The organism is Nitrosospira briensis (assembly GCF_900115125.1).
GTDB classification, from domain to species: Bacteria; Pseudomonadota; Gammaproteobacteria; order Burkholderiales; family Nitrosomonadaceae; genus Nitrosospira; species Nitrosospira briensis_A.
This window is the reverse complement of the sequence record NZ_FOVJ01000001.1, coordinates 1028405-1084756: the sequence shown is the minus strand read 5'-3', so window position 1 is coordinate 1084756 and position 56352 is coordinate 1028405. Positions and strand designations below refer to the sequence as shown.

General features: G+C 49.8%; 58 protein-coding genes and 2 pseudogenes (1 of these 60 running past the window's edge). 29 read left to right on the top strand and 31 right to left on the bottom strand.

The genetic code is table 11. The features are described 5' to 3' along the window. The 3 genes in view from ligD to BMZ14_RS15410 are tightly spaced (at most 4 nt apart) and all read right to left on the bottom strand, a layout consistent with a single transcriptional unit that may run on beyond the window. On the bottom strand, positions 1 to 1112 hold the 5' portion of the coding sequence (gene ligD / locus BMZ14_RS04920) for a DNA ligase D (protein ID WP_256208419.1). The gene continues 631 nt to the left of window position 1, outside the view; only the first 1112 of its 1743 coding nucleotides appear in the window; its start codon is at positions 1110 to 1112; its stop codon lies beyond the left edge, outside the window. Next, on the bottom strand, positions 1109 to 1663 hold the full coding sequence (locus BMZ14_RS15415) for a DNA polymerase ligase N-terminal domain-containing protein (RefSeq protein ID WP_256208394.1): 555 nt from the start codon (positions 1661 to 1663) through the stop codon (positions 1109 to 1111). Before BMZ14_RS15415 ends, ligD begins: the two co-directional genes overlap by 4 nt. Positions 1664 to 1667: 4 nt before the next feature. Then, positions 1668 to 1892 carry a DNA polymerase ligase N-terminal domain-containing protein gene (locus BMZ14_RS15410; RefSeq protein ID WP_256208393.1) on the bottom strand — a complete coding sequence of 75 codons (225 nt, stop codon included), beginning with the start codon at positions 1890 to 1892 and terminating at the stop codon, positions 1668 to 1670. Between the two features lie 337 nt (positions 1893 to 2229). Here BMZ14_RS15410 and BMZ14_RS04915 point away from each other — a divergent pair, with 337 nt between their 5' ends. The 8 genes from BMZ14_RS04915 (at position 2230) to BMZ14_RS04880 (ending at position 13226) form a co-directional block, all read left to right on the top strand. Then, positions 2230 to 2745, top strand: a complete 516-nt coding sequence (locus BMZ14_RS04915) for a hypothetical protein (protein ID WP_143071890.1) — start codon at positions 2230 to 2232, stop codon at positions 2743 to 2745. A gap of 224 nt (positions 2746 to 2969) precedes the next feature. Continuing rightward, a complete protein-coding gene (locus BMZ14_RS04910; protein WP_256208392.1) occupies positions 2970 to 5468 on the top strand; it encodes a DEAD/DEAH box helicase family protein in 2499 nt (832 codons plus the stop codon). An 8-nt stretch (positions 5469 to 5476) separates the two neighbouring features. Next, on the top strand, positions 5477 to 7447 hold the full coding sequence (locus BMZ14_RS04905; protein WP_074795197.1) for an N-6 DNA methylase: 1971 nt from the start codon (positions 5477 to 5479) through the stop codon (positions 7445 to 7447). Between the two features lie 263 nt (positions 7448 to 7710). Next, entirely contained in the window at positions 7711 to 10389 is a 2679-nt protein-coding gene (locus BMZ14_RS04900; protein WP_074795195.1) for a type I restriction endonuclease, read from the top strand. A gap of 109 nt (positions 10390 to 10498) precedes the next feature. Continuing rightward, positions 10499 to 10714, top strand: coding sequence for a tyrosinase family protein (locus BMZ14_RS04895; protein WP_074795194.1), 216 nt, complete (start codon positions 10499 to 10501; stop codon positions 10712 to 10714). A gap of 272 nt (positions 10715 to 10986) precedes the next feature. Further along, the gene (locus BMZ14_RS14750; RefSeq protein WP_143071889.1) at positions 10987 to 11385 is read left to right on the top strand and encodes a hypothetical protein; all 399 of its coding nucleotides are present in this window, start codon (positions 10987 to 10989) and stop codon (positions 11383 to 11385) included. A gap of 828 nt (positions 11386 to 12213) precedes the next feature. Continuing rightward, positions 12214 to 12429 carry a hypothetical protein gene (locus BMZ14_RS04885; RefSeq protein WP_074795190.1) on the top strand — a complete coding sequence of 72 codons (216 nt, stop codon included), beginning with the start codon at positions 12214 to 12216 and terminating at the stop codon, positions 12427 to 12429. Further along, positions 12426 to 13226: an SAM-dependent methyltransferase gene (locus tag BMZ14_RS04880; protein WP_074795188.1), complete on the top strand. Its 801-nt coding sequence runs from the start codon at positions 12426 to 12428 to the stop codon at positions 13224 to 13226. Before BMZ14_RS04885 ends, BMZ14_RS04880 begins: the two co-directional genes overlap by 4 nt. On the opposite strand, the gene BMZ14_RS04875 is transcribed toward BMZ14_RS04880, so the two are convergent. The 9 genes from BMZ14_RS04875 to BMZ14_RS04835 form a co-directional block, all read right to left on the bottom strand. Then, positions 13216 to 13440 carry a hypothetical protein gene (locus BMZ14_RS04875; RefSeq protein ID WP_143071888.1) on the bottom strand — a complete coding sequence of 75 codons (225 nt, stop codon included), beginning with the start codon at positions 13438 to 13440 and terminating at the stop codon, positions 13216 to 13218. The two genes, BMZ14_RS04880 and BMZ14_RS04875, sit on opposite strands and share 11 nt — an antisense overlap. 92 nt (positions 13441 to 13532) lie before the next feature. Continuing rightward, a complete protein-coding gene (locus tag BMZ14_RS04870) occupies positions 13533 to 14771 on the bottom strand; it encodes a S8 family serine peptidase (protein ID WP_074795185.1) in 1239 nt (412 codons plus the stop codon). A 588-nt stretch (positions 14772 to 15359) separates the two neighbouring features. Beyond that, complete coding sequence (locus tag BMZ14_RS04865) at positions 15360 to 16745, bottom strand: tyrosine-type recombinase/integrase (protein ID WP_074795183.1); 1386 nt, start codon at positions 16743 to 16745, stop codon at positions 15360 to 15362. A gap of 625 nt (positions 16746 to 17370) precedes the next feature. Next, complete coding sequence (locus BMZ14_RS14745; RefSeq protein WP_143071887.1) at positions 17371 to 17982, bottom strand: DUF4145 domain-containing protein; 612 nt, start codon at positions 17980 to 17982, stop codon at positions 17371 to 17373. A gap of 52 nt (positions 17983 to 18034) precedes the next feature. Next, entirely contained in the window at positions 18035 to 18688 is a 654-nt protein-coding gene (locus tag BMZ14_RS04855) for a hypothetical protein (protein ID WP_177186908.1), read from the bottom strand. 256 nt (positions 18689 to 18944) lie between these two features. Further along, on the bottom strand, positions 18945 to 19409 hold the full coding sequence (locus tag BMZ14_RS04850) for a hypothetical protein (protein ID WP_074795177.1): 465 nt from the start codon (positions 19407 to 19409) through the stop codon (positions 18945 to 18947). A 536-nt stretch (positions 19410 to 19945) separates the two neighbouring features. Beyond that, a complete protein-coding gene (locus BMZ14_RS04845; protein ID WP_074795176.1) occupies positions 19946 to 20656 on the bottom strand; it encodes a toll/interleukin-1 receptor domain-containing protein in 711 nt (236 codons plus the stop codon). 197 nt (positions 20657 to 20853) lie between these two features. After that, complete coding sequence (locus tag BMZ14_RS04840) at positions 20854 to 22758, bottom strand: replication endonuclease (RefSeq protein ID WP_074795174.1); 1905 nt, start codon at positions 22756 to 22758, stop codon at positions 20854 to 20856. Then, on the bottom strand, positions 22755 to 22961 hold the full coding sequence (locus BMZ14_RS04835; protein ID WP_074795172.1) for a helix-turn-helix transcriptional regulator: 207 nt from the start codon (positions 22959 to 22961) through the stop codon (positions 22755 to 22757). The genes BMZ14_RS04840 and BMZ14_RS04835 overlap by 4 nt, the downstream gene beginning before the upstream one ends. A gap of 171 nt (positions 22962 to 23132) precedes the next feature. Here BMZ14_RS04835 and BMZ14_RS04830 point away from each other — a divergent pair, with 171 nt between their 5' ends. Then, complete coding sequence (locus BMZ14_RS04830; RefSeq protein WP_074795170.1) at positions 23133 to 23345, top strand: hypothetical protein; 213 nt, start codon at positions 23133 to 23135, stop codon at positions 23343 to 23345. Between the two features lie 51 nt (positions 23346 to 23396). Here the strand turns inward: BMZ14_RS04830 and BMZ14_RS14740 are convergent, their stop codons facing one another. From BMZ14_RS14740 to BMZ14_RS15400, 5 genes and pseudogenes are all read right to left on the bottom strand, one after another. Then, a complete protein-coding gene (locus tag BMZ14_RS14740; protein WP_143071886.1) occupies positions 23397 to 24155 on the bottom strand; it encodes a DUF7830 domain-containing protein in 759 nt (252 codons plus the stop codon). Positions 24156 to 24194: 39 nt separating this feature from the next. Further along, a pseudogene (locus BMZ14_RS15405) lies at positions 24195 to 24305 on the bottom strand (IS1595-like element ISAmu1 family transposase); the annotation flags it as partial. Positions 24306 to 24366: 61 nt separating this feature from the next. Then, complete coding sequence (locus tag BMZ14_RS04820) at positions 24367 to 25197, bottom strand: hypothetical protein (protein ID WP_074795166.1); 831 nt, start codon at positions 25195 to 25197, stop codon at positions 24367 to 24369. After that, the gene (locus BMZ14_RS04815; RefSeq protein ID WP_074795164.1) at positions 25194 to 26072 is read right to left on the bottom strand and encodes a tyrosine-type recombinase/integrase; all 879 of its coding nucleotides are present in this window, start codon (positions 26070 to 26072) and stop codon (positions 25194 to 25196) included. The genes BMZ14_RS04820 and BMZ14_RS04815 overlap by 4 nt, the downstream gene beginning before the upstream one ends. Further along, positions 26035 to 26478, bottom strand: coding sequence for an Arm DNA-binding domain-containing protein (locus BMZ14_RS15400; RefSeq protein WP_074795162.1), 444 nt, complete (start codon positions 26476 to 26478; stop codon positions 26035 to 26037). Before BMZ14_RS15400 ends, BMZ14_RS04815 begins: the two co-directional genes overlap by 38 nt. A 303-nt stretch (positions 26479 to 26781) precedes the next feature. On the opposite strand from BMZ14_RS15400, the gene BMZ14_RS04805 reads away from it, so the two are divergent. Both BMZ14_RS04805 and BMZ14_RS04800 read left to right on the top strand, forming a co-directional pair. Next, positions 26782 to 27165 carry a hypothetical protein gene (locus tag BMZ14_RS04805; protein WP_074795160.1) on the top strand — a complete coding sequence of 128 codons (384 nt, stop codon included), beginning with the start codon at positions 26782 to 26784 and terminating at the stop codon, positions 27163 to 27165. A gap of 181 nt (positions 27166 to 27346) precedes the next feature. Continuing rightward, positions 27347 to 28291 (top strand): response regulator transcription factor, encoded by a 945-nt coding sequence (locus tag BMZ14_RS04800; RefSeq protein ID WP_177186907.1) that lies wholly within the window; start codon positions 27347 to 27349, stop codon positions 28289 to 28291. A 506-nt stretch (positions 28292 to 28797) separates the two neighbouring features. Here BMZ14_RS04800 and BMZ14_RS04795 read toward each other — a convergent pair. Next, positions 28798 to 29139 carry a hypothetical protein gene (locus BMZ14_RS04795; RefSeq protein WP_074795157.1) on the bottom strand — a complete coding sequence of 114 codons (342 nt, stop codon included), beginning with the start codon at positions 29137 to 29139 and terminating at the stop codon, positions 28798 to 28800. 827 nt (positions 29140 to 29966) lie between these two features. On the opposite strand from BMZ14_RS04795, the gene BMZ14_RS04785 reads away from it, so the two are divergent. Beyond that, complete coding sequence (locus tag BMZ14_RS04785; RefSeq protein ID WP_074795153.1) at positions 29967 to 30287, top strand: hypothetical protein; 321 nt, start codon at positions 29967 to 29969, stop codon at positions 30285 to 30287. Positions 30288 to 30344: 57 nt separating this feature from the next. Further along, a complete protein-coding gene (locus tag BMZ14_RS04780; RefSeq protein WP_074795151.1) occupies positions 30345 to 30773 on the top strand; it encodes a hypothetical protein in 429 nt (142 codons plus the stop codon). Positions 30774 to 31094: 321 nt separating this feature from the next. Here BMZ14_RS04780 and BMZ14_RS04775 read toward each other — a convergent pair whose 3' ends face one another. Then, the gene (locus BMZ14_RS04775; RefSeq protein ID WP_074795149.1) at positions 31095 to 31436 is read right to left on the bottom strand and encodes a hypothetical protein; all 342 of its coding nucleotides are present in this window, start codon (positions 31434 to 31436) and stop codon (positions 31095 to 31097) included. Positions 31437 to 32199: 763 nt separating this feature from the next. Here BMZ14_RS04775 and BMZ14_RS04770 point away from each other — a divergent pair. The 3 genes from BMZ14_RS04770 to BMZ14_RS04760 all read left to right on the top strand — a co-directional run bounded on the left by BMZ14_RS04770 (position 32200) and on the right by BMZ14_RS04760 (position 33903). After that, positions 32200 to 32544, top strand: coding sequence for a hypothetical protein (locus tag BMZ14_RS04770; protein WP_143071885.1), 345 nt, complete (start codon positions 32200 to 32202; stop codon positions 32542 to 32544). A gap of 217 nt (positions 32545 to 32761) precedes the next feature. Beyond that, the gene (locus tag BMZ14_RS04765) at positions 32762 to 33190 is read left to right on the top strand and encodes a hypothetical protein (protein ID WP_074795145.1); all 429 of its coding nucleotides are present in this window, start codon (positions 32762 to 32764) and stop codon (positions 33188 to 33190) included. A 77-nt stretch (positions 33191 to 33267) separates the two neighbouring features. Continuing rightward, a complete protein-coding gene (locus tag BMZ14_RS04760; protein WP_083396625.1) occupies positions 33268 to 33903 on the top strand; it encodes a C39 family peptidase in 636 nt (211 codons plus the stop codon). Positions 33904 to 33958: 55 nt separating this feature from the next. Here the strand turns inward: BMZ14_RS04760 and BMZ14_RS15600 are convergent. Beyond that, positions 33959 to 34120, bottom strand: a pseudogene (locus BMZ14_RS15600) (IS3 family transposase); the annotation flags it as partial. A 208-nt stretch (positions 34121 to 34328) separates the two neighbouring features. Here BMZ14_RS15600 and BMZ14_RS04755 point away from each other — a divergent pair. From BMZ14_RS04755 to BMZ14_RS04745, 3 genes are all read left to right on the top strand, one after another. Next, a complete protein-coding gene (locus BMZ14_RS04755; RefSeq protein ID WP_083396624.1) occupies positions 34329 to 35690 on the top strand; it encodes a hypothetical protein in 1362 nt (453 codons plus the stop codon). Positions 35691 to 36147: 457 nt separating this feature from the next. Further along, positions 36148 to 36396, top strand: coding sequence for a hypothetical protein (locus BMZ14_RS04750; protein ID WP_074795143.1), 249 nt, complete (start codon positions 36148 to 36150; stop codon positions 36394 to 36396). A 90-nt stretch (positions 36397 to 36486) separates the two neighbouring features. Next, positions 36487 to 37269: an N-acyl homoserine lactonase family protein gene (locus tag BMZ14_RS04745; RefSeq protein WP_074795141.1), complete on the top strand. Its 783-nt coding sequence runs from the start codon at positions 36487 to 36489 to the stop codon at positions 37267 to 37269. Between the two features lie 60 nt (positions 37270 to 37329). On the opposite strand, the gene BMZ14_RS04740 is transcribed toward BMZ14_RS04745, so the two are convergent. Further along, positions 37330 to 37782 (bottom strand): hypothetical protein, encoded by a 453-nt coding sequence (locus BMZ14_RS04740; RefSeq protein ID WP_074795140.1) that lies wholly within the window; start codon positions 37780 to 37782, stop codon positions 37330 to 37332. Between the two features lie 295 nt (positions 37783 to 38077). On the opposite strand from BMZ14_RS04740, the gene BMZ14_RS04735 reads away from it, so the two are divergent. The 5 genes from BMZ14_RS04735 to pepA all read left to right on the top strand — a co-directional run bounded on the left by BMZ14_RS04735 (position 38078) and on the right by pepA (position 43435). After that, positions 38078 to 38719 (top strand): helix-turn-helix transcriptional regulator, encoded by a 642-nt coding sequence (locus BMZ14_RS04735; protein ID WP_074795138.1) that lies wholly within the window; start codon positions 38078 to 38080, stop codon positions 38717 to 38719. Positions 38720 to 39163: 444 nt separating this feature from the next. Further along, positions 39164 to 40057, top strand: a complete 894-nt coding sequence (locus tag BMZ14_RS04730; protein ID WP_256208390.1) for an N-acyl amino acid synthase FeeM domain-containing protein — start codon at positions 39164 to 39166, stop codon at positions 40055 to 40057. Between the two features lie 158 nt (positions 40058 to 40215). After that, positions 40216 to 41055: a ThiF family adenylyltransferase gene (locus BMZ14_RS04725; protein ID WP_074795137.1), complete on the top strand. Its 840-nt coding sequence runs from the start codon at positions 40216 to 40218 to the stop codon at positions 41053 to 41055. After that, positions 41052 to 42251 carry a nitroreductase family protein gene (locus BMZ14_RS04720; RefSeq protein ID WP_143071883.1) on the top strand — a complete coding sequence of 400 codons (1200 nt, stop codon included), beginning with the start codon at positions 41052 to 41054 and terminating at the stop codon, positions 42249 to 42251. Before BMZ14_RS04725 ends, BMZ14_RS04720 begins: the two co-directional genes overlap by 4 nt. A 356-nt stretch (positions 42252 to 42607) precedes the next feature. Further along, entirely contained in the window at positions 42608 to 43435 is an 828-nt protein-coding gene (pepA, locus tag BMZ14_RS04715; protein ID WP_143071882.1) for a flocculation-associated PEP-CTERM protein PepA, read from the top strand. A gap of 152 nt (positions 43436 to 43587) precedes the next feature. On the opposite strand, the gene pgl is transcribed toward pepA, so the two are convergent. From pgl to gloB, 7 genes are all read right to left on the bottom strand, one after another. Next, positions 43588 to 44304, bottom strand: coding sequence for a 6-phosphogluconolactonase (gene pgl, locus BMZ14_RS04710; RefSeq protein WP_083396623.1), 717 nt, complete (start codon positions 44302 to 44304; stop codon positions 43588 to 43590). A 100-nt stretch (positions 44305 to 44404) separates the two neighbouring features. After that, positions 44405 to 44809: a DoxX family protein gene (locus BMZ14_RS04705; protein WP_074795133.1), complete on the bottom strand. Its 405-nt coding sequence runs from the start codon at positions 44807 to 44809 to the stop codon at positions 44405 to 44407. Positions 44810 to 45022: 213 nt separating this feature from the next. Then, positions 45023 to 45589: a hypothetical protein gene (locus BMZ14_RS04700; protein WP_256208389.1), complete on the bottom strand. Its 567-nt coding sequence runs from the start codon at positions 45587 to 45589 to the stop codon at positions 45023 to 45025. A 352-nt stretch (positions 45590 to 45941) separates the two neighbouring features. Next, positions 45942 to 46331: a hypothetical protein gene (locus tag BMZ14_RS04695; RefSeq protein ID WP_371265581.1), complete on the bottom strand. Its 390-nt coding sequence runs from the start codon at positions 46329 to 46331 to the stop codon at positions 45942 to 45944. 227 nt (positions 46332 to 46558) lie between these two features. Continuing rightward, positions 46559 to 47464 (bottom strand): phosphogluconate dehydrogenase (NAD(+)-dependent, decarboxylating), encoded by a 906-nt coding sequence (gnd, locus tag BMZ14_RS04690; RefSeq protein WP_074795132.1) that lies wholly within the window; start codon positions 47462 to 47464, stop codon positions 46559 to 46561. Between the two features lie 200 nt (positions 47465 to 47664). Further along, complete coding sequence (gene tal, locus BMZ14_RS04685) at positions 47665 to 48795, bottom strand: transaldolase (RefSeq protein ID WP_074795130.1); 1131 nt, start codon at positions 48793 to 48795, stop codon at positions 47665 to 47667. A gap of 326 nt (positions 48796 to 49121) precedes the next feature. Next, positions 49122 to 49910 carry a hydroxyacylglutathione hydrolase gene (gloB, locus tag BMZ14_RS04680; RefSeq protein WP_074795127.1) on the bottom strand — a complete coding sequence of 263 codons (789 nt, stop codon included), beginning with the start codon at positions 49908 to 49910 and terminating at the stop codon, positions 49122 to 49124. 112 nt (positions 49911 to 50022) lie between these two features. Between gloB and BMZ14_RS04675 the strand changes: the two genes are divergently transcribed. The 3 genes from BMZ14_RS04675 to dnaQ all read left to right on the top strand — a co-directional run bounded on the left by BMZ14_RS04675 (position 50023) and on the right by dnaQ (position 52132). Next, complete coding sequence (locus tag BMZ14_RS04675) at positions 50023 to 50796, top strand: class I SAM-dependent methyltransferase (RefSeq protein WP_074795582.1); 774 nt, start codon at positions 50023 to 50025, stop codon at positions 50794 to 50796. After that, positions 50793 to 51308, top strand: coding sequence for a ribonuclease HI (gene rnhA / locus BMZ14_RS04670; RefSeq protein WP_256208388.1), 516 nt, complete (start codon positions 50793 to 50795; stop codon positions 51306 to 51308). The genes BMZ14_RS04675 and rnhA overlap by 4 nt, the downstream gene beginning before the upstream one ends. Before the next feature lie 68 nt (positions 51309 to 51376). Further along, the gene (gene dnaQ, locus BMZ14_RS04665; RefSeq protein ID WP_074795126.1) at positions 51377 to 52132 is read left to right on the top strand and encodes a DNA polymerase III subunit epsilon; all 756 of its coding nucleotides are present in this window, start codon (positions 51377 to 51379) and stop codon (positions 52130 to 52132) included. Between the two features lie 66 nt (positions 52133 to 52198). Here the strand turns inward: dnaQ and BMZ14_RS04660 are convergent, their stop codons facing one another. Beyond that, positions 52199 to 53452, bottom strand: coding sequence for a PA0069 family radical SAM protein (locus tag BMZ14_RS04660; RefSeq protein WP_074795124.1), 1254 nt, complete (start codon positions 53450 to 53452; stop codon positions 52199 to 52201). A 234-nt stretch (positions 53453 to 53686) separates the two neighbouring features. Between BMZ14_RS04660 and BMZ14_RS04655 the strand changes: the two genes are divergently transcribed. Then, positions 53687 to 54154, top strand: coding sequence for a hypothetical protein (locus BMZ14_RS04655; protein WP_074795122.1), 468 nt, complete (start codon positions 53687 to 53689; stop codon positions 54152 to 54154). Between the two features lie 124 nt (positions 54155 to 54278). Here BMZ14_RS04655 and BMZ14_RS04650 read toward each other — a convergent pair whose 3' ends face one another. Both BMZ14_RS04650 and BMZ14_RS14735 read right to left on the bottom strand, forming a co-directional pair. Further along, complete coding sequence (locus BMZ14_RS04650) at positions 54279 to 54668, bottom strand: LapA family protein (protein WP_074795121.1); 390 nt, start codon at positions 54666 to 54668, stop codon at positions 54279 to 54281. A gap of 201 nt (positions 54669 to 54869) precedes the next feature. Further along, positions 54870 to 55148, bottom strand: coding sequence for a c-type cytochrome (locus BMZ14_RS14735; protein WP_256208387.1), 279 nt, complete (start codon positions 55146 to 55148; stop codon positions 54870 to 54872). A 196-nt stretch (positions 55149 to 55344) separates the two neighbouring features. Here BMZ14_RS14735 and BMZ14_RS04645 point away from each other — a divergent pair, with 196 nt between their 5' ends. After that, positions 55345 to 56175 (top strand): calcium-binding protein, encoded by an 831-nt coding sequence (locus BMZ14_RS04645; protein ID WP_074795119.1) that lies wholly within the window; start codon positions 55345 to 55347, stop codon positions 56173 to 56175. The last annotated feature ends 177 nt before the right edge of the window (positions 56176 to 56352 follow it).

The following is a 56352-nucleotide window of genomic DNA, read 5'->3' as shown; positions in this document are numbered from 1 at the left end:
GACGGATGATCAGGATCCAGCGCCGGGTCGAGCTGATTGACGCCGGGCATATTGGCTTTTTCCAGGTGCTTCTGAAAAAACAGTTGCCCCGTGATCCGGTCCGGTGCGAGCACCAGCGATACCAGCCTGCCCTTGAGGTGCTCGAGCATCAGGGGAGCGACCAGGCCATAGTAGCGTACTAGGTCTATTTTGGTGAAGCCGCTGGCGGGATCGATTACCCGTTCCGGGTTGGTTACGCGCAGGGATGCCGGCAGGGTCGCCGAGTCAGGTTTCATGGCGGTAGAATGAACCGGTGTTTCGCGCACGATTACCTCGGCCTTCTTATCCGATCTTAAGCCATGAAACACCGAGTGGCGGATATGGCCGTCCCAGGTCCATTCGGCAAAGGCGACCTCGGCAACCAGTGTCGGTTTCACCCAATGGACATTGCGGCCGATGCCGGTGGCTTCGGCAAAGGGATTGGTGGCAGCTTCGATCTTGCTCAGCTTCGCCTTCAGATCATGCAGGGTTTTAGCGCTAAATCCAGTACCGACATTGCCGGCGTAGCGCAGTTTTTTTTCTGCATCGTAGAAGCCCAGCAAAAGCGAGCCGATCCCTACCCGTGAACCCTGCGGGTCGGTGTAGCCGCCGATGACGAATTCCTGTCGCTGACTGCATTTCAGTTTTATCCAATCAGGGGAGCGGCGAGAGACATAGGTCGAGGACTTGCGTTTGCCAATGACACCTTCCAGGCCCATGCGGCAGGCAGAAGCAATGATGTCGTTTGCAGGCACGTCAAAAGTCTCGCCGAAATGTACCGTTTCTGAGGAGCGAGTCTCGAATAGCCCTTTGAGGAGTTCCCTGCGTTCGGTGAGCGGTGCCGCTCTTAAGTCAAAACCAGCATAAAAGGGGACATCAAAAACGAAATAGATGATGTGTTGCGTGCGTGAACTGTCAAAAGCGTTTTGCAATGCCTGGAAGTCCGGAATTCCCTGCTCGTCGGGTACGACGACTTCCCCATCGAACCATCCGCTTTTGAAGCCCATTTCGCCGATTGCTTTTACGATATGCGGCATTTTATGGGACCAGTCATTGCCGTTACGGGTGAAAAGCTGGACTTTCTCGCCGTCTATGCGAGCGAGTATCCGGTAGCCGTGGAATTTGATTTCGTAGGTCCACTCAACCGGGTCATTGGGGGGCCATCGACCAGCGTGGCGAGCTGCGGCTTGAGCGCATGAGGAAGGTCGGCCTTGAGTGCGTTTCCAGGCAAATCCGGCAAACCGGACGCTTTTTTCTTTTTTGGCGACGCTTTGGCACTGGCAGCCTTTACACCGCTTAGCGAACCCGGCATTTCCAGTCCGGCTACGCTATCAGGCATTTCATCCACTACGCTGTATTCACTGGCGGGGCGAACATATTCATCTTTTTCCTTGATGAGCAGCCAGGGCTCCTGCTTGGTTTCTTCCTTATTGTGGATCCGAACCAGCGCCCAGATGCCTTTCAGCTTATGGCCGTGCAGTGCGAATTTAAGCTTGCCCGCGCCATAGCCTTTTTTGGGATCTTCCAGCGGAGTCCAGGTCCCCTTGTCCCAGATGATGACTTTTCCGGCGCCATACTCCCCAGCCGCGATCTGGCCTTCAAAGCGGTTATAGGAGATGGGGTGGTCCTCGACATGAACTGCCATCCTTTTATCGCTGGGATCGAAGCTCGGCACTTTTGGGGACCGCCCAACTTTTCATGGCTCCGTCCAGTTCAAGCCGGAAATCATAATGCAGGCGGCTGGCCCAATGTTTCTGGACGACAAAGGATAACGCCGCCTGGGAGCTGGGGCGCTGATCTATCCCGCTCGGTTCTGATGTTACCGAGAAATTGCGTTTAGCCCGGTAGGGTTTGAGTAAATCCGGCTTTGCCATATTTCAAGGGTAATCCGGTAATGGAAAGATAAAGCCCTTTAATTGGGAATTCCGCAATTCCTGCGGAGAAGTCTGTCGGTAACTCCCCCAGGTCATGACTATCCTGAACTTTATCCGACTGATTAGTGATGAGGCAATCATCCAGGATACATATTTGCAGAATCGAGGATATTTGCCCAGCAGAGTCATGACGGTTCAACTTTGCAATACCCCTTCTCTGTGTCTGGTGTACCTAAGTCCAATACCCTTAACCAAGAAAGCCCCTAGAATACGGGGACCGGGGGCATCAAAATTTTGCCTCCTACAATTTCCATAAAAAGAGACAAGAGGGAATGAAGTGAAGAACAAGAGAATGTTGGTTGCCTTGCTGTCTGCCGCAGTTATTGTTACGACTGGTTGCGCTACATCTAAGATGTCATCCGCGCCAATGGCCTCGCAGGTGAAACACAGCGTTTCGGTTATTGCGCTTGCGCCTGGTGGTGGCCTGCTTACTGATGCGGTAGGGATCGAACTTGCAAATCGTGGTTTTACGATAATTGACCCGTCGTCTACCAGTAGCATGATGGTACGGCTCAATTTAGATGAAATTGAAATATCTAGACCGGAAGGATTGGCTAAGCTCAAAGATCAGGGTATCGATGCATTTCTCATTGTACGGGCTGCTGGAGGCTACGACCAGCAGCCGCAGAGCGCCAGTGTCCGGATGAATAGCACTCACAATGGTAAGTTACTTGCAGGTATAACTTGGCAAAACGGTTACGGTGGCATGGCAGGCTCTCCGGCTGACCGTATCATGCGCAAGGGCCTTTCCGAGTCCGCAATTGCCACCGCATTATCCGAACGTGTGAAATGAAAACGGCTGTCGACCTCAGGAACATGTATGTTGCTCGATTTGAACAAAATGGATCCTGTAAGTATTATGCTCGAGCTCTAGGGTAAATATCAGCGAATGGTCGCGTGTGGGCCGTGGGCGAGGCTAAATCAGCCATAGATTCCCATGACAGCAACCCTTTTCACATTAGATAGAAATACCGCGTGTCCAACAAAGAAGCTACAGCCCGAATTAAGATTAATAGATTGCTCGAAGCTGCAAGTTGGCATTTCTTCGCCGATGGCAACTCACCTGCAAACATCCAGCTTGAGCCTGGCGTTACCATCAAGACTGCAGATCTTGATGAGTTAGGTGAAAACTTCGAAAAATCATCAAAAGGGTTTATTGATTTTCTTCTTCTCAACGAGAAAGGCTTTCCCTTTATCGTCCTCGAAGCAAAGGCTGAAGACAAAAATCCGCTCGTTGGCAAAGAACAAGCGCGCAAGTATTCACGTTCCCAGAACTGCCGATTCATTATTCTTTCCAACGGCAACCTGCATTACTTCTGGGATCTGGAGCGCGGAAATCCTTATATCATTACGGCGTTCCCCACACCTACTTCGGTAATTGGTTACCAAAAAACCGTTCCCGATCCCGTGCGCCTCATCAGCGAGACAGTCTTAGACGACTACATTGTTCTCACTCAGCGTCCCAGCTATGTCACCGAGGCAGCATGGAAGAATGAGGCCGAGCGCCAAGGATTCATAGACGTCAACGGATTGCGCTTTCTTCGATCCTATCAGCGAAAAGCCATATACGCCTTACAAAGTGGAGTCAAGGACGGCAAGGACCGTTTTCTGTTTGAGATGGCCACCGGTACAGGCAAGACGCTCACTTCCGCGGCTGTCATCAAACTCTTTCTGGGTACAGGTAACGCTTGCCGCGTGCTCTTCCTCGTGGATCGTTTAGAGCTTGAAGACCAAGCCAAGAAAGCTTTCCGTAAGGTGCTCGCCAACGATTACCGAACTGTTATCTACAAAGAAAATCGCGATGATTGGAGGCGCGCGGAAATCGTTGTCACTACCGTCCAGTCGCTCCTCTTCAACAACAAGTACCGGCAGTTATTCTCGCCGACCGATTTTGATCTGGTTATCTCCGATGAAGCGCACCGTTCGATCGGTGGCAATGCCCGTGCAGTCTTCGATTACTTTATTGGCTACAAACTTGGACTCACTGCTACACCTCGCGACTATCTCAAGAAGTTTGACAAAGCAAAGCCCTCTACCAAAGATCAGCGCGACTTAGAGTGCCGCCTACTGCTTGATACGTATCGCACTTTCGGTTGCGATGATGGCCAGCCTACATTCCGCTATTCCTTGCTCGATGGAGTGAAAGATGGCTTTCTTATTAATCCAACAGTCGTGGATGCCCGCAGTGAGATTACGACACAGCTTCTGTCCGAAGATGGGTTTATCGTTGAATTCAAAGATGAGCAGGGCGACGATCAGAAAGGAACCTTTAAGCAGCGGGAATTTGAGAAACGCTTTTTCTCTGATGCTACCAACCAGCTTTTTTGTAAGACCTTTCTGGAGCATGCATACCGCGACCCGGTTAGTGGCGAGATTGGGAAATCCATCATTTTTGCTGTGAGTCAAAATCACGCTGCCCGATTGGCGCAGATTCTAAATCTGATGGCGGACGTCATGTTCCCCGGCAAATACCGGTCCGATTTTGCCGTACAGGTGACCTCACAAATTCCGGATGCTCAGCAATTCACGATCAACTTCACGAATAACAACCTGCTTGGTTGTGCCAATTTTCTTCCGACCTACAAAACCAGCAAAGCGCGCGTTTGCGTTACCGTCGGCATGATGACCACCGGCTACGATTGCCCAGACTTGCTCAATCTGGGCCTCTTTCGTCCGATCTTTTCGCCCACTGATTTCATTCAGATCAAAGGGAGAGGCACCCGCAAACACAACTTTATCGAACAGCTGTTCGATAAAGACATCGAGGAAGTCATCAAGGAATCGCAGAAAGTTTCATACAAACTTTTTGATTTTTTTGCTAACTGTGAATATTTCGAAGAAGAATTCAACTACGATGAGGTTCTGAAGCTGCCTAAACCAAAAGGACGAATCAGCGGTGATACCGAGGGCGGGGAGGGCGCAAGTCAGAGTGAAGCATACGAACATTTAGGCGCAGACATTATCTCCACCATTCGGGAAGAAACGATCGGTTGCGAGGGCATGAAAATTGATCGCATGTTTTACGAGAAATTTGAGGACACCCTGCGTGAGAACGCAACCATTGTTGAAGCCGTGGAGGCGGGGCAGTGGGACCGAGTAATTGATTACGTTAACCGTGAAGTTTTCGACAAGCCCAGCGAGTTCTTTACGCTTGATAAGCTCCGTAAAGTTGCCGCGGTGGACCGACGTCTTGGCCTTCGCGAAATTTTAGAAAAAATCTTCGGTCTGATACCACGCTTCAAATCTAAGGATGAGTTGCTTGAAGAAGAGTTCTCAAAATTCGTGGCAGACTACAAGCCCGAGGAAGTTGAGGCAATTCCCGCTCTGAAGAACTACTTCAAAGCCTACATCACCAGCAACCAGGTTCGCCACATCATTGAGACGAAGCACTATACCGATCTCGCCACCAATGCCGTCTTCTCGACGCGCGATTTCAGAGCGGTGCCAGACCAATACCGCACGCTCATACCCAATTATATCAAGGACTATGTACCCTTGAATCAGTTTGCCGCATAAAGGATTGCATGCTGGATAACGTTACTAAGCGCCGTATCGATACAGCTCGCGATATTCTCGTGGGCAAGGTTCCTGATCCCAAGTCTCAGGTAGAACAGATCACCATAGCACTCATCTACAAGTTCATGGACGACATGGACGCCCAAGCCGAAGAGTTGGGAGGCAAGCGAAAATTCTTTACCGGCGACTTCGCCCGCTATGGGTGGGCCAAGCTGATGAGTCCCGACGTTGGCGGTCACGAATTGATCGGCCTCTACGGTGAAGGGATTACCACTATGCCGCAGAACCCCGGCATTCCGCCGCTGTTTCGCGATATTTTCAAAAACGCATATCTGCCCTATCGTGATCCCGAGACGCTCAAGAGCTTTCTCAAGATCATTGATGAGTTCACCTACGACCATAGTGAACGGCTCGGGGATGCTTTCGAGTATCTGCTTTCAGTACTCGGTTCCCAGGGTGATGCTGGGCAGTTTCGCACGCCGCGCCATATCATTGACTTTATTGTCGGGGTCATTGATCCCAGGAAAAATGAGACCGTACTTGATCCCGCCTGTGGAACCGCTGGATTTTTGATCTCGTCATATAAGCACATTCTCAAGTCCAGTATTGACGGCGAAGGCTATAACACCTTAACGCCCGATGAGAAGGGACGCCTAGCCATTAACTTCAAGGGCTACGATATCTCGCCCGACATGGTGCGTCTGTCGCTGGTAAATCTTTACCTTCACGGTTTCACAGATCCACATGTTGTCGAATATGACACGCTTACGTCGGAGGAACGATGGAACGAATTTGCGGACGTCATTCTCGCCAATCCACCCTTCATGTCTCCAAAGGGCGGTATAAAGCCACATAAGCGGTTTTCCATACAAGCGAAGCGTAGTGAAGTGCTGTTCGTGGATTACATTGCAGAGCACCTTAAGCCCACTGGCCGCGCCGGCATCATTGTTCCTGAGGGCATCATCTTTCAGTCGCAGACTGCCTACAAAGACTTGCGAAAAATGCTGGTCGAAAACTCGCTTGTCGCGGTCGTTTCTCTTCCCGCAGGTGTTTTCAATCCTTATTCCGGGGTAAAGACATCAATTCTCATCCTCGATAAATCCCTTGCAAGGCAAAGTAAAACTATCGCTTTCTTTAAAGTTGAAAATGATGGGTTTGGGCTCGGGGCTCAACGTCGTCCAATTGAAGGAGAGCAGTTCACGCAAGTGAAACGCGAACTGAGGGATTACCTACAAGTTCTCTGCGATCGGCAATCCACCGCCGATCTTCAGCCCACGCTAGGGTTGATCGTGTCGAAGGCAAAGATCGCTTCGAATGGCGACTACAACCTCAGCGGGGAGCGGTATGGCGAGCAGACGCGCATGCTTCAAGCACTGTGGCCAATTGTCTCGCTTGCTGAAATTTGCACTTTCATGACTGGCGGAACACCAACCTCAACCATAGTGGAGTATTACGAGGGCGGAACGATACCTTGGCTCGTGTCAGGTGACATTCATGGATTTGAAATATGGAGCTGCAAGAAACGAATTACACCAAAGGCGGTTGAGAACTCAAATGCCAGAGTCCTGCCGAAAGATAGCGTCTTGATTGCCCTGAACGGACAAGGGAAGACTCGTGGGACAGTTGCGTTACTCAGAATGGAGGGGGCCACTTGCAATCAATCGCTGGTTGCCATCACGCCGACGAAGCCGCCAAAGGTCATTTCAGAATTTATCTTTTGGACGTTGCGCTCGATGTATTCCGATATCCGTGCCTTAACAGGAGACACTGAGCGAAGCGGGCTGAATATTTCTATCCTGAAGAGCATTCAAATCCCCCTGCCGCCTCTGGAGATGCAAAAAAAGATCGTGGCAGAAATCGAAGGCTACCAGAAAGTCATTGCCGTGAACCGGCAAGCCATTGAGGGCTTTGAGAAAAAAATTCAATCCACTCTCGCTCGTGTGTGGGGTGAAGACGGGGAGTCCCTGGCCCCAAAATGACTCCGATTCGGTCACTTTATCATCGGAAACTGGCGGTATCGTGGTCTTCCAGCCAGTCAGTAGTGTCTGCTTGCCTTCCATGTTTGCCTAGGCTGCCTTCCCCCAAAACATAATATGTTGTGGGGAAGACAGCCAGTTTCTCGGCTTCTTTTGATCCGCTAGGCGATAACCTTCATCCACAAAAGTAGCCAGCAGTTTTTAGTGAAAACTTACCTTTAAAAATTGTTCTGCATAAGAAGCAGTTCAATATGGAGATTATATAGATGTCGGATACAGCATTTTCATTTCCACCGATTAGAGATATGTCCAACGAAAGCGATGTTGAACAGAAGTTAATTTACCCTTTTGTAACCACCATCTTTCCGTTCGGACTCGGTTATCCTCTCTCTTCTGTATTGACAAAAAAAACGGTTCGTGGATGTGAGATAGGAAAAGGAAGTTCACGAAAATCATATTTTCCCGATTACGTTCTAACAGCAGGAACGCTGCCGCGCGTAGTTATTGAGGCGAAGGCCCCGTCTGAGAACCTCAATGAAGCCTATCGTGAAGCAAGGTTATATGCTGCAGAAATCAATGCTCAGTACCCTAGTGGTCAAAACCCTTTGACTTATGTCGTAGCATGCAATGGGCAGCAGCTACACTTTGGATCTTGGGATCAAGCTACCCCAACTATTTGTGCAGAACTTGAAAACAATGGCATTGCAAGTGGGCAGATCTCCGCAATTATTGAATCAATTCGATTTGATAAGCTGACAAAGGATTCGGATCGAATAAAAGCCTTAATAAAGCCAAAATATTTTAAACCTCGCAGAATGATTGGTGGTCAGGGTATTCAGAATGAGGAAGTCGGCCTCAACTCATTTGGCGCTCGCATTCAAGGAGAGCTCCTTCATATTTTTAACCCAACGACGACCGAAGATAGGGCAATGATCGTTAAAAATGCTTACATTGGATCAAGGCGGAGGGAACGATTCGTAGAGCCAATTGATAGGGTAATTCGCGCCGCTTCCCCTCCCTCCCACACAGATTCGCAGCTATTAGAGGATACCGCCAATCCAAAAGAGATAACAAGGCGACTTGTGCAACTTAAACCACTCGAGAATAAAATTCTTTTGTTAATAGGAATGGTCGGGGCTGGTAAAACGACATTCTTAGATTACTTGCAAATAGTAGCTTTGCCGCGAGAAGTCACTGAAAGAACGGTTTGGGTGCGAATTAATATGAATACTGCACCAGTTTCTCCAAACGAAATTTACTCATGGCTTAGACGCGAAATTAGAAATCAATGCCAAGCGTCGCAACCAAGTCTAGATTTCGAGGACCTTGACCAACTTCAGAAACTTTATTCTGTAGAGTTAAAGCGATTCAAAAAAGGGCCGGGTAAACTCTTTGAGGCGGATCCTATTACTTACTCAGTAAAGTTGGCAGAGGAGATTCAAAAACTCCAAGCAGATGAAAAGGTAACGGCACTAGCATTTACACGATTCTGCGTTGCAGAGCGCGGAAAACTTCTTATCATTGCGCTCGACAATAGTGACAAGAGAACGCTTGATGAGCAGTTACTCATGTTTGAGGCTGCCCAGTGGCTTCAAAAGGAATATCGCTGCCTTATTATGCTGCCATTACGAGAAGAAACATATGATAACTATCGTGACCGACCACCTCTTGATACTGCATTAAAAGACCTGGTTTTTCGCATAGAGCCACCACTTTTTCAAAACGTTCTTCATAAGAGGATTCAGCTTGCATTAAAACACCTAGCGTTAGAAGGAAACCGGCAACTTACTTATGAGCTACCCAATGGTTTTAGAGTCGAGTATGGCTCTAACGAAATCAGTTATTACTTAACGTCAATTGTTAAATCTATATTTGAACATGACAAATACATACGACGATTGATTACTGGACTGGCGGGACGGAATATTCGCCGCGCACTAGAAATATTTATTGAATTCTGCACAAGTGGTCACATCACCGAGGATCAGATTCTAAAAATAAAACGCGCTGAGGGTGCACATTCAATCCCCCTTGAAGTGGTAACTCGAGTACTGTTGCGAACAAATCGCCGCCTCTATGACAGCGATCATTCCTATGTTCTTAATGTGTTTGGCGCAAACTGGAATGATGAAGATCCAAATCACTTTGTCCGAAAGATAATACTCACCTGGCTTTTAAAGAACATAAGTGAAGCTGGTCCATCCGGCCAAAAAGGATATTTCCCAATTAGCGAGATTAAGCGAATGGCGGTTCCTTTCGGCATTGTGGAGGAGGTTCTGACTCGGGAAATAACTTACCTACTAATTGGACACTGCATTGTAAGCGAGACCTATAAAACTGAGAATTTGGATGATTGCGAGCTAATCCGTCTTGCATCTGCTGGCATGGTTCATCTGGATCTGCTTACAAATATTGATTATCTCGCTGCAATTGCGGAAGACACATATTTTGACAACGAAGCTACTGCCCGAAAAATCGCCGATACTTTGCGGAAGAGTGACCGTCAATTGAAGCGCAAGGACGTGCTCTATAACGCGTCAATACTTGTCGAGTTCCTCCTTCGCGAGAGAGAACGCAGAAATAATCTTGTTGGTATTATTTCTGCCAACATTGGTTTTGAAAGCTTAACTGACTTAACGGATTCAGAAAGAGCTTTAAAGGAGAGCCGAGAATTAGTATTGGGTCCTCAATGGGAAAAGGTAGGAAGTAAATATCAGGTAGGCTCTTCGCATAAGGGAATTATTGTGAATCCTCATGTGAGTCATGGCTTATTTGTTGAACTAGAAGCAGGTATCACTGGTTTAATACCCAAAAGGTCATTACAAAATACTATGTTTGCAACAGACTATCGCTTCCTGACGGAGTTGGCAGTGGAAGTCGTAATCCTAGTAAATGAACCACTTAAATGCACGCTTATATTGAAACTTATTCGCTTTATGGATTGATAATTTCTTGCTTTGCTGCTCGTGTTCTACCGATCGCAACGTTTCTTTATTGATCCATCCTCGGTAAGCCTATGTGCATCGTGAAGCCCTGTCCGCGATCGCGCGCTGTATGGGTTGGAGGATCGAAGGGGATTACCCAACGGCACCTGCTGACACGGTGTTCTGGAGGCATCATGCGGAAATCGACCGGATATGGGCCGGATGGCAAACCACTAATCCCGGTGAGAATCCAAACCCTGCAGGGGGAGATGCAGTGATGGACCGGTGGCCAGAGACTGAACCGGAAACGCGTGATATCGCTGCACTTGGTTATTCCTATGCATAAGATGAACATTTACAATCATCACAACTGGGATCGCAAGACTGGTCGGAGGTACTCGGATGTTTAGAGGCTTGCCATCCATGAGTACGAGTAAGAAAGCGTCGCAAGGGCTAGTTAAGAAGCAGGGACTTTACAATTTCGGAAGAAATCATCTTGGGCGGGTAACGAAAGTGATCGCTGTCGTTGTTGCATTTACGACCTGTGCCGCGGCTTACTCCGAACCACTACGCGTGGAGATCGTTACGCGAATTCTTCCCTCCGACCCACAGGAGGGGATGAAGTCCACGCAAGTGCTGCTCGTAGATTTCGAGAAGAAGCAAATTACTCAATCGTTCTCTACTGGCGTCACCGGGCTCGGTCCTATCCAACTCGGCAGTGTTCGCGACAAATTTGTCATCGAGAATCCGGACTTCTCCTCGCCTGGGCGTGCCGGCTTCACAGCACGCGGTCAGACCGCCTCGGGCGTACTGTTCATGCCGAACATTAACTACATGTTTCAGTTTGTTGTCACGCCAACCGGTAAGGGAGCGCTTTCCGGCTGCCACGACGGCTACCCGGCTTACCAAGTCATGGTTGGTACAAACAAGGTGTACGACTTCAAGCACCGTAGTATCGCGCTTCTCAAGCTATTCGGTCAGTGCGACATCGAGATCAAAAACAGGGTGGGATTTTGAACGCCCCCTTGATAGTCGAAAAGACGATGAACATAACCAGCGACGAAAGCCACGTTGATCCTTTGTGGGCTTCTGCCTACCGCTGAACATGTCGATTACTATGGCGAGCCCTAAGCGGAGCTTTAAGGGCTTTCGTCATAGTTTGCCCTGTTTCGAAGTTACAATTAGGAAGTCCTCTTCCAATTTCACCTCATTTGCCTAAGCAAAAGCACGCTATGGTGCCGTGTTATGTCTTAGAATATTCGCAGTTTGTTCTTTATGTGGTTCCTTTAAATACGCCAACACCTTTAGTCCGCGGGTATAGCTTAAGCAGATATCTAGGATGCAGAAGCAAAAATTAGGCTTGATTTTAGCTAAAAAAGGTTTGTAGATGGCTGAAAAGCTGCAATGCCGATGTAAACAAGATGGTGGTACGGAAAAAGTAACATACGTGCATGAAATACTGTTTGATTTCGTGATGCCGCGATACAGCCTGAAGCAAAAAGAATTTATCTAAAATGTCCCCTTGAACATGAACATCTGTACACCGTATGGCCAGCGGCCTTAACATTGTTCCAAAGATCGATGATCACTACTAGTTCGAGTTATTAGACAAATTAATTTCCAACGCGTTGCTTAAGGATTTCAGAATAATTTATTTCATATGGTTACAAGCACCATCTTTTCAACTGAAGATTTCAAGTTTGCTATATAAATTAGATTAGCTTAGTAAGGAGGAATTCGATACTATTTTCGGTTTGGTAGACCACGAGTTTCCCTTTTCAATCGCGATTTGCGTTCTTTTTAGAAATTCAGCATTATTTAAATAAATCATCATCGGAGAACAACATGATTTTAAGAGATTATTTATTAGAACTTGCTCAGAAGCCGGATAAAGTTGCAGCCCTGCGCGCCGACCCAAAAGCAGCTCTAGCTGCCTCCGGTCTTTCTGAGGCTGACCAGAACATAGTTACGAGCGCGGATCCTGGCAAAATAAGGGCGGCGCTAGGGGGTTTGGGAGCGGCCGATAACGTGACTGTTGTAATTGTGATTGCCGTGCTATGAGTAAAGGGTCCGTCACCATTGTTGGAACAGGCATAAAAGCAGTAAGCCAAATCACTTTAGAGGCTGCACGTTATATCGAGCAAGCTGATTTGGTCCTTTATTTGGTGGCGGATCCTCTCTCGGCTGAATGGATATGTCAGACCAATTCAAATGCAGCTTCCCTTCAGAAACACTATAAAGAGGGAAGGCCTCGCTTGGCGAGTTATCAAGCGATGGTTGATGAGGTAATGCAAGCAGCTACTTCGGGTGCAAAGGTGTGTGTAGCATTTTATGGTCACCCGGGCATATTTGTTTATCCATCGCATGAAATAATTCGGCGTGCTAAAGAAGATGGTATCGCCGCCCAAATGCTTGCTGGTATTTCAGCTGACGCATGCCTCTTCGCCGATTTAGGGTTAGATCCGGCCCGTTATGGCTGTGCAAGTTTTGAAGCGACAGATTTTTTGATTCACGAACGTATTTTTGATTCGAGGTCTGCACTGATTTTATGGCAAGTTGGTGTTATTGGAGATTTGACCTTTAAAGGCGGGGGCTATAATAACTCTACCAATATAGCGGCGCTAATAACTCGATTGAAACTACACTATCCTCTTGATCATCCAGTAATAATATATGAAGCTGCACAATATCCCATATGTGACCCACGAATCGAACATGCACAACTGGACGGGCTAATATCTCACAAGCTCACCGCAATTTCCACCCTCTATATCCGCCCTACAGGGCGAGCAGTTGCAAGTAGGACAGTTCTAAAACAGCTTGGTATGGAAAGTCGGGACGGATCTCCTAATATTTAATGGCCTTGAGAGAGCTCTGTTTTTCGACTCTCGCTACGCCTTCTAATTTAGCGATGCTAGAAATAGCAGAATTTTCTGTTTTTCCCGTGATGACGCCAATGGCATCTAGTCTTTGATCAATAGTCATTCCTGCCTCTATCATTCGATCAGCCAACTTTGCAATTGAGTTTCGATATGCTTCGTCAATAAGTACTGTAATCATCACCTGTTTCATCGAGCGACACTCACTAGTTTACTTAAAGCAGTGATTGTAGAATGATTTGAACCAATTTTCTTTTTTTTAAGGCTTGATAACCCTTATCCAGATCAACTAAAAACAGCTTGAACCAAGCCAATTCCACTATCCTCTGGTTTAATTGGCAGAGGCTGAATATTCTGTTTAATCAAGTTCCATAGGGCGAGCCCAACCGCTGTGGAGTTAGATTGCGCATATAAAGCTGCAATTCCTGCCACATGCGGTGTTGCCATACTAGTACCATTCATAATTTTATGGCGACTAGGCATAGGATGTGCGGAAAGAATATCTACTCCCGGACCTGAAATATCTACCGCCCCTGCTCGTTCGTCGCCACTAGTGGATGAGAAATAAGCGATTTTTAAAGATTGATCCAATGCACCAACCGCGATTATCGAAGGGCAATTGGCGGGATGAGCCACCAGCTCAACGGTAACCGGTCTGCGGCTTTGATTACCAGCAGCGGCAACAAGAAGGGTTCCTACCGAAAGTGCACGATGCGCGACGGACTCAAAAACGTAAGAATAACCCTCGCCCCGAGCAACTGTCCTTCCTAGTGACATTGATACAATCTTACATTTGTGCTGGATTGCCCAGTTAATTCCCGCAAGGAGCGCCCCGTCTTCCCCAGAGCCGTAATTTGACAACACCTTGCCAACATACATTTCCGCCTCGCAAGCAACCCCATAGCGCGGACTTGCGGTTGGTTTTTTTGGTCCAAAAACTGTTCCTGCACAGTGGGTACCGTGCCCGAATTCATCCTGAATCACATTGTTTTCAAGAAAGCACTCAGTGATTATTTTTCGATCTAAAAAATCAGGATGGGTGAGGTCAAAGCCTGAATCTAATACTGCAATCTTCACTCCCTGACCTAAAAATTGCGATTCGGTTACCTTTGTGACCTGTAACCCCCATGTATTGAGAGTTTCATCAAACGTCATGTCAGCAGCGCTGATTACGTTAGGAGATGAAGCCGCACCAAGGTCATAAGAAGAGAGAGGGCGCTCCTCAAGTGCGTAGACTGCACCCTCGGGCTCAACAGCTATTATACCTGTCTCCCTTAGCTTTATTTTCTTGGTGAGCGACTTGATTTGATCAGCATCAGCGTCCACCACTGCTACTCCTATTTGGTCTAATACTAAAGCAGCATTAGAGCCGCGAACAAGCGATTGAGAAGCTTCAGCTTTAAAGTCATAACTGTGACTTACCATCATGCCTGCGTATTGTTTAAGCGATGTGATACCCTTCTTCAGTCCCTCAGAATGCATTAGCACTAAGAGGCGCTTAAAATCTTTATTTTCATTTTGCATATTTACAAACCTCATAGAGGAAAATAATTAAAGTAAGTTAACGACATGTGATTATGGTCTTAACCCGTGTATAACGTATGACTCCTCCTAAAATGCCGCCCCCCCGCAATCAGAACGGTGTGAAGTAAAAACATGTGGCGTCCCCCTTCGTTTACTCGATCGCGATTATGGTCTCGCAGCTGCCGCATCGTAGTCATCTTCCACCATTGCCGCCAGTCGCCGCCGCCGTTCCCTTATAGAGTAGGCGTAAACATCTGCGAAGTCGGCATCGAAGACTATTACAAGTTCAGAAATTTCTTCTTTTGTTGGCGTTGATCTTGGGTCTATCGTTTTTCTTCAGTATCACAATAGTGTTGGTTTCCGCGAATCGAAAAAAAAGCAAGGATTTGAATGTGAAACAAGCACAAGAAAAAACGTAAGAGCAGGAAAAATGTTTGGATTTTCAAGCGCACCGGAGCATGACGAATGTTAGAGGCAGAAGGTCGTTGACAGGGGTAACTCTTGGGGTAACAAGAGCTGATAAAGATCCTTTTTCTAATATACAAACAATAGTTTAAATGGATTGTTCGGTAGAGACCCCGCTAGTGGTCAAGCGACTTGACTATGTAGCGGCACTACTTTTGCCTCATGCCTGCCATGAAGTAGAGCCGCCAAGAACTCTAATACGCGGCGTTTTTCATCGCGGTAGTCGTGCCTGTCATAGTGGCGGACCTGTACTCCTGATAGCCCGTGAGACTGAATCTGGGCGCGAATATCCCGCGAAATACCCTTACTGGCCAATACTGTTTCAACTGTACGGCGAATGTCCGAGGGTATAAACGAAAATCGGGTCTCCTGGCCTTTTACCATTTCCTCAGCTATTTTGCTCACGGTTGCCGCAAGCGTATCGGGAACGATTGGTACTGTTCCGTTAGAGGTGAAGATCCAGTTACAGCCTAGCGCTTCAGCCCGTTGGACCATCGGTCGGAGGATGGCCACAGCTTCCTCTGTCAATGGCAGTTCATGAACACGTGGTCTTTTACGCCGACCTTTGCCGTCATATAGTCGCATCGTCCCGCCCTGGAGATCCACATCGGCTCTTTGCAGTCTCAGTAATTGCGTCCCACGCTGTCCGCCGAGGAGCAGCGCGAGCTTTATAGCCGCCCGAATCGGTTCTGACTTGAGTTTATCAAGCCGCCGCCAGTAGGCGCGCAACTCTTCTTCTGTCAACGTCTGCTCGCGTGCATTGTTGTAGTGGGATAGGCTCCCTGTTGACGCCACGGGATTGGATTGAACTCTAAACGGTAGAAATTCACTGGACACACTTGCATCAAGTTCTGCATTCAACGCAAGCGCATAGGCGGCACGCAGGTAGCTTCTGAACTTCGCCGCTGTACGACCATGTCCCGCGTCAACGACACGACGCAACAATGCCGCCACCTCCTTCGCGCTTAGATCGGCAGCCATCCGTGTTGCCCCTTCGGTGCCGTGCAAATGATTCCGGAAAATACTTTCAACGTCGCGTGCCGATGGTTTGCCCAGCCTTCGCAGGTGCTGCAAATATGTATCGGCCAGCGCGGCGACGGTGTAACGCTCTTTTGCTTTAACCGTTTCCGCGAGTTCAATTTCGGTAGCAACCCGCGCTGCCTCAGCTTCTTGACGCACCAGCGCGTCACGCTTCTCCCCCGCCCGCAAGTCACGATCCGGTTCGTTTTTGAGTTTTGCTCGCAGAAGACTCACTTCCTCTCTTGCTTGGGTAAGTGTTAGTTTTCCCGGCTCAGGTGTGCGAGCAAACTGACCTAACGGGCGGGCGACTCGTTCCCCCGTGGAAGTTGTATAACGAAAATAAAAATCCCGTGCTCCAGTGGCTGAAATACGGGCATACAAACGTCCTGTTCCTCTACCTCCGTCCGTATCCGACAGCCATCTCATTCCTTTGGCCGGCAGCTTCGTCCGCGCTATTCCCTCAACCGTTAGGTGAACAGCCTTCGTCATCACATTTACTCCTTATCCGTTCGTTATCCGTTATCGCACTAGAATCAGCTGAACGTTATAAGACAATACTGGACGTAGGACTGAGGTTTGTCAATGAAAATAAAGGAGATTATATAGAATACTATACGTTATTGAACAATCATGGACTTTGAGTAAGGGGACTGTTAATCCGCAGGTCCCAGGTTCGAGCCCTGGTCGGGGAGCCAATAAAACAATGACTTACGTTTGTATTGGAAGTCTTTGTCCTTTCTTAGTAGCCCTATAGTAGACAAATAATGCAAGGCAAAACTACGACTATGGGCTATTGATACGCTTTATCTGCCGGTTGGTAAAACATTGAATAGAAACCACCATAAAATGGCTAGCATATAGTTGGTAATCAGAAGATCCCGAGTTCAACTCTTGGTATCCACAACAATTAAGAGTTCGGTGAACGACAAAAGCTTAGCTTTGACGATCCACTGGAACGGATTGTTGACCCGCATTTCTTCATTTTTTAGCTGGGCCTTTCTTCCTGTTGATTTTAGTGACAAGCTTTTTTACGCGAGCCCGATGACGGACAAACAGATCATCGAGATTTAGATCGATAATATCCAGGGCGTCAAAAATATCTTCCCTTGATAGTTCATCGGAATGACTGCCAGCGTTTCCGAAGGAGTGCGTCGCTAAGCTCCTTGTCACGAGACGCCAAACTGCCAATTCGCGTATGGAGAGAAAGTCGCTCACGCTTTCCTAATTTTCCAAGCTTTGTTTTTGGCTCTTTAAGAAAATCCAGGAGGCGCTCAACCGCAGATCGAATGTGATTCCCAGCTGATGGAAAATCATTCCATGAGGAGATGAATGCTTTTTTAAGTTCTGCGACCACTGTCTCAGGATATTCCTTTGAAAGTGTAATGAGTGGTGGGGAGGGACTGACGTGCTGCGGGTAAAAAAACTCTACATAGTCATAGTCACCGTCGAATGATGTTTGAATCATTTCAACTTGCCCAAGGCCAGCAACTGATACTGTTTCTTTGCACCGTTCGTTATTGCATATGAGCAACGCAGAAAATCGATATTTAATCCACTCCGCATCCCATGCCTCATGTTCCTGAGCCTCTCGTGAGGCCCTACTTTCTGAAAAATGGAGTGACTCTTGCTTGTGCTTTAAGTAACCGCCATCACAAGCAGGGCAATGCCAATTAGGCACATAACTCTTTGTTAGCGGCTCTTTCCAAAGCTCTCTCTTTACTGGCACAGAGGCATTCCCTAGATTTGGCTAACGTTCGACATGAGAGGCGTCTGCGGACTCACGAAATGCCTTTGCCCTTTGTCGGTATCCAGTACTCAATGTTGCATCGGTCAGAAGATACAAGACACATCAGCAACTGCCCACCACAGCTGGGACATTGCTCAATGTCGCAAAATCCGGTGTGATACTCGCCTTCGTTGACCGCACAATCTGGGCACCATGAGCCAAGCTCGCCAAGGTACCTCTCGCGATCTAGGTACCTGTATCCGCTACCGGATGGCTGCCTTAGCGCGGTGTAGCGTTGAGCGACGACGATGTCGAACGGGAGATCTCTGGGTAGTTTCCTGCCGCGATATGTAACCCACTCGGCATTGAATTGTGCAAGCAACGCTGCCTCGGTTCGCCATAGGAGGGGATCAATCCGATCGTGAAGCTCGGCGTCGAGGTGCTTGGCGTGGAAGTAATGAACGAATTCGAAGAGTTCAACGAACACTGATCGATAGTAGTCAGGGTTGATCTCATACTCCTGATGAACGATCTTGTTGCGTTGACCGGTCGCGCGCTTGATGACGCGTTCTTCTTTTTCATCGATCTGTACGTTCGCGATGCTTTTCAGGCGTTCTAAGCAAAGTGTGAGGCCGACGGTGTTCTTGGGATTGTCAATATTCTCAAAGATGAAGATCGGATGCTGCTGCTGGAGTACGTGCTTCATAAGAAGCTCTAGGCCTTGGATTAGATGCAGGATCGAAAACGACCAGTAACGCTCCGCTCGCTTTGCGCGTCGCGAGTTTCGAATTGCCTCGTTAATGAACACATACGCGTTCTCGAGCAAAGTGACTGTGGCTTGAGGCATTTGAGAAGGTGCCTAACGTTTTACATTAGCGGCACACAACCGCGCCGCGGAACTTGACGAAGCGTTCAAATACGTCCAGCTGTTGTGCGTCTGCTCGATGGAGGGCTTAGGCCGATCAGAGTAGCTCAATGATGTCTTTCTCTGTGAGGGCCGTCATTAAGATAAAGAGCGACAAGAGACTCTTTTCGAACCTCTCCTGCAATGAGTCATTCGGGTCTTCAATACCAGACGGAAACCCGTTGACGAAATCGGCGACGCGCTCATTAAGCCCTTGAGGATCAAGTTTGTGGGCTATGTCGTTTCTGAGCTTGTTGAGCTTCTTTGCCGACTTCCAAAGGATCGGCTCTACATCTGCCGGGCATAACGCCTCCGCCAAGCAAATCCACTGATGGCATTCAAGGCAAGCTTCGCTCAACGATGTGGGATTGACGAGCCGTTCGTCCACGATCGCACGGATCTGCTCCTCTAACAATAGGTGACATCTCAGAATGATTAGCGTGAAGTCTTTGCCGTGAAGAAGCTTTTCGAAGAACCTTCTGAAACTCTTGATTTGCTTCGGTGAGACGTGCTCGGTGGTCATATAAGACCTGACGAGGAATATTGAGGCAGACCACCAATATCTACGCCATTTGCTTGAATTAACGCGGGAGGGGGGTTCGGCCACGGCTACTGCAGTGTGGGAAAACGCTCTGAAGTATTAAAACGAAAAGCGTTTGCATAATTCTTTATCTTATCGCAAGCCCTAAATGTTGCGGCTCGCATTTGAAACTGGTTGTGCTCGCAATCAGCGCATTTTCCGGCTCAGAATATCTGCAAATAAAAAACGGCTCATGCTCAGATTAACTGCAAACGTGCTTGCATTCATCGATTCTAGCTTGCATTCCATTTTCGTGTGCTCAAATTAATTGAAAATGAAATGAGTGGCCGATAATGACGCGTTGCTGCCGGTGAAATTTCTCCAAAGCGGCCTTTCACGTTAGAGGTAAGGGCCCGTCTGGAGGCGGCACGCCGGAAGACGGTCCCGCTTGACCGAAAGGTTAGAGCGCGTTACTTAACATTCCCTCGAAAGCTGACCATGACGGAGCAACAGACAAAGCGACTGTGTGGGCAATAAAGCTAGACAGCGACCAGCTCGGCGATTTTTACCGCGACCACCGCCATTGAATCTTCTGCAGAGTCCAGGCCGCTTCGAGAGGCGAGCAAAGGGCTGACATTGCGGAGAGCTTCATACGTCGTGTTGTGCACGATGGGAACGAGCTGGTTGCCCGCCAGGAGTGCCGAAAGCTCTTTGTCGGCGACGCTCTCTTTTGGGAGGCGGGCCAGCAGCGCGGGGGTCACCAGCACAAGCCCGATTCGCGAATTCGCTAAGCCCTTGTCGAGGGCGCGCATCATCGGCACGCCGAGGGCAAGGTCCTTCTCGCTGAACCAAACTTTGACACCAGCCGCCACGAGCAAATCGTGCAGCTCTTTGGCTGGCCCCTGCCGGTCGTCCCACGCGTGGCACAGGAAGACGTCACGAAGGTCAGGTTGCTCCGCTGCTCGCGTCTCAACGGTTTTTCGGATTGGCGTGAGTGACTGCACTTGGGCAGACGTGTATACCACGGACGAACCAACTGGCGACCAGCGCGGCCTTGCGCGGCTGCCTGACGCCCCGCCCCAGCTGCTCCCGCTGCTCCCGCTGCTCCCGCCGCCCCCGCTTCTCTCCGACGGAGAGTAGGACGGGGGCGAGTAGGACCTGTAGCCGCTGTAGCCGCCACCGCATGCAGGGCAGGCCTCTCGACCGCCCGTTGTGCGATGGCCATATCTGGGTGCTGTGCATCTAGCCATGTTGTAATCGCTCTTAAAAGTAGAGGGCTAAGCAGCCGCGCAACCAGCATAGATGCATGATGGGCGCGACAATCTAGGATTAATATATCATATTTTATTTACCAAGCACAACATATTGCGATTTAAAACGTTAAATTGTCTATATACATGGATGAGCAAGTTTCTGGAAGTCTTCTTCATATCAGGGAAGCGTACAGTTATTGACAGAACTCCAAGGATGAAGGACCAGTCTGATGTAACGTAATTATAGCTGAGCTGCCGCTTGAGCTGACTTTAACCTCAACCGGCTTTTTTAACTTATTCGATTCGCATTTATGCCGAACGGTCCATTGATGAATCCGGGTAGGGAATACCGCTTTCTTCCAAGTTATCCCAATGACCTTTTCTCCTTTAGGTTCCTTGTAACGATTAGGCTCGTCACTCCACTGCTTAGCCAGTGATATAGGAGAGTCTTTTCGTTTCGCTTCGGGACCCCCCATTAGCATCACAAAGCGATCCCATTCGCCCTTATCTGCCGCTTCCCTGAGCTCTTTCAGCTCGCCGGTTACGCCCATTTCTCCCATGCGTCGTAGCTCGCGCCATAGCGTCACAGACGGCCCACCAATCTGTTGAAACTGATGTATGCCCCAAGTGCTGGCCCATGTCCTCACCCGTTCGGCCTTGCTCTTGGGGTCTTTCCCATCGATATCGCTATCCAGACCGAAGCCATCGATATTTTTGGAAATGTACTTGGCAATGTAGCTTGCGGCTGTGCCTTTCGATCGATCTATGCGTTCCTCCTTGTAACGATGCTCTGCCGCGCCGGGTTCATCGCCATCCTCGCGCATAGCGTAATCTCGAATGATGCTGCCAACTTGCTCGACGTGTTTTTTGGGCATGAAGAACAACAGATGCCAGTGCGGGGTGCCGTCGTGCTGGGGTTCCGCAACCCTAAAACCATAAAGGTGTATTCCCTTACGGGCGAGCTTAGCCCGTATTTGGGTCCATAGCTTTGCTAGGTAAGCTTGGGCATAGCGTGGGGTAATCGTTTCATCGTATTTGGGGTTTTTCCCTCCCGTTGCGGATAACCGGGCATGCATGCGCGAAGGGCAGGTAATGGTATAGAACACGCCAACATGCCCCAGCGATTGCGCAACGGCATCAAACCCGGCAATGCGGGTCATCAATTCAGCACGGCGAATCTTGGGATTGGATACGGAAAGATCAGCCAATTGCTGTAAGGTATATTCCTCCCCAAGCTCATTCGCTGCGATGCAGTGTTCGAGAATGGCCCGGTTACGGCGGTTTTGTTTCTGCCGCTTGCGCAAAGTCTCGTCACTGACATATATACCCTTTCGGTTATGTACCAGTCCCAGACGAATAGCGCCATGCTCGAACTGCCGCACATGATTCTTGCGTAATGCCCTGCGCCACCAATACTCATCGGAAAGGCGGGCTAGAATTCCAGTATGGGTCACGCCTGTATCGGTAACTGATACAGGAAGGCAAGGTTCGGATTTTCCCGTTACCGTTACAAGAGTCTGACTTCCTGTAACAGATACCCTTACAGGAATTGGAGAAGTTATCTTGTTCTCCCTGTCCGTTACCGTTACAGGGCTTTGCCCGGCGTTTTTATTTTCCGTTACCGTTACAGACGGTAGCGGCTTTTCTGTCAGTTCCGTTACAGGTAGAGATACTGATCTTGCAGATTGAAGCTTAGCCTGACCCTTACCACCTGGAGGAGTAACGCCGTATTTATTCTGTGCGAGATGACATAGAAAACGGGCTGCAATGGCGGGATTATTGAACCAGCGTTGCAGCCGGATAAATTGTTCGGCTTGCTTCCTGGCGAAGGTGATGATTTCTTCATCGCTGGCAGAAAGACTTAAGGGTGCGTCGCTGAGCTGGCTTGAAACTCGGCTCAGATAAGCCTCGGCTTGCTCTTCCCCCTGAGCGACATATAAGCGGGCATATTCTTTCGCCATCGGTTCTGCTAGGCAATCAGGATGACGGCTAAGCAGGTCGGAAGTAAATGGCTCTTCCTCTTCTTCACTGTAGAAGACAATGCCGTTTACGATGGATGCACCTTTCAAGATCGGCTGGGGCGATGTTGCGGAATTCACTTGCGCCCCGTATCGCTGGTTGACTTGCGGATACAGGACTCGATGTAGCGCTCCAGGTCTTGCAGGCGGTAGCGCACCGCGCGGGAGCCGATCTTGATGAAAGGCACCTTGGCCCCGGCCCAGCGGTCGCGTTCCAGAAACGCCTTGCTTAGGCCCAGATAACGAGCTGCCTGAGTGGTGTTGAGTAGTGTAGTGTTTTGCATAAGCCCTCATAATTGCTCAAAGAAGGGCCTATGGTTTCAAATTTTCAAGGTGGGGCGTTATACCTGTGCAATGCAAACGTAGTACGTTAGCAAAGCATGCGTATACGTATGCGGCGCAGGCGTGTAATAAAAGGGAATTGCTTACTTAATTCCCTTGTTTAGGGGTTGGGGATGAATATCGACGAATCAATTGAAGGGGTATTGGTGCTAGCAGGGCCTTTTGATCCTTGTCGGATATTGGAACAGAGAAACCGTTATGACCTTCTTCCAATTCCTCGGGAAAGGGATGCGTTCAAAGACGTAATTATTAATATGGTTAAGGTCGAAATGTCTCGTAGGGTTTGGGGCGAAACGCTTAATTTAGATCGGGAAAGGTTGGATTAATAACCCAGTCGAGGACGAAAAAGCGATCACAGATTTCGAAAAATCTACTTCTCAATCGACTTGAAAGTATCGTGCAAGCCATTGCGTGATTTGTGTTTTCACATACGGCGGCAGATTGTTTTCATAATTCAAAAAGGCGGGGTTCAACTCGCTCCCGTATGAATCTATTAGGTCTTCGGCTTTTGGTTTCTTCTTTCCTTCGGGTGGTTCATACCATGCACGCCAGAACATCAGCGGTGTTTCTCGGTTAATCCAAAGGTCATCGTATCGCCGCACGGTCGCGTCAAACCAACAACGGAACCACTTCTCTCTTGCTGGAAGCCCGTCCTCTTTTCTCCTGTAGCTTCTACCTGGGGGGAAATCCATTAGCGTGGCAAAAACATAGGGCAGGTGGAATTCTTCGAGTTGAGCGTATTCCCATATTCTTTCTTGGTTTGCTGTTCGAATTACGTCAGTGAACTCATTATTCGCCAATCCTTTAACGAGCCGATTTAGCATCGAGAAATGCGTCTCCCAATTCGCTAAGAAAACTGCCTTTATTCTCTTTGCGGCTTCTGGGTCAGGATTCTTTGGAGGAAGGTCAGCATATGGTGCAGCTGCTTTAGATTTTGTCGGGCAAAAACCTGAGTTCTTTTGGTGTGCAAAATGACCTATCGAGTCTACAGATGACGCAGCTACTATATTCAGGCGCTGATCACAAACGGGGCATCTTGCTCGTTCCCGGGAATGAACAGGATCATTCCCAAAGTCATCTATGTATTGAGGAACCGTTATTTTCTCATCCCTGTCAGGGTGAAAAGCTTTCCGCATATTTATCTATGTCTAGGTTACTTGTTAATCAAGTCGACATTACGTAATTCTGATGCTAATTGCTTTATGCAAAAGGGAGTCGAGGCGGGTCATCATATGTCCCCGGATATTGCCCTCGTTGAGCCAGTAAGCAAATTCGTCAACATAGCGTGGAGGCGCTTTTCGAAGATTAGGGAGTCAAGTATATAATTCCCTAATTAAATAAAAGGGACTATTTTTGTAGCGACAGGCGTCGTTCCTTGAGCAGGGCAGAAAGACCCTCACTTAAGGTTCGTATGCGGTTGTAATAGGTTAAATGGGCTACCTTTTCAGGGTAAGCTTCACAGAAGAGCTTGGCCGCGTTGCGCATCGATTTGTGCTTCTCAGGGATATAAAAATCTCTTAATGCAAGTAGGGCATCGTTGGTCGGCTTGTGCTTCTTCTGGCCCGAAAAACGATTGCGAACGCTGATCTTTTGTTTTTCATTGGCGATTTCCGACTGGAAGAGGTTTATTCCTTCGGCAGTAGCAACGGCGTCCATCGCTTCAATGAGCCAGTAGGAGGCACGGGAAACAGCCTGATACTCATTGAGCCAGTCGTTGCGCTCGGAGTTTTCTGACTGTGGTTTGTTATTAACCAGACGTTCATCCTCGCATGCTTGCGCTACAAGGCTCAACGCCAGCACAGAAAACATCTCGCCCCAGGTTGCGTTGGGAAATTTCTCGTCTGCCGAAATATCGAACTTCGGTTGGAGAGCCTTTAAAGCATAGGTAGAGCTGTGTTTATCGCGCTTGATAGGGGAGTCAGAATAAGGCTCTTCTCCTGAAGCGCTGGAGTCATTGTTCTCTTCAGCAGCCATCCTTTCCAGCTCCGCGGCTACCTCATCCTGTGCTGGCGACTGGTCGATTATCCAATCGATAATTTCTAGTGCCGCGAAAAGTTCCTCATCCGTTCGGCTTTGGAGAATTGCCCGTGCCCTGAACACGATATCTCCCCCAAACTCGGGAAAGGTATCGGGCAAGACGCCGCTTAAGGGGTGAAACGATTTAAAGCTGAGAGTCATGCGTGTTTCCCTACCCGTACTGTATCGGCATCAGTAACCGTATCTGTTACGGTATCGGTAACAGTAACGGTATCTGTAACGGTAAGGGGATTTGAACCGGAATGCATACTCTCAAGCAGGAAATTAGTGATCCTTTGCATGGGCTCCCTTAGCCGCTCCACATCGCTAATGATGTAGCCTGCTGTCACATCGTTTGTCATTTTGTGGTTTGCCAAGCGCTTGAGGGCATAAGCTGAGATATCGAGGCTTTCTGCTACCGTGATGAAGGTGCGGCGCAGATCGTGCAGCGTGAACGCTACATTCGATTCCTCGATAACCTTTTGCATCTGCTTTTTCGGCTCGTTGAGATAACCTTTCACACCACTACCCGGAAACACGAAAGGGCTATCCGTTCTTTCCTTGTGTCGCTGCATGAGCAAATCATGCAGAAAATCGCTCAAGGGCAATACATGCGGCAGCCGGTTCTTGGGGTCTGGAATTGTAAGTGTCTTTGCCTTCAAATCGACTTGTTCCCAAGTGAGGCTGAGCCCCTCTTCACGTCGTAAACCGGTAAAGAGTAGTAGTAGCAGATAATCCCTGACTCTGTTGCGGCCTAGAACGTCATCCCTGAGGTTGTTTACCGCTTTGAACCATTGGGGTAGGTCATGGGCTTTAATGACGGTATTACGCCTATCTACCCGATACCAGGAGCGTGTTTGCGAAAGTCGCTTGGTGGGGTTGTTGGCAATGATGGGATTGCCTGTTGAATCTTCGTACTTGCCTATGGCGAAGTTTAAAAGGGCTCGCACGAAGCGCATGGTGAGGTTTGCTTGCGCAGGGCTGCGCTCCCCAATTTCCCTATGCTTGCACTCGATCTGATCCTTGGTGATTTCCACAAGGTTTATTTTGCCAGTCGGCAAGATAGGTTTTCATCAAACGCTTATAGTCGTACACCGTGCGCGGCTTCAAACTGCCGCGTGCCTTAAGGTAGGCATCGAATGCCTCCCACATAGTTACGCTTAACGCACGTTTGGTTTTGGTGACATCATTGGGATTAATGCCGCGTGCAATCATGCCAAGGATGTTTTTGGCTTCCTGTCGGGCTTGCTCGGCGGTAAAGATACCGTGATGACCAATACTGACTCGCACGGTCTTACTGTTGACCTTGCCTTCGGCAATATAGACTTTGCTGCCGGTACCTACACGAAGGCCAAAGCCTTTAATGTCTGAATCGCGGTGAAAGGTCTGACCGGTTTCGGGATGGGGAATTGCATCGACAACGGATTTAGTGAGCTTGGGCATGCCGGGCTAATGATGAGATTTAGTAGCCGCATAGTAGACCGCATTTATAAAATGGCGTCAAGAAGCATCAAACGGTATCAAACAATAAGTTATTGTAAGGTATAAATATTAAAAGAACAGTGGCGTTTGGTAAAAGGCATTAAAACAAAAAGATCAGAACTGTTAATCCGCGGGTCCCCAGGTTCGAGCCCTGGTCGGGGAGCCACCAGGCCTTGCTACGAACCGTATCCATTCATACTGGTTTGTCAGTTTTTCCGTGCGGACTTGATCCTTACGACCCTGTCATTCACGGCAATCTGACCGATGAATGACGAGACGAACAATCTCTCGGTCTTTTCCGGGTCGTCTGGTTTCCACTATATCTCGCAGCACCTCCTGTCTGTCAGTAATGGGGAGCATGGGGAACTCTCCATCCGCGAGGGCGACAAGCTGAAGACCATGACTGTTCCGCTGCTGTTTCAGTTCACGCAGGCGTTCAGTGAGGTTACCCGTGTTCGGGCATCTTTTCCCTTTGAACCCGACAAGTTGTCAGGGCACTTCGCCCATCGAATTGATTTGGAATGGGTCAATTTCCACCCGGTATCCGGGTCATTTCTTACCCATGCCACTAGCTTCCTGATTTGCTTGGAAACGATAGCTATGGATACGCCACAAAGTCGTTCTGTTAGTCGCTGCTCACGTGCGTAAAACGACCCATGTGTGCCTAAGCTCATTTTTTACAAGCCACTAAATTTCTTGCGTTTTTTATATATTGAGAGATTGGCATAAAGCTTGCTTATTTTAAACATTAGGATTGGCATGTACAGGGTAATTCGCTTTACATGCAAGGTAGTAAATGAAGTTCTGTTCGATTCCACACAAACGAGGAATGGCTGATGCAGCAATATACAGTACTACTATGCCTAGGGGAGGTAAGGAAATGATAAACGCACTAACTGGCCGCATAGCAGAGCTTGAGTGTGAGATAGGTGGGATTGACAAAGGAATCGGGCTGGCACTGTATAGCCAGGAGATCAGCGATGGTAATTGGAAAGATAGCGCCGAGGGACACCCGGCTGATAAGCAGTTGGTGGCACCAAAAAGCGCTCATCCTGTTCACGGAAGCGCAATGGAAGAAGAAGTTACTAAGACAAGACTTGCACTGATTGATTCACGGCCCCTTACACGGCTATCCATCTCACATCTGTTAACAACACTTTCCGATGATTTCGTTATCATGCCCTATTCGAGCATTGATGAGTTCGTGGCCGGGTATCTGGAGCGTCCATGCAACGTGGAAATGGTCGTCTTTAACCTTGGTTCAGAGCACATCAGCGAGAATCATATTTCTAACGGAATTCTACGGCTAAAGCTTGAGCTTCCGGACCTGCCCTTTGTATTCCTTTCCGACCACGATGAGCTTGGCGAAATTCTGGATGCCATTCTGATCGGGGCTCGCGGCTACATCTCATCGGATTTCAATCCGTCCACGGTGATCCAGTCACTTCGGCTCGTCATGGAGGGCGGTGCATTTATTCCGCATAACGCTCTTCTCGAGATCACTGAAAAAACCTCACGGCTTAGAGAGGAGGGGCGCCCGAACGGCGCCAAGGTTGACCCACCTGTCTTGCAGACCCTTACGTCGAGAGAACTGGAGGTGTTCCAGCTTGTGCGCCGGGGTAAATCAAATAAAATTATTGCTTATGAGCTCGGAATGCAGGAGAGCACTGTAAAGGTTCATACCAGAAAAATAATGACAAAGCTTAAGGCCATCAATCGCACTCACGCTGCTTTCCTTGGATCTCAAATAGCGGACGGGAAAGCCGAATATTGATTACACTTGGTTTGCGTACGGGCTGGGATTAGAAAAGCAACGAGGAGGAGATATGGAAGCGCATATGTCGCTGCTGCCTGCCAGTGCCTTGCGCTTCCTTATCTGGAACATTAAATATCAACGCCGGCTTTAGCTTTAATTCGGTGCCGCGGGTGAGGGAATCGTCGAAGCAATTCTGATCCCGTCGGCACTTTGCTTTACCTCATTTTGCTCGGTGTTCGTTTGCTCTGTACTTTTTCTTAAGGCGGCAACCTTTCACCGGCAATTTGCACAGCTGCGCGAATGATGCGGCACGCATCGCGCATCGCGGCAGTATGGTTCTGGCCATCCGGAGAAGGCGGGTTCAGATTCGCCAATCCAGCTTTCATCCTTATACTGACTGGCGTGAAGTAAGCCCCATGCCTAGGCATGGGGCTTACTGAATCTTCGCCAACCCGCCTTGAGTCACTACTGCTTCAACAATAATCGTTCTACGGCAAAAGGCGCGTCGATTTTTTCACGACTTTCTAGTTGGTAGCGGAGAGGCTTTGGCTATAGGAAGTCGAGGGTCCGTAATATCCTGTGTTGGTAACGGTGAGAGTTTCGGTCAAGCAGTCGTACGCCGAGCAGGAAGCAGCAGCCTCTGCGTCCGCGAGCTTTCCATCGACGTATACGTCCGAATTAACATCCTTGTACACGTCAAGGTAGGCGTTTACGTTGGTATTAATATATTTGGTGAAAGAAACGTCGTACCAGCCGGCCGTGACACCATCCATGGCAGCCGTGGTTAGCCGTTCTTCAGCATTGGCAATGCCCATACTGGAGAGTAAAGCAATACCAGCAAAGAAAGAGGTCATTTTTGCGTTCATGATGTTTTCTCCTGAAGTAAGGTAGTACTAAAGGGCACACTTGCCTCGAGAGGCCGGCCAATGCTCGAGAGTACGTGCCCATGGATTTGGTTTGGCCGGTTGAGGCAAACTATGTCCGTATCGCGCAATACCGGCAATCCGCAAATCGTTCATTCAACTTCAGGTTATTATCAATACGCCAAAAAGAGTATTGGGGGATACCCTAACGCTTCCTTGCTACTCCTTTGGTGGATGATGGATTCCTTCAATCGCGCCGAGCGGGGCACAGTTGTCTTCGCCCCAGATAAACTCTGATGTCCACGTAAAGCTGGTTGATGAGATCCCTGCATTCCCCGCGCACGAGAGCGTGTCGCTGCATAGTAAAACTGTGACCTCGCTTTGCAATGTGCCTTCCACTTTTACGGGCAGGCAATCTCAAGGATAAGCAGACTTACACAACCGCGTTGTTGCTAGCCGCTTACAACGCGTGATCCAGTGTTGAGCGCGGGTGTGCACGGGCACTTGTCTATCTCGGAGAAAATTGTTTGATTTTTTATGTTTTAATTCCGGGACGTTTGAGCCTTCTCTAAATTCAGGCGATTTCGAGATATTTGCTCTTAAATGGCGATCCATCGTCAATTGGCCCCCTTCTCAATCTAAAAGCAGTAGCTCATATACAACTAAAAGAGAATCTACAAAATGAAGATGGCGCGCTAATATCGGTTTGCTGCTCTGTGCAAGCTTGCGCGAAACGGGGAAACAGCAAAATGAGAGAAATTCCTGGCGCATCGAGAAGCAAGAGGCAGTCAACTTTATTTTAACTCTACATTTTTAGGAGACAAACCGAGATGAAAATAATCTCTCTCGCATGTTCAGCCTTCGCCTTTGCTGCGATGGCTTCGGTCGCTCAGGCAGAACCGACAACCATGAAGCAGCCAGAGCCAATGAGATTGGCAGCACCAGAGATGGATAACATCACTGCGGGCAGCGTAACGGTTACTACTTACGCGTCCGGTACCGGTACTGAATCAATCTATTCCAGAGCCGCTGATTTTTCGATAACCCCCAGTGACGAGACTTCGATAACGGTAGACTGTTGTGGTGCCGACACCACTTATACCAATGTGGTAGTCATCCCCAGAGATCCCATCATATATCAAATTAATTAAGTTAATTGCGGGCGTAAGCCGACTCTGTACGCTAATCGAGAGAGTAGGAGCAAAATTATGAGAATCACTTTACTTTCACCTCTAGCGCTTGGGGCCGTGGTCTTCGTGGTTCTGATGGAGTCGGTAGTCGCATGGGCTGGGGAACCGGCGAGACTGACGGGCGCGCAGATGGATGCCGTGACAGCTGGCACCGTCGCCGTAGGAGTTAGCGCTTTGGCCACTGCCGACGGCTCCAGTGCATACACTTATAGCAGCACCTCAACAAGCGCTTTCAGCACGCCTACAGGCACTGTTGATATAGGGCTAGGTTTCGGGGAGGCGGTCGCCTGTTGCGGCTCTGGCACTTACACCGACGTTCAGACTGCATATTATGCTGAGGGGGACAAAGTCATTGCACATAGCACTGTTAATGATGCCAGCACTCCGCTGTTTTCTTTCTCCTATGGAGTTACAACAGTCATCGCGGTGGACGTTCCTTCCCAGTAGGTGGAGTAAATCAAACAAGATAACTGCTTATGAATGCTGAATGCAGGAGAGCATTATAAAGGTTCATATCAGAAAAACTATGATGAAGCGTAAGGTCATCGTACCTGGCAGCTTTCCTTGGATCTCACAGTTGCGTGAATGATGCGGCGCGCAATCGCGCATCGCGGCAGTATGGTTCTGGCCATCCGCAAAAGGCGGGTTCGGATTCGCCAATCCAGCTTTCATCCTTATACTGACTGGCGTGAAGTAAGCCCCATGGCGAGGCATGGGGCTTACTGAATCTTCGCCAACCCGCCTTGAGTCACTACTGCTTCAACAATTCTAGTTGGTAGCGGAGAGGCTTTGGCTATAGGAAGTCGTCGGTCCGTAAGAGCTTGTGTTGGTAACGGTGAGAGTTTCGGTCAAGCAGTCGTACGCCGAGCAGGAAGCAGCAGCCTCTGCGTCCGCGAGCTTTCCATCGACGTATACGTCCGAATTAACATCCTTGTACACGTCAAGGTAGGCGTTTACGTTGGTATTAATATATTTGGTGAAAGAAACGTCGTACCAGCCGGCCGTGACACCATCCATGGCAGCCGTGGTTAGCCGTTCTTCAGCATTGGCAATGCCCATACTGGAGAGTAAAGCAATACCAGCAAAGAAAGAGGTCATTTTTGCGTTCATGATGTTTTCTCCTGAAGTAAGGTAGTACTAAAGGGCACACTTGCCTCGAGAGGCCGGCCAATGCTCGAGAGTACGTGCCCATGGATTTGGTTTGGCCGGTTGAGGCAAACTATGTCCGTATCGCGCAATACCGGCAATCCGCAAATCGTTCATTCAACTTCAGGTTATTATCAATACGCCAAAAAGAGTATTGGGGGATACCCTAACGCTTCCTTGCTACTCCTTTAGTGAAGGATTGATCGCCCAAGCCCCACTTGGCGGGGCACTTGACGAGCCAACTTTCGTTGCCGGCAACCGGGCAGCACTGAACTTTCATGTCCGAGCCTCCTATCAGGGTCCTCCGACATCACTTGACTGTACCCGCGAACATTGCTTCCTGTCGTTGCTTGTTGCTTACAGAGGCGTGACCGGTGTTTGAGCACAAATACGCCCGGGTGCTCGTCTACCCCGGCGAAACTTGTTTGATTTTTTAGGCTTCAATTTCCTGGACGTTGAGCCTGCCCAAAATTCAGGCGATTCAATACACGGCTCTTTCATGCAGGTCTTTTGAAGTGTCGCGTCGTGAATCGACCTTTTCTCATCTGAAAGTAGTAGGTCATATACAACTAAAAGGGTATCTTCAAAGGGAAGACCATGCATTAGTATCGATTCGCTACTCTATTTTGCGTGAAACAATGGCAACAGCAAAATACGGGAAATTCCAGCGCATTGGGAAGAAAGAGCGGTGTTACCTACTTTAACTCTACGATTCCAGGAGAAAAACGTGATGAGAATGATCTCTCTCGTATATTCAGTTCTTGCCTTTGCTGCGATCACTTCCGTCGCTAAGGCAGAACCCACAGCCATGAAGCAGTCGGAGCCAACGAAATTGACAGCACCGCAAATGGATAATATTACCGCGGGCAATCTGACGCTTGTCGCCTACGCGTTTGGCACCGGATCCAGCTATTCGAGAAGCATCGATTTTTCGATAACCCCCAATCCGGAAACTGTGATGGCAGCCGCCTGTTGTAACCCGGGCAGTGTTTTTGCCGCTGTCGGGGTCTTTCCCTTTCTTAATAACACAAGATTTGACCCGACAGACTTATTGAGACATTTATTGGATTAATCAAGTTAATTACGGACAGTAATCAGACGTTGTTGTGCTTGGGGCTGCTAGGAAAGGCCGACAGCGGCGTGGTCTAGCGTAATTAAACGCGACGTGAAGAACTGCAGTAGCGCTAAAGGAATCGTCAAGCCCTTTTTGCGGAGGCACTCACTAATTACTTGCATTACGTGGCTACGCACTTACATAACATCAACTGACCAGGGGCAAGAGCGGGATTATGAAAACAATTTTACTTTCACCTCTGGCGCCTTGCGCCGTAGTCTTCGCCGTCCTGATGAAATCAGCAGTCTTATGGGCTGCGGAGCCGATGAGACTGACAGGAATGCAAATGGATACTGTCACGGCGGGCACCGTCGCCGTTGGGATGGGCGCTTTCGCTACTGCAGAGGGCTCCAACACACACACTCATACGAGCACCTCAACGAACGTCATCGGCACACCTAAAGACATTGTCGATATAGGATTAGGTTTTGCCGATGCGTACGCCTGTTGCGGCTCAGGCAGCGATACCAGTGTTGAGACTGCGTATTATGCCGAGGGGGACATAGTGATTGCAAATAGCATAATTAAGGATAATGATCGCCTGTGGTTTTCTTCGTCGCATGGAGTTACAACGATTATCGCGGTTGACATTCCCTTGAGGTAGCGAGTAGTAGAACTGCAAAGATCCATATAGTCTTTCCAGAAATACCAAAGGTTAACCAGAAGAAGGGGAGGGGCCGTATGCAACGGTGCCGGGCCATTTATCCTGGAGTCCTGAAATTAATCTGTATTGCTACTCTGGCCATAGGTGTTGCGAACCTGGCACATGCGAGAATAGTTAAATCTCTTCTTGAAATGCGACGGGAAAATGTGGTGATACAGCAGTGGGATCTCAGCTGCGGGGCCGCTGCGTTAACGACTTTGTTAAACTTCCAGCATCAGGATATGGTCACCGAGAAACAGGTAGCCACGTCCCTCATGGGAAGGGAAGAATACATAAAGAATCCTGTACTGGTTAATATTCGCCAGGGGTTTTCCTTACTTGATTTAAAACGCTATGCAGATGGACGCGGCTACGAAGGAATCGGCTATGGCAAGCTCACGCTTGATAGCTTGATAAAGAAAGCACCTATTATTATCCCTGTCAATCTGTTGGGATATAACCATTTTGTCATTTTTCGCGGAATAAAAGGTAACCGTGTATTACTCGCCGATCCAGCATGGGGTAACCGTACATTGCTGATCGAGCAATTCGAAAATGCGTGGATAGATTTTCCGCAAATCGGGAGAGTTGGATTTGTGGTCGCCCGGACGGATGGTGTTTCAACTCCTAATCAGCTTGAACCAAAAGCACATGAATTTGTTATGTTTCGGTAAATTGTGAGAATCCCGATTTCAAATTGGCTGGAGAAATTGAATTGACAGTGAGAGCTTACGTCATCGCAGTTCTGCCAATGGGTTTTCTCTGTGGCTTCATCTTGAGCTCCGCATGAGTACGGTTATTGTAATCCTCGAACCATTGGTCAAGCTGTCATACCTATTGCATAGGACGATCGTGTACATAAACATAATCCCGTCTGAAGGTTTCGACGAATGTTTACGTCATGCCACCGGAGCCACTGCCGCGTCGCTGCGCACCGCTTCGCTTCTTTTCCGGCCTCCGCAATGAGTTTCTCCAGTGAAATAATAAGCGTAGAGCACGATATTTCTACGTCACGGTCATATGACGCTGACGTGACACCTCGACAGCTTTTAATTTCTGGCCCAAGCTTCTGCGCCTGCGGTGCTCTGGAAGACGGGAAATGAGAAGAATAGATGGATCGAAAAGGAATCGGATTAAAGAAATTTTATTAATAAGTGCCAGTCTTTTTCTTGTCATTCCCTCCAGTATCCGGGCGCAGCAGGTAACGGAAGCCGCCCTGGTCGATCAACTGATGACAAAACTCCAGGAGCGCGATCAGGTAATTTCAGATCTTCAACGCCGGGTGCAGCAACTCGAACACCGTGTAGGCGGCATGCCGAAGGTTTCTGAGTCTACAAGGGCTGCTCAACCTCCCGCAGCGCCACCGGCCAGCGCCGGTACAGACCAATCCCCAGCTTTGCCACCAGCCAAAACCGTTGCCGACCAACCCCCGGCTGTGTCGCCGACCAAAACGGCTGCCGATCCACCTTTCCAGCAACCTGCCGGAAATGGCGCCACCACACAAACACCTCCCGCTGCGGTAGCGCAAAGCACAACCGGCCCCGGGACTTTTGAAGTAGATGAGGAGGCGGCAGAAAGAGCGCTCGAACGCACATTGGTCCAGACAGGCGCATTGCTGTTGCCATTTGGATTGGCAGAAATTCAACCCTATGTAAGTTATGCCCGTATTAATAATGAAGGGTCAGTCTTGCTCAGGGATGCAGAGGGCAACATAGGTGCTGTTGCCGAAACTCAAAATCGCCGTAACCATTTCGAGGTTGGTATTTTTTCCAGGTTCGGCCTGCCTTTCGGAACTCAGGCAGAACTCAGCATACCAGCCGGGGTGATCAATGCATCGAATGTTATAGGAATTATTAATCGGGAAACGGAAAATACCACTGTTATGTTTGGCGATATTCGTGTCGGCCTTGCAAAGACTTTGCTGCGAGAAAGCGCCTGGCTGCCGGATATCGTTGGCAGGATAACCTGGGATACAGATACCGGCAAACAACAAACGTTTAATACTACTTCAGCAGCTGGCTTGGCTGCGCCTACCAGTGGCCTGGCTACGCTACCCAGTTTCAACGAGTTGATTTTTTCAGCAACCGCACTCAAGCGTCAGGACCCATTAGCTTTTACGAGCACAGTGAGTTACAGGAAAACTTTTAAAAAAGACGGGATCGAGCCAGGGGATGTGTATGGATTAACATTGGGCGCCACGCTTGCTGCAAGCCCACAAACTTCATTAAGCCTGGGTATTCAGCAAAGTTATATAGGTAATACAAGAGTATTTAACAGCTCAATCCCTGGGACCGATACGATCAGCAGTATATTTACATTCGGTGCTTCGTCCATTATTGGCAAGTCGTTATTTTTCTCGGCGACAGCCGGTATTGGCTTAACAAAACATTCTCCTGATTATTTTATCAATGTGGCGATCCCACTCAGATTTGCCGTACCGTTTAGAAAGTGGGGGAGTTAAAGTCGCGAATCCCCTATAAACGGCGCACCATACCAGGACTGCCATTCTCCTCCACTCGTTCACCATCTCCAAGTTGACGGAGCGCTGCAAATTGCTTTCCGCCGGCAGTCTTTACCTGCTTTCGCACTGTAGGCCAGAGCCAGGACGGCAGGTTCCAGCATATCGGCCGGGGCGCGGCAACTGCCGGATGCTGGGGCTGATGGAGGAGTACAGGATCGCAACCAATGAAGTTCAGAACGCTGTCGCAGATAATGGGGCGCCCCGCGCAGCCGGGGGAGTTCGTAAACAGGTTTCATAAACGCTCCGATGGCCATAGTATTGCGAAAAGCGACACAGGCGCGGGGCAACGGACCGTCCCAGGCAGTTCCCCCACCGTTTGCTCCGGCTCGGTTTGAGCCGCAGACTTCCTGAGCCAGGCTGGTTGCGATACTATATAAGCCAAGCCAATGAGTAAGTCATGACCGATAGTAGCTTTCTAATCATCAGTTCCGCAGTCCTGTTAGGACTGATTTGGCTGATTGTATCGATATTCAAAAAAGTTGCGCGTGGAGAAATTGGAATCAGTGTTAATGCTGCCTTGTTGATGACGTTGGCGGCTATTCTGCTGATACCCTTTGCGATGAATTTTTCGGCTCACCTGATATCCGGCATGATGCACAGCCCAGGCGCAACTGTAACGTCAGACTCCGAGTCCGGCCATCACTAGCGATTTAATGGCAGGGGTGTTTTAGGCGGGGGTGTTTTAATAAGCTTGCTTGCGGATCCGCAAGTTTTGATTACAACAAAGGAACTTACCATGTCTCGCGGTCTGAAGATTTGGCCGCTGCTCACCGCGACGATTCGTTACGAAAAGACAATTTCGACGCGCAACCGTGGCCACGGCAAATTTATTGATGCGCCGATTCTCGCGTATCTGATTGAGACGACAAACGGCCGGATTCTGTATGACGTGGGTTGCGACTACCGCAAGCTGGCTGATCCGCGCTTGCGCAGGAAGTATTATGACCCCATGCGTCCTCAAGTCGAACCGCCGGATGCCAGGGAAGAGCAGCGCATCCCCCACTACCTAGCCCAACTCGGTTTAGGTCCATCCGACATAGACGTCGTGTTTATCGGTCATTTGCATTTCGATCACGCCGGTGGGCTTTGCGATTTGCCGGGATGCGAGGTACATATCCAGGCCGATGAACTGGCCGCTGCTTGTACCGGATCGGATAGTGGTGTTTTCGCCGATGAGCTGAGGAATGCGGATCAATGGACGATACAAACTGGAGAATACCTTGTGACCCCGGGAGTCCGCGCTATTGCCAGCCCCGGACATACGGCCGGGCACATGTCGCTGTTTCTCGAATTGAGCAAAGGGCAGCCCGTCATTCTGTGTGGAGATGCGGCCGACCTTAGCGAGAATCTAATGGAGGAAATCGCTCCAGGCTATTGCTGGCAGGAGAACGAAGCACTGGCACTGGCAAGTCTTCGCAAGCTGAAGACTCTGGCGCGGAAGGAAAGGGCTCAGCTTTGGCCCAACCACGATATGAATTTTTTCCTGAACCTGCCGCAATTTCCTGCGTGGGTGGGTTGAAAAGCCGGACGCAGGCCGAGGATGAGGTGCGTTGAATCAGCGTACTTGCTGTCAGTCGTGTTATAGCCCGCTGAAATCCTGTTTGGGGTTTGATCGTCGCTTTTCTGCGCCCACCATCTGGTCCTCCCGGGCAGCGAAATCACGCTCACGGTTTGCCTGCTCCAGCGCCATTTGCCGGTGAGCGGCAGCTTCTTTTATATTTTCCTCTGCGTTTGCTTTATACTTACGAAGCAAAGCCGCAGTATGTGACTTCAAATCCTGGGCCTGCCGCCCATAGAGGTAGCCCTTTTTCTCGTAGTGTTCAAGCAAGTGTTTTTGCTCTTTCGCTTTTGCCTGCATTTCCCTTGCTGCACCTTCAAAATATTTGGTCAAGGCATTATGGTCGATGCGTGTCCTGGCATTTTGGGCAGCCTTGCGAATATTCGTGTTCTGAACTGCTTCGTGCGGACTCATCTGAGCGCAGGCGCCCAACAATCCGAGGGATAAAACGGCAAAAAATTTCCTTGTTTTCATGCAGCGCTTTCCTTAAAATTCGGGATGAAGCAATAGCAAAAAGAACGGAAAAATATATTGAAATCAGTGAAGTAGGAGGGAGAACAAGCGGATTGAAGCGAAATCGGGCTTTTCAACGAAGGGAAAACCACATTGAAACATCAACCGATCGTAGAGGAATTCTATAAAAGTTGACATAATTTGTCAACTTTTTTATGTGAAAAGTGTCTTAACGCGAGGTGGTAAGCTATAAATGTTCTATAATTGATAATGCTTGCCATTTCTAATAGATCAGGGGAAACGGAGGTATAACCAAATGCTTAATACAATTGGTGAACGTCAGAAGCAGTTACTTAAATTGCTGCGCGGAACCAGGCCCGGTATGAGCGTGGATGAGCTTTCGAAAGGGCTCGAGATTACGCGAAACGCAGTTCGACAGCACCTCTCGTCGCTTGAAGGGGCGGGGTTGGTAACTGCCGGTATGACACGGCCTTCGGGGGGTGGGCGTCCGCAACAACTTTATGTCCTTACCGAGCTCGGTCAAGAAAGCTTTCCGAGAAAATACTCCTGGCTTGCCCAGTTGGTTCTTGCATCCGTACAGCGTGAAGAGGGAGCAGAAAACATGGGCAAGCGCTTGTCAGACATCGGGGCAGGCATGGCCCGCCAGATACGTAGCCAATATCCGGAGTTGCAAACCCAGCAGGAAAAGGTCGAGAAGCTAGCCGAAGTAATGGATCAGCTGGGTTATAGCGCGAAAAATGCAACGTTGCCTGGGGGTGAGGTGGTGATCGAGGCGGATAATTGCGTGTTTCATCAGATGGCGGTTAAAGATCTCGACATCTGCCATCTTGACAAGGGCCTCATGGAAACCTTTACCGACAGCAAGGTTGAGCAACATGAATGTATGGCCCGCGGCGGGCAATTATGTCGATTCAGGTTCCTGCCTAAAAAGGAGTAGCTTCTACTCCTTTTTTTTTGCCTTTTTTTCCCGTTTTGTCCCACTCCCGATTTTGACTGTACGTTTATTGCGCCATGCACATTCCCCTTGCTCATCGCAAAAAGCAAGACTCCGGTTCGGCGGTGATATGCTTTATCCAATTTATTGTTGTTCTGATAAATTTTCTTCTCTAGCCGCTAAACTCGCACGTTCCATTGCCGTTAGGTCTTTTAAAGAGCTTATCGGCCCATGCATCAGGACAGGCGGAAGTATCGGTATTCGGGCAGTCCCTGTGCATTCTCGAAAATACCGATGGTGGTCGGGCTCTATTTCAAACATTACGTCTTGGCTTTTCCAGCTCCCTTACAAGCTTTGTCGCATATCGGCAACATGGGTTTGATGAGTGAAATCAAATTAGTAGCAGCGAATATGCTTTTAATTGTCGCCCTGGAGAGACACATTTGAATGATTCTGATTATCAACTTGTTGATTCACGGTGATATAAAGCGTGGCATGGTTCTTGCTCTTACCCCTGAGAAAACTATTTTCAGAGGGGATAGACAGATGAACGCATTTCACGAAAACCACCTTAGCCTAATCACTCGGCCGATTTATATGCCACAAGACGATCTTGCGATAGTCTCCGTTAAAACTCCTCAACGATTGAAGAATTTATCTATAGCAGAGTCAAATGCGGACACAGTTTATGAGCACCCGATTGACAGCCAGGTTTTCCATATTCGGATGGTCAATTCGGAAGGTCGGCGTGAAGCAGCCAGTCTGTTAGTCAAAAAAAGGTATAGCTGGCGGGGGTATTCAGTTACTCCTCCCTCTGAGAAAGAGCCAAACAGAATAACCCTCGCCGCGGATACCGGGGGGCGGACCGTCGGAACGATAACGCTTTGTCTGGATGGACACATGGGTTTGCCGGCGGATGAGAACTTTAAAGACAAGCTGGATGAGTTGCGCGCACAGGGGCGCAGATTGTTGGAGCCCTCCCGCCTGGCTCTGGATGATAACGTGCCTCAGCGAGTATTTGCTTCATTGATTCATATTTCCTATATTTATGCGCAGCATATCTTTGGTCTCACAGATTTCTTGGTAGAAGTTAATCCAAGACATGTCATGTTTTACAAGAGAATGCTTGGTTTTAAGACCTTTGGAAAAGAAAGGACTTGTACCCGGGTCAACGCTCCTGCTGTTCTTCTCAGACTAGAGCTGGGCTATATGGCGACAAAAATAGAAAAATTCGGGGGATTGATGGAAAAACATGGCGGGGAGCGGTCGTTATATCCATTCTTTTTTCCCCAGAAGGACGAACTAGGTATTGCTGGCAGACTTAAAACCGGAAGGACCTGATAAGCATCGCACTTTTTTCTTCTGATCCGGATAGCTTCGCATTCTTACTGATCAGCGTTGTACGAAATACGAGAGATACCGTAATCTAAACTGGGAACGGGTCCTAATGCTTTCAACTGTTTATTTTGTTTCATCATGCCCCTCCGCTCAGGCATAAAGTGACCAGCCATTTTTCCTATCAGCAAGCCTTTTCCCGCAATATTGGCTGGGTAACTCATCAAGAGCAGAATATCCTTCGTCAAAAAAAGGTAGCCATTGCTGGCATGGGTGGTGTAGGGGGCGTTCATCTGTTGACGCTAGCTCGGCTAGGCATAGGAGCTTTCCATATTGCCGATTTTGATGTGTTTGAACTGGCGAATTTCAATCGCCAGATCGGGGCCACAATGTCAAGCCTGGGGCAGCCCAAAACCGATGTGCTGGCAGCCATGGCCAGAGATATCAATCCAGAATTGCACATTGATATTTTTCCCGCCGGTGTTACTGAAGATAACTTGTCCGAATTCTTTAAAGACGTCGATTTATATGTCGACGGACTCGATTTTTTCGCCCTTTCAATTCGTCAAGCAACCTTCCTTGCCTGCAGTAATCTCAAAATACCAGCGATTACAGTCGCGCCTCTTGGGATGGGTGCTGCGCTTCTAAATTTTCTACCGGGCAAAATGACTTTTGAAGAGTACTTTCAATTTGGCGAGTTGCCAGAAGAGGAAAAAGCGCAACGCTTTCTACATGGATTGACGCCCAGCGGCCTTCATAAAGATTCCCTGGTGGATTCCAGTACTTTAAGCCTCGAGGAAAAACGCGGACCGTCAACAATTATAGGAGGTCAGCTTTGTGCAGGCATCGCCGCTACCGAGGCCCTCAAAATACTGCTTAACCGGGGAAAAGTACTTTCTGCTCCTCATGGTGTTCACTTCGATGCTTACAGCAATAAACTCGCGCATACAGACGGTCACGGGATATCCAGCTCTCTTCAGGATGGGGGGTCACCATCAACATGAAACTGGAAAAGGACACGGGAAATTCAGCCGCCCTGCCGGAAAGATTATCAGGGGACAAGGCTTCTTCATTTTCTTCGGCAAAGCACTCAAAAACTTCCCCCTCGACTGTGATCGAACAAATTCTTGACCTTGCCCGTTGGGCGCCAAGCGGTGATAACACGCAGCCATGGTGGTTCGAGATTATTGACGAAAGACACCTCGTCATACACGGTTATGACACTCGCGAAGGCTGCGTTTATGACCTTGATGGACACGGGAGCCAAATCTCCTTGGGCGCATTGCTGGAAACAATAGCTATAGCATCCAGTTCTTACGGTTTTCAAATGAATGCCCAGCGTCGTGCTCATCCACCCCAAAACCCCGAAACCAGCCTGATTTTTGATGTTCATTTCATTCCCTGCCCGAAGATCCATGCTGATCCGCTTGTTCCTTATATCAAAACGCGAATGGTTCAGCGCCGTCCCATGAGTTCACGCAGGCTGTCACCAATCGAGAAGGCAGCACTGGCTTCCTCGATCGGCGAAAGGTTCCGGATCATATGGCTGGAAGGTTTTGCTAAGCGGTGGCAGACTGCATTGCTGATGTTCAGCAATGCAAAATTACGGCTCACCATGCCGGAGGCCTACAAGGTACATCGCGAGATTATAAAATGGGGTAACAACACGGGAGAAGAGGGGGTGCCGGCGAAAACGCTGGGCTTGGACCCGCTGACTTTGCGTCTTATGCAATGGGTGATGGAAAGTTGGCAGCGTGTCGAGTTTTTTAACACCTATTTGGCAGGTACGCTTGCGCCTCGCATCCAGATGGATCTGATTCCAGGAATCGCGTGCTCGGCACATTTTGTTATTCTCGCCGAACGCGAGCCGGAAAGCATCGATGACTACATTGATGCTGGACGTGCAGTGCAACGGTTTTGGCTGACACTGACCAAGCTCGGACTCTTCATGCAGCCGGAATTGACGCCCCTGATATTTGCAACTTACGCCCGGAATCGTGTTCCTTTCACAAAATCGAAACAGAAGAAAGCAGAAGCGGATAAAATTGAAACCTCGGTAAATCAACTTATTGGAGCCGATTCCAGCCATGCCGTGTTCATGGGCAGGATCGGTGCAGGGCCATCTCCAACAGTCAGATCAGAGCGGCTTCCCCTAAAAGCGTTGATGCTTGTCAGAGAATATCATTCCTCCAAATGCTGATGAGCTTGTCAAGCTCCTCGGTTCCGATAACGTGTGCGGAAAAAACATTAAGGTTCCGAATACATTACTGTTCTGATTAAGCACATTGAGTTGTTTTCGATAGTACGAGCCCCGAGGGTTCGTGCAGCTTCGGCTTCGATGGTTTTCCAGTAAGGCCTGCGAACACTCCTTATCCTAAAAAATGTCGAAATATTTTACATATTTGAACGGGACTTTTTGATTTGTTCTATTAAGTATTTGATAATGAAATGAATTAATTATGTGCACGAATCTTGCTTAACTACAAGTGGCAACTAAAACTCACGAAAGCACTCCCGGAAATTTTAAACGAGCAAATTACCGAAGGGGAACTCATCATGAAAAGTTTCAGGCAAAACGTAGGATCTTTACTCACGGCTGGTACTCTTGGCACCTTGTTGGCCACTAGTTCCGTGTTTGCAGCGCCTCTTTTCCAAGTGCAGGAAAGTGTTGCAGGAGGCGCAGCGAACGTTGTCACAGCGGACAGAATCAGCTTCGAGTATCACGCGCGAATTGATCAAACCATTACCGGCGGTTCTCTGGCCGGCAATGATGATAATTTTATCGAAGAAGGCTTTTTGACTAAAGCAGCCTTTGGCAGCCCCACGGGGGGGAGTATTCCGTCACAGCTCAACTCACTTGGTCCTGAGGGCTACGGGATGTATGGCATATTCACCATTACAGGGGAAGCCGATCCACTCGGTGCCGGGGGCATTCAAGCAAATTTTGACACCGCGGTTATGACGTTGTTCATCGACCCGGGCCAGGATACTGTACTTGCACTTCCCGCGGCAGGTCCGGTAGTGCCGGGAGGCGTGACCGCTGATGATTTCGCCATTATCAATTTTACGCTGAGCGCTGGTGAAGCCCATATCTTTGGCGGGCTGGCGAATGGCGACTTCGACACGCTCTTGAACGTATCGCTGACTGCTGCGGGCCAGGCTTATTTCATCGATCCCGTTCCTTTCTTTCCACTCGAAAATTTTGGGGGAAACACAGAAACGTTTACTGGCGGAAGCCTGACGGAAAGCTTTATTGCCACGGCTGACGGTGGCGGTATTGAACTGTTTCAAACCCAGGTGCCCGAACCAGGAACACTGGCTCTACTGGGTCTTGGGATAATGGGAATGGGTTTCATTAGCCGCCGGCGTATTAAAAGCGCATAAACCGCTGACATAATAAATTAACGGGAATGGTTCTCCATTCCCGTTAATTTATCCTGGGATACATTCCACAGCGCAAAAATCAGCGATCACCAAAAATGGGCATCAGGCCGATGATCTCCTGATTGTCTCGCCGCAATCACTGGCGCCAATATTTATTCGCTATGCTTGGGCAGCAGTAACGCGGATTCCGTTAGAACATCGACACCCGTTTCACACATTATGGCTCTCGCAGGAATATTCTCGCCAGCCCGCCATTTTGCAACCGCTTTATGTTTTGAAGCACCTGCCACGAGAAATATAATCTGGCGGGAACGGTTGAGCCGCGCGGCGCTGAGTGAGACTCGCTGCGGCGGGCGTTTGGGGGAATTAAATACGGCCAGCGTGTCGGGCGAATCAGGCGCGATTCCCCAGTCGTTACCGGGGAACAGGCTGGCCGTGTGGCCATCCTCTCCAATTCCAAGCAAAGTCAGATCGAACATGCCGACTCCACGCAGGGTCTGCGCATATACATCAGCGGCCTTATCGGCGCGGATTCCACCAGGTATCGCATATATCTGATTTGGTGGAATCGCGACATGGTCGAGCCATGCTTCGCCGGCCATTCGAAAATTCCATTCGAATTCGGTCGGGGGCATGCAACGTTCGTCGCCAAAATAGATGTGCCAGGCAGACCAATCCGTGGGTACCGATTTCAAGCGGTTATAAACTCCGCGAGGCGTTTCGCCGCCTGCGAGCACCAGGTTAAACCGTCCGCGTTCCTGTATTGCCAGGGCAGCGCTATCGAGGATGGCGCCTAGCGCGGCTTCCTGCAGAGCGGAAAGATCCGGGAATTCATGCCAACGGTATTGACCGGTATTGATGGAAATCATGGCTGTGGTTACCTGTTTTTGTTATGGAAATCAATCTGGAGCAAACGGCAAATCTACGGGAATCGGGTTCTTTCAACCCAGTCCGATGCTTCGTAAAACGCTAATCCGGTTTAATCGCTATCCGGCCGCTACCGAGGAATAATACAGCCAGGCCTGAAAACAGATAGAACCCCTGTAATTCAAGCGCCCAACCTCCGGTCCCTGTTAATGTAAATAACTCACTACGGTGCGCCAGCACAAGCGCAAACACCATGTTGCCGAAAATGAGCAAACCGCCCAAGCGCGAAAATATGCCGAAAATAATCATTAAAGGCGCGATAACTTCACCTACATAAACGCCGTAAGCCAGAGCATGGGGTAGGTTGATGCCGCTGAGTTGTTTGCTGATGAAATCGAGAGATCCCGGATTGAGTATTTTATGCACCCCATGGAACAGTATCAGTACTCCTACTGTGACGCGGAGTATCAATTTTCCGAGATTATCGTTACGGAACAGCTTACCCATCAAAACTCTCCTGGTCCTGTCCTCAGTTCACAATAGCACGGATGGGAATTCAATTTGCGCGAAAAGGCAGGAGAGATTACAGCTCTATTGGACCAGGATTAGAGCTTCAAACGGGGCCGTTGTTGGAATGGACCTGCGGATGAATAAGAAGTAGACAAGCGAAGGAAAAGCGCTTTCTGTCTGCTCACTTCCACGAATCATACTCGGATGCTATTACCGGGAGACGTTACCTCGATGAGATCCGTCAATTGCACTGAGCCTTTGCGATCTGGTTTCTGCATAACGTTTTTCTTTTTCTCTAAGCTTCGCGGCTATCTGGCGGTGAGATGCAGCTTCGGCTACATCTGTCCTGGCAGCGCTCTCATACTTTCGCACCAATGCCTCGGTATGTGCTTGCAGATCCTGGGCCTTCTTGCCGTAGAGATAGCTCTTATCCTCATAATGCTCAAGCAATAGTTTCAGTTCTTTTGCTTTTGCCTGCATCTTTCCTGCCTCATCCTCGTAGTATTTGGCTACGATCTCGTGCCTTTTCCTGGCTTCTTCTTCATAGTATTTTTCAATAGCTTCATGCTCGGTGGAGGCTGCAGCATTTTGCCGGTTTGGATAAACATTGGCCTCAACGGCAAAGGCAGAGGAAGCCGGCAAACCCAATAAACCAAATATCGATAAAGCAGCAACGATATCTCTCGTTCTCGGCTTGCAATACCGGGACACCCGGTTTTCAATACCGACAGGTTTGAAGCGTCGCAACTTCCGAAGTTTTCGCCAAGGTATATCCATGCTGTAAGAATAACTGATGGCCGCTCACTTCGTCAACTCTTTGAGCTATACCGTGCGAGAGTTATCATGGAGTAGGAAAAAACGCCAGGCCGAGCATATCGTGCGTATCAAGGGCAGCGCCTATTCGAAGAATTTAGCCGCCGCGCGGCCAGGTGAAGAAGCAGGAAGGAGAAGGGGAATCGTCGGAGCGTAGAATAAAGCGGAATGGAATGCGGTGAAAGCGAGCTGCTATCTTCGCTTACTCGCGAAGACAACTCATGATTTCAAAATCAGGAAGGTGGCTCAAGGACGCGGATGAAGTATCAACCCTCGTCCGTCACGTGTGTACTAACCGCTTATCGAGATGAAACTCTTAATGGCCGAGCCTGGCTGCGGAATAGCTGTTCCCCTTGAGTCTGGCCGCCATTTCACGGTGCAGCGCGGCTTCCTTGGTGCTTGCATCAGCCTCTTTCTCATATTTGTGCAACAACGCCTCGGTATGCGATTGCAGGTCTTGGGCACGCCTGCCGTAAAGATAGCTTTTATCCTGGTAGTGCTCAAGCAGCTGTTCCTGTTCCTGCATTTTTGCCTTGGTCGCGGCTGCCACATCTTCGTAGTATTTTGCTACGGCTTCATGGTCGCTTGGTGTCGCGGCGTGTCCAGTAGCGGCGTTGATATCGAAATCCTCATCTGCTGCCAATGCCGAGGGACTCAAGGCGGCAAAGAAGCCAAGCAGGGACAGAGCAGCAAGGAATTGTTTCATTTTCATCATCACACCTCTACTGTTAAAACCCGCAGGATTTCCTGCGTTAATATTTCGAGCGTCCTTAGTGTGAATAATACGTGACCAACGAGTCTTTGTCAACTTATGTATGTTTAAAGTGCTTATAGTTGATGAGGGCACAGCAGGTCCGGTTTTGCCGGACCCGCAATGAGTTTATACGGGCCTTATCTTACAGAATTGCAAGCAAGCTCAGTCAGATGCGAGCTTTATTGCTTCTTCATCTCATGCCCGCCAAACTGGTTACGCAACGCGGATAGCATTTTGTTCGAGAATGATTCGGAATCGCGCGACTGCAACCGCTGCAATAACGCCAGCGTAATGACCGGGGCGGCGACATTGAGATCGATCGCTTCCGCGACGGTCCAGCGTCCCTCCCCGGAGTCGGCAACGTAGGGTGCGATTCCTACCAGGTCCGGATTTTCCGACAGGGCGGCCGCGGTGAGGTCGAGCAGCCACGATTGCACCACGCTGCCGTCGCGCCAGATCTCGGCAACCTGATGCAAATCCAGATTGAATTCCTTTTTGTGGCGCATGATTGCGAACCCTTCGCCATACGCTTGCATCATTCCGTACTCGATACCGTTGTGAACCATTTTAGTGAAATGTCCGGCGCCGCTTGGGCCGACGTGACCCCATCCTTTATCTGGCGCGGGTGCAAGAGACTCAAAGATGGGACGCAATCGTTCCACCACCCCTTCTTCGCCGCCAACCATTATGCTGTAGCCATTTTCGAGGCCCCATACGCCGCCGCTCGTGCCCGAATCTACAAAGTGAATCCCCTTTGCTGCCAGCGATTGCGAACGGCGTTGCGTATCCTTGTAATTCGAGTTTCCGCCATCGACGATTACATCACCGGCGGTTAGCAGCGGCGACAACATATCCACCGTATCATCTACCGCGGCGCCGGCGGGAATCATCAGCCACACGATGCGCGGCGGTTTCAGCTTATTGACAAGATCTTCAAGCGATTCAACCGGTACAACACCTTTTTCTTCCAATTGCTTGAACGCATCCCTGCTGCGTGCCAGGGCAGTTACACGATGTCCGTCGCGCAACAGTCGTTGGGCCATAGGGCCGCCCATGCGGCCCATGCCGATCATTCCGAGATCCATTATTCCTCCTCAGGTATTTTTAGTTATCCCAAATCCGGTAGTCGGACGGGGTGGAGCGTGCTGTTCATTTCGCCCCGTAGCGAACTCACCAAAAAGAAGGCCAAGTGATGCAAAAGTCTTTATGCATCATAAAGCCAAACTGAAAAATAAGCGGTCAACTGCCGGATTCAGGATTATGGCAGAGAGGCTGCGGTCGCAATTCAGGCCGGGTGATTGCTTGTAGCCAGGATATCCTGCCGCTTGTCCTTCAGCGCAGCAATCAGCTTGTCATACGAGGCGCTGAACGCAGCCACGCCGTCATCCTGAAGCTTCTCGGTGGCAGCGTCGAGATCGATCCCAAGGTTCTTCAACTGGGCGATGTCCGCTTTCGCTTGTGCTATATCCTCCTGCAACGTTTCACGCACGCGGCCGTGATCGCGGAAGGCGGCGAGGGTTTTGGGCGGGAGGGTATTAACAGTATCCGGGCCGATCAATTCTTCCACATACAGCACGTCGGAATATGCCGCGTTCTTGGTGCCCGTGCTCCCCCACAGCGGACGCTGTACGGGAGCGCCTTTTTCGTGCAAAGCGGCGAAAGGTTCGCCATGAAATATTTCGCGGAAGCGCTGATAAGCGAGCTTTGCATTGGCGATGGCAATCTTGCCGCGCAGGCCGAGTGCCTCGGGCGTGCCGATTTTCTCCAGCAAGGGGTCGATCATGGTATCGACGCGGCTGACGAAGAAAGATGCCACCGAAACCGGCCAGGCACTCATTCCGCGCGGCGCCGAGGTTGCCTGACGGTTGAGGCCCGCAATGTAGGCCCGCGCCACGACCTCGTAATGCCGTAGCGAGAACATCAACGTAACGTTGACATTGACGCCATCGCTGGTCAATTGCTCGATAGCCGGAATGCCCTCCGGCGTAGCAGGGATCTTGATCATCAGGTTGGGGCGTTGCACAGCTTGCCACAGGCGTCTCGCTTCCGTGATGCTGCCAGCGGTGTCGTGGGCGAGATGTGGAGAGACTTCAAGGCTGACATAGCCGTCGGCGCCATCGGTTTCATCATACACAGGCCGAAGCACGTCGGCCGCCATACGAATATCTTCGACAGCGATCGCTTCAAACAGCGCCTTGTCTGTCTGTTTGTCATTCACCCGCAACAGTTGCCGCAGCGCATCGTCATAGCTGTGCCCCTGGTTGATGGCTTGTTCGAAAATGGTGGGATTACTGGTGACGCCTCGTAGTTTGTCATTTACCAGACGTTGTAATTCTCCGCTGTTGATGAGGTCCCGGCTGATCGAGTCGAGCCAGACGGATTGCCCGCGTTGCAATAACTGTTCCAAGGGGTTCATTAATTATTCTCCTCTACGATAGCGCTGTTGAAATGGCCATCACTGAATAATCTACCCAGTGGACAGCACCATCCCACTGTTTCAGTGTTTCACAACAGGCCACGCGATTGAACGGATGTCTTATTTTGCAGTTGACAGTTTGTTCATTGCATCCCTTCAGGTAAAACTAATAGTGGGACAATGCAAGCGCCAGATCATTCAATCCATCAAACGCTTCGTCCACCCAGACGAAAGGGCTTGGAGTGCAAGAACTGCGTATCGGGACCGAATGAACCTCAGCCGGCAACGGCGGTATCCGCAGAATACGAAAGCGGTAAAATAATCCGCTAAAAATGATTCTTCCAGTCGCGGAGTGCTGAAAATACACTGACACGATCGGTTAATGGTTTGCCGGCATAACTGCTGGCATTCTGGATGACCTCGGGCTCGTCGCACCGCAGGAACGGATTGGTCGCTTTCTCGATTGCAATATTGGAAGGAAGGGTAGGCGTATTCTGCTTGCGCAATTTTTCGACGGTCCGTTCGCGTTCGGCCAATGCCTTGTTGCCGGGTTCGACCGCTCTTGCGAAGCGAATATTGTTGAGGGTATATTCGTGGCCGCAGTAGACCAGCGTTTCAGGAGGCAAATCTGCGAGTTTCTCCAACGAGTTGACCATTTGCGGGGCAGTACCTTCAAATAATCGCCCGCAGCCGCAGGCGAAAAGGGTGTCGCCACAAAATAGCAAGTTTGATCCATAATATGCGATGTGCCCGGCGGTGTGGCCAGGGATATCAATCACCCTGAGGCTGAGCGAAAACTCCGGAAGATAGGCGCAGCCCTCTTCGCTCTCTTTGCCGCATTCACCAAGGGGATGTGTAACGGTGGGAATCGATTCGCGCTTGGGGCCGTAAACCGGCACCTTGAATTCCCGCAGCAACCCGCCATTCCCACCCACGTGGTCGTTGTGATGGTGAGTGTTGAGAATCGCGACGAGTTGAAGTTTTTCCTGCCTCAAGTAGTCCAATACAGGCGAGGCATCTCCAGGATCGACCACAGCCGCATGACAGTGATCGCGGATGACCCAGATGTAATTGTCGCTAAAGGCGCGAACCGGGACGATGTGCGGAGTAGTCATGATAGCAGGCGGCTCTTGCGAGTGAAATTTCAAATGGAAATCCGATATCCGTCAACTGTTGCGGTTGGCTATCGGGACCTTAATTGAAATCTGGCTGTCCTTGATATTATATATGCCAACGAAAAATAAACGGGAATGGTTTGAAACTTGCCTGGGCCAGTATCTGCTGGAACGGGAGCAGAACTATTTCGACAAGGCAGTGGCGGATGTCTTTGGTTACAATGCCATGCAGATCGGATTTCCGCAATATGACTTTCTGCGCGCCAATCGCATGCCGCTACAGTTTTGCGCGGGAACTGAAGATGGGGCTGCGGTGCTTGCGGCCCCGGATTTTCTGCCAATCGAAACGAATAGCATCGACCTTGTGCTATTACCGCACATACTGGAATTCAGCTCCAACCCGCACCAGATTCTGCGTGAGGTCCAACGGGTTTTGATGCCCGAAGGCCACGTCATTGTCTCTGGTTTCAATCCACGCAGCCTGTGGGGCGTGCGGGGACTTTTTGGCTTGCCGGAAGACACTTTCCCATGGCGCGGCAATTTCATCGCACTGCCACGGCTCAAGGACTGGCTGACCTTGCTGGATTTCGAGATCACCAGGGATAGACTATGCTGCTACGCGCCACCATTCAGTCAGGAAAAATGGTTGAAGCGATTTACCTTCATGGAGGCGGCGGGTGACCGCTGGTGGCGGTTTTCAGGCGGCGTATATTTCGTAACCGCCGTCAAACGCGTGCATGGGATGCGCGTCATCAAGCCGGAGTGGAAAGAAGTACGGGCCAGAAGAAGAAGCATGGCTCCGGTTGCGCAGAAGATCAAGGACGCGGCGCAACAGAACGAACCCCGCAGGGCGGCGCGCACCAAGGCAGAAGAAGGCAAGAATTGAAGACGAAGCAGGCAGGGATAGTGGAAATATTTACGGATGGCGCATGCAAGGGCAATCCGGGCGTTGGCGGTTGGGGTGCTCTCCTGCAATACAATGGGCAAAGGCGCGAATTATTCGGGGGAGAAAAACACACAACCAATAATCGCATGGAGTTGCTTGCTGTGATTCGCGCGCTGGAAGCGCTGACAAAGCCATGCGAAGTGCGCCTCCATACCGACTCCCTATATGTGCAAAAAGGTATCAGCGAGTGGATACACGCCTGGAAAAAGCGCAACTGGCGCACCGCGGACAAAAAACCGGTAAAAAATGACGATCTATGGAAAGAGCTTGACCTGCTGGCTCAACGCCACCGCATAGAATGGCTGTGGGTACGCGGTCATGCGGGACATGAGGGCAACGAGCAGGCGGATGTGCTGGCCAATCGGGGAGTGCAATCGGTACTGTCGAATTCGTCTGTGGAAATGGTTCGGGTGCAGTCGATAGATACGAATTCGACATCCGCCGGGGAATAAGCATTACATGGAAATGAAAGGCGAAAGCAAACCTGACTGACTGCAAGCGAGACAAGGAATCACGAAACATGCGCCAGATTTTTATCGACACGGAGACTACCGGCCTTGAGCCCAAGCTCGGCCACCGTATTATCGAAATCGCCGCCGTGGAAATGATGAGCCGGAGGCTGACCGGACGCCGCTTTCACTATTATCTGAATCCTGAACGCGAGATCGAGGAGGGCGCGTTGCAGGTGCATGGGTTGAATACCGAATTTCTACAGGATAAGCAAAAGTTTTGCGATGTTGTGCACGAGTTGCTTGAGTTCATCAACGGTGCCGAGCTCATCATGCATAATGCATCTTTTGACGTGGCCTTCCTGGATCATGAGCTGGGGCTGGCGAAATTACCGCCTTTGGGCGAGTGCTGCCATTCTGTTACCGATACGCTGAAAATAGCGAAGGACCTGCACCCCGGCAAAAGAAACAACCTGGACGCACTATGCGAACGCTACGTGGTCGATAACTCAAGGCGCGCGTTGCACGGCGCTTTGCTGGACGCCGAGTTGCTGGCGGAAGTCTATCTTGCCATGACACGCGGGCAGGAAAGCCTGCTGATGGAACTTGAAGCGCCATCCGCGCTGGAGCTTGCGATTAATATGCAAGATCTGCACCTGGTGGTGCTGGCTGCAAGCGAGGAAGAACTGAAAGCCCATGCGGAGCAGTTGGAAAGTATTGAACGGGAAAGCAAGGGCAAGTGTTTGTGGATGAGGCTGGAATCCATGGAGACTGTAGAAATACGGCAAGGCGAGAGCAGCGATATTTTGAGCATAAACGAAGCATAAACTACCCATCAATTCCCGCGATCCCGGTAAAATCGCTCGGCTTCAGGTGCTTGCTTGGCTCGTCAATTAAAAAAGCTCGAATTGTCCGCTTGATCTCTCCCTGTCTTTGTCTTTTACTTTCGCTGTACGTGCCGAAGGCGCAACTGCTGATGATGTTGGAGGGGTAATTGGGGGAGCGCGAAAACGCGAACAATCCAATCCCTTGAAGTGCCCGGAACGTACGCCAATGCCCAGGCGCGTTACAGTCTTTTCAAAACGCTGCCGGATCAGGTCGGCCCAGATGCCTTCTCCGTGCATGCGTGTACCGAAACCGGAATCGTAATCCTTCCCGCCGCGCATGTCGCGTACCCGGTTCATTACACGTTCCGCCCGCTCTGGAAAATGCGCTTCCAGCCATTGTCGAAATAGCGGGCTCACTTCCCACGGAAGACGCAGCATTACATACCCGGCATTAATGGCGCCGGCTTCTGCCGCGGCAGCCAGTATTCGCTCGAGATCAGGCTCGGTGACAAAGGGAATGACGGGGGCGACGCTAACTCCGACCGGAATTCCGGCATCAGTCAGCGTGCGAATGATACGCAGGCGACGCGCAGGGGCGGCTGCACGCGGTTCCAAAGTGCGGGACACGGCAGGGTCGAGCGTCGTTATTGTCACCGCCGCCATTGCTTGACCCTTGGCAGCCATCTCCGCGAGCAAATCGATGTCGCGTTCAATCAATGACGATTTCGTGATGAGGGCCACAGGGTGCTCACACTCTTGCAGCACCTCCAGAACACGTCGCGTCAACCGCAATTCCCGTTCACAGGGCTGGTAGGCATCGGTATTGACGCCGAGTGCGATAGGCTCGGGCACGTAGGACGCTTTAGCCAGTTCGCGCCTGAGCAGGTCAGGCGCATTTACTTTGGCAAAAATCTTGCTCTCGAAGTCAAGTCCTGGTGACAGGCCGAGATAGCTGTGCGTCGGGCGCGCGAAGCAGTAAATACAGCCGTGCTCGCAGCCGCGATAAGGGTTGAGCGAGACGCTGAACGGTACATCGGGCGACTTATTTCGGCTCAAGATGGTCCTGGCATGTTCCTCAGTAACCTGTGTCCTGAAAGCAGGGACGTGATTGACGGATGTAGCCGCGGCTACATCCGCATAAGTCGGAGAATCTGCTTCGGGATCTGCCTCGCTATCATATGACCAGCCGTCGTCTATCTCTTCCCGTGCCAGCACTTCGTAACGGCCCTGCAAGTTGGAAACCGCTCCACGCCCTTTTCTTGCTTTCAGGGGCGACTGTATGAATACCGGCTGCCCGGCCTGGGGATCATCGTCGGACATATTGTATTTGCGTATACTGTCTAAAACGTAAATAGTGTCTCGATGCAATTGTGTAACTTTAAAATCGCGAAGTAAATATTATCACTGCGTCATGTCGATAACGGGATGGAGGTCGGTAAGGCGCGCCTGGCGTAATTCCGTATACGTTTTTCTTGGAGCTCGTACATCGCGCTTCGTTCGCCGCAGATGAATTTTTCAGCATTGGTCACGACGGTAGCGGTCATAGGAGAAGCCATGAAACGCCTGATAATTGCTCTTTTTTTGCTGGCTTCAAACCTGGCAGGCTCAGCCTTGGCGCAATCTGCGCTAAACCCTCATTCAAAAGCTTCCAGTCCCGCACCCGATCCCGAGATCACCCGGCTCGAAACTGTATTGAATCACGTGAACCAGGAACAGCAAGCGGTATACCAGCAATTCGAGATGACACAGGAGCTGCGTCGCAATGAAATACAGGAGAGCTACCCGCAGACGATCCAGGCTCCCTCGACTATAGTACAGGGCTCTTACGTTGTAGGCGGCCTGAAAGACAATCCGCCGCCAAGCTATGACGACAACGTTCGATTGCTGCGCGAACGCCAGGAACGCATTCAACAATACACGGAGGATCTAAATCGCCTGTATGCGCGCTATGCGGAATTAGGCGAGCAGAAGAAGGTATTGCTCGACCAGTTGATGGAACTGGTAAGAACTCCGGCAAAGTGAGGCCGAAAGCCTGCACTGAACACGAGTGTTTCCTGCCAGGAACAATAGGGAATAGCGACAGCAGAGGTAAACTTCACAACGCAACGATCAGTCACAGGGTTGTAATTACAGGACGTCTATCCGATTATTCCTCGTGTTTACCAGTTTCGCTGCCTAACAGTATCGACTTCAAGCCCAAAAAGCGTTGAGGCTCTTCGGGTACCGGTTCAGGACTTACCCTTACCAGCTCTGCTTCGAGTTGAGCCACTCGCTGCTCCAGCACAGCTTTGTCAGCTTCCAGTTTATTAACCTGGCGGCGCAGTCGCGACCCAACCCAGCGGCTCTTGATCATGGCAGGCCAGGACAGCAATACGGCAATAACCGCACCTACGCCCATTGCCAGCAGCAGCATCATCGCAAGCGAACTTTCAAAGCTCCACATACCGAAGGTTACCGCCACAGGCATATTGTTCTGAAGCGCGAACGCCACCGCGGCGATGGCGACGATAATGCCTAGGATCAGCAAAAGCTGCATGATGATCTCCTGATTAAGCTTGGGAACGGCGAGCGGCTGCCGTGGATACCATAGTATGCACCGAGTGGCCGGTGGCCGAAAGAACACAAAATGATAAGTTCGGGGGCCAGCAGGCAACCATGCGCCCAATACGCCTGCTTTTCAGTTAACGCGATTGCGGCGTTTTCCGATTGATATTTTCAGGGTTACGCTTCGTAGTGCTCATCGCTTTGAGATAGCAATGAGTTCTTCCGTATTTTTTCCCTGTCGGTTATCCCGTCCGCAAGTCCCGGCGCTGTCGTGTTGTAGCAGATGCTCTGCGGCCTTTCGATCCAGCCCTTCAGGTATCCGGGGACTAATGTATTCGACCACGCTGGCCGGATAATTGAGTTCCGGCGATTTCCCGTCGCCTTCGCCATTAATCGTGTGGCATGCAGCGCAGTGCTTGCGAAATGCGCAAAGTCGCGTTGCACCCCTATCGATGATCCGGATGGGGGGCAAGAGGCAGAGGCATTTAGAACCTTTTGAAATTTTTCAAAGATTGCGGGCATTCGTGTGCAAAGAGCGGTGCAAGGGAATCCACGTTGAAGCCATGACTGTCATGTGATTTTTATCACAGATTATTCTACTCGACACAATTAGTATTTATTTGCGTGGTAACTACACGCTTGTCTTTAACTTCTATTGAGGAGATGTCATGGCAGCAATATATGGAACCCAATTTCATGATAACGACACGTCGCAGTGGGCATGGAACGGATGGTTTTCCGAATATAAATTCTTTCCGTCGTTAAAAGGCACAAGCAGCAGTGACTACATCAATGGTTACGGGGGAAATGACACCATCTATGCATACTCTGGTAACGATACTTTAAGCGGTGGAACAGGCGCGGATTCGATGTACGGCGGTACGGGCAACGACGTGTACTACGTGGATACGATGGCAGACAAAGTAATCGAATACTACAACCAGGGCATCGACCATGTCTACAGCTCGGTCAGCACCAATTATAAATGGCTGCCCGCCAATGTCGAGAACCTGTCTCTTTCTGGTACTGCCTATTTTGGGGACGGCAACGATCTCAGCAATGTCATCTACGGCAATGGTTACGCGAATTCTCTCCACGGATATGGCGGCAACGACCTAATGTACGGCTGGGGTGGGAACGATAGCCTCGACGGTGGAGCAGGCAACGATACACTCATCGGTGGAGCTGGAAAGGATTTTCTTACAGGCGGCACTGGAGCGGACACGTTCGTCTTCAACTCGGTAACCGAGAGTCCAGCTTGGGGAGCAATCGATACCATCTCCGACTTCAAATGGTGGGAAGGGGATGCGATTGATCTTTCCGTAATCGATGCAGACGTGAACTGGTGGGCGACTGGCAATCAAAGTTTCAGTTCGGGCCAGTTATCGTATAACCCCTCTTCAGGCATATTGACTGCGGATGTGTACGGAGGCGCGGACTTTCAGGTCGCTCTGATTGGCGCGTCAGCATTTGATCCGAGCCTGGATGTTATCGCTTAACTGTTGATAACTCATCTTCTACTGGGTCACGTAGCGTGACCTGGTAGATTTTGGAGCAGGAAGCGAGTTCCTCTAGAGGAACCGATCATTAACGGCAAAGCCCGGTACGGTGGCTTGGATGTCTTTCCGGTGGAAAAGAAACACCGGATTACTCGCTTGACCCATTTTCTTCTCCGG

What these genes read in the sequence shown, in the direction of transcription:
- BMZ14_RS15415 (WP_256208394.1), bottom strand. Translation starts at nt 1,663, where the DNA reads ATGGCAGTTCATGTCGAGGACCACCCCATCTCCTATAACCGCTTTGAA.
- BMZ14_RS15410 (WP_256208393.1), bottom strand. Translation starts at nt 1,892, where the DNA reads ATGGCAAAGCCGGATTTACTCAAACCCTACCGGGCTAAACGCAATTTC.
- BMZ14_RS04905 (WP_074795197.1), top strand. Translation starts at nt 5,477, where the DNA reads ATGCTGGATAACGTTACTAAGCGCCGTATCGATACAGCTCGCGATATT.
- BMZ14_RS04900 (WP_074795195.1), top strand. Translation starts at nt 7,711, where the DNA reads ATGTCGGATACAGCATTTTCATTTCCACCGATTAGAGATATGTCCAAC.
- BMZ14_RS04895 (WP_074795194.1), top strand. Translation starts at nt 10,499, where the DNA reads ATGGGTTGGAGGATCGAAGGGGATTACCCAACGGCACCTGCTGACACG.
- BMZ14_RS14750 (WP_143071889.1), top strand. Translation starts at nt 10,987, where the DNA reads ATGAAGTCCACGCAAGTGCTGCTCGTAGATTTCGAGAAGAAGCAAATT.
- BMZ14_RS04885 (WP_074795190.1), top strand. Translation starts at nt 12,214, where the DNA reads ATGATTTTAAGAGATTATTTATTAGAACTTGCTCAGAAGCCGGATAAA.
- BMZ14_RS04880 (WP_074795188.1), top strand. Translation starts at nt 12,426, where the DNA reads ATGAGTAAAGGGTCCGTCACCATTGTTGGAACAGGCATAAAAGCAGTA.
- BMZ14_RS04875 (WP_143071888.1), bottom strand. Translation starts at nt 13,440, where the DNA reads ATGAAACAGGTGATGATTACAGTACTTATTGACGAAGCATATCGAAAC.
- BMZ14_RS04870 (WP_074795185.1), bottom strand. Translation starts at nt 14,771, where the DNA reads ATGCAAAATGAAAATAAAGATTTTAAGCGCCTCTTAGTGCTAATGCAT.
- BMZ14_RS04865 (WP_074795183.1), bottom strand. Translation starts at nt 16,745, where the DNA reads ATGACGAAGGCTGTTCACCTAACGGTTGAGGGAATAGCGCGGACGAAG.
- BMZ14_RS04855 (WP_177186908.1), bottom strand. Translation starts at nt 18,688, where the DNA reads ATGAAGCACGTACTCCAGCAGCAGCATCCGATCTTCATCTTTGAGAAT.
- BMZ14_RS04850 (WP_074795177.1), bottom strand. Translation starts at nt 19,409, where the DNA reads ATGACCACCGAGCACGTCTCACCGAAGCAAATCAAGAGTTTCAGAAGG.
- BMZ14_RS04845 (WP_074795176.1), bottom strand. Translation starts at nt 20,656, where the DNA reads ATGGCTAGATGCACAGCACCCAGATATGGCCATCGCACAACGGGCGGT.
- BMZ14_RS04835 (WP_074795172.1), bottom strand. Translation starts at nt 22,961, where the DNA reads ATGCAAAACACTACACTACTCAACACCACTCAGGCAGCTCGTTATCTG.
- BMZ14_RS04830 (WP_074795170.1), top strand. Translation starts at nt 23,133, where the DNA reads ATGAATATCGACGAATCAATTGAAGGGGTATTGGTGCTAGCAGGGCCT.
- BMZ14_RS14740 (WP_143071886.1), bottom strand. Translation starts at nt 24,155, where the DNA reads ATGCGGAAAGCTTTTCACCCTGACAGGGATGAGAAAATAACGGTTCCT.
- BMZ14_RS04820 (WP_074795166.1), bottom strand. Translation starts at nt 25,197, where the DNA reads ATGACTCTCAGCTTTAAATCGTTTCACCCCTTAAGCGGCGTCTTGCCC.
- BMZ14_RS15400 (WP_074795162.1), bottom strand. Translation starts at nt 26,478, where the DNA reads ATGCCCAAGCTCACTAAATCCGTTGTCGATGCAATTCCCCATCCCGAA.
- BMZ14_RS04805 (WP_074795160.1), top strand. Translation starts at nt 26,782, where the DNA reads ATGAATGACGAGACGAACAATCTCTCGGTCTTTTCCGGGTCGTCTGGT.
- BMZ14_RS04800 (WP_177186907.1), top strand. Translation starts at nt 27,347, where the DNA reads ATGGCTGATGCAGCAATATACAGTACTACTATGCCTAGGGGAGGTAAG.
- BMZ14_RS04795 (WP_074795157.1), bottom strand. Translation starts at nt 29,139, where the DNA reads ATGAACGCAAAAATGACCTCTTTCTTTGCTGGTATTGCTTTACTCTCC.
- BMZ14_RS04785 (WP_074795153.1), top strand. Translation starts at nt 29,967, where the DNA reads ATGAAAATAATCTCTCTCGCATGTTCAGCCTTCGCCTTTGCTGCGATG.
- BMZ14_RS04780 (WP_074795151.1), top strand. Translation starts at nt 30,345, where the DNA reads ATGAGAATCACTTTACTTTCACCTCTAGCGCTTGGGGCCGTGGTCTTC.
- BMZ14_RS04775 (WP_074795149.1), bottom strand. Translation starts at nt 31,436, where the DNA reads ATGAACGCAAAAATGACCTCTTTCTTTGCTGGTATTGCTTTACTCTCC.
- BMZ14_RS04765 (WP_074795145.1), top strand. Translation starts at nt 32,762, where the DNA reads ATGAAAACAATTTTACTTTCACCTCTGGCGCCTTGCGCCGTAGTCTTC.
- BMZ14_RS04760 (WP_083396625.1), top strand. Translation starts at nt 33,268, where the DNA reads ATGCAACGGTGCCGGGCCATTTATCCTGGAGTCCTGAAATTAATCTGT.
- BMZ14_RS04755 (WP_083396624.1), top strand. Translation starts at nt 34,329, where the DNA reads ATGAGAAGAATAGATGGATCGAAAAGGAATCGGATTAAAGAAATTTTA.
- BMZ14_RS04750 (WP_074795143.1), top strand. Translation starts at nt 36,148, where the DNA reads ATGACCGATAGTAGCTTTCTAATCATCAGTTCCGCAGTCCTGTTAGGA.
- BMZ14_RS04745 (WP_074795141.1), top strand. Translation starts at nt 36,487, where the DNA reads ATGTCTCGCGGTCTGAAGATTTGGCCGCTGCTCACCGCGACGATTCGT.
- BMZ14_RS04740 (WP_074795140.1), bottom strand. Translation starts at nt 37,782, where the DNA reads ATGAAAACAAGGAAATTTTTTGCCGTTTTATCCCTCGGATTGTTGGGC.
- BMZ14_RS04735 (WP_074795138.1), top strand. Translation starts at nt 38,078, where the DNA reads ATGCTTAATACAATTGGTGAACGTCAGAAGCAGTTACTTAAATTGCTG.
- BMZ14_RS04730 (WP_256208390.1), top strand. Translation starts at nt 39,164, where the DNA reads ATGATTCTGATTATCAACTTGTTGATTCACGGTGATATAAAGCGTGGC.
- BMZ14_RS04720 (WP_143071883.1), top strand. Translation starts at nt 41,052, where the DNA reads ATGAAACTGGAAAAGGACACGGGAAATTCAGCCGCCCTGCCGGAAAGA.
- pepA (WP_143071882.1), top strand. Translation starts at nt 42,608, where the DNA reads ATGAAAAGTTTCAGGCAAAACGTAGGATCTTTACTCACGGCTGGTACT.
- pgl (WP_083396623.1), bottom strand. Translation starts at nt 44,304, where the DNA reads ATGATTTCCATCAATACCGGTCAATACCGTTGGCATGAATTCCCGGAT.
- BMZ14_RS04705 (WP_074795133.1), bottom strand. Translation starts at nt 44,809, where the DNA reads ATGGGTAAGCTGTTCCGTAACGATAATCTCGGAAAATTGATACTCCGC.
- BMZ14_RS04700 (WP_256208389.1), bottom strand. Translation starts at nt 45,589, where the DNA reads ATGGATATACCTTGGCGAAAACTTCGGAAGTTGCGACGCTTCAAACCT.
- BMZ14_RS04695 (WP_371265581.1), bottom strand. Translation starts at nt 46,331, where the DNA reads ATGAAACAATTCCTTGCTGCTCTGTCCCTGCTTGGCTTCTTTGCCGCC.
- gnd (WP_074795132.1), bottom strand. Translation starts at nt 47,464, where the DNA reads ATGGATCTCGGAATGATCGGCATGGGCCGCATGGGCGGCCCTATGGCC.
- tal (WP_074795130.1), bottom strand. Translation starts at nt 48,795, where the DNA reads ATGAACCCCTTGGAACAGTTATTGCAACGCGGGCAATCCGTCTGGCTC.
- gloB (WP_074795127.1), bottom strand. Translation starts at nt 49,910, where the DNA reads ATGACTACTCCGCACATCGTCCCGGTTCGCGCCTTTAGCGACAATTAC.
- BMZ14_RS04675 (WP_074795582.1), top strand. Translation starts at nt 50,023, where the DNA reads ATGCCAACGAAAAATAAACGGGAATGGTTTGAAACTTGCCTGGGCCAG.
- dnaQ (WP_074795126.1), top strand. Translation starts at nt 51,377, where the DNA reads ATGCGCCAGATTTTTATCGACACGGAGACTACCGGCCTTGAGCCCAAG.
- BMZ14_RS04660 (WP_074795124.1), bottom strand. Translation starts at nt 53,452, where the DNA reads ATGTCCGACGATGATCCCCAGGCCGGGCAGCCGGTATTCATACAGTCG.
- BMZ14_RS04655 (WP_074795122.1), top strand. Translation starts at nt 53,687, where the DNA reads ATGAAACGCCTGATAATTGCTCTTTTTTTGCTGGCTTCAAACCTGGCA.
- BMZ14_RS04650 (WP_074795121.1), bottom strand. Translation starts at nt 54,668, where the DNA reads ATGCAGCTTTTGCTGATCCTAGGCATTATCGTCGCCATCGCCGCGGTG.
- BMZ14_RS04645 (WP_074795119.1), top strand. Translation starts at nt 55,345, where the DNA reads ATGGCAGCAATATATGGAACCCAATTTCATGATAACGACACGTCGCAG.